52 protein-coding genes (1 of these 52 running past the window's edge) are annotated in these 57671 nt (G+C 37.0%); 4 read left to right on the top strand and 48 right to left on the bottom strand.

The window, feature by feature from the left end; genetic code table 11:
* Both PVA17_RS16945 and PVA17_RS16940 read right to left on the bottom strand, forming a co-directional pair.
* Positions 1-2971, bottom strand: the 5' portion of a protein-coding gene (locus PVA17_RS16945) for an S-layer homology domain-containing protein (RefSeq protein WP_274068358.1). Its footprint begins 1199 nt before the window's first position; only the first 2971 of its 4170 coding nucleotides appear in the window; the start codon lies at positions 2969-2971; its stop codon lies off the left edge, out of view.
* 763 nt (positions 2972-3734) lie between these two features.
* Positions 3735-4892: a response regulator gene (locus PVA17_RS16940; RefSeq protein ID WP_274068357.1), complete on the bottom strand. Its 1158-nt coding sequence runs from the start codon at positions 4890-4892 to the stop codon at positions 3735-3737.
* A 537-nt stretch (positions 4893-5429) separates the two neighbouring features.
* Between PVA17_RS16940 and PVA17_RS16935 the strand changes: the two genes are divergently transcribed.
* Complete coding sequence (locus PVA17_RS16935; protein WP_274068356.1) at positions 5430-8381, top strand: ATP-binding protein; 2952 nt, start codon at positions 5430-5432, stop codon at positions 8379-8381.
* Positions 8382-9024: 643 nt separating this feature from the next.
* Here the strand turns inward: PVA17_RS16935 and PVA17_RS16930 are convergent.
* The 5 genes from PVA17_RS16930 to PVA17_RS16910 form a co-directional block, all read right to left on the bottom strand.
* The gene (locus tag PVA17_RS16930; RefSeq protein ID WP_274068355.1) at positions 9025-9264 is read right to left on the bottom strand and encodes a hypothetical protein; all 240 of its coding nucleotides are present in this window, start codon (positions 9262-9264) and stop codon (positions 9025-9027) included.
* Positions 9265-10189: 925 nt separating this feature from the next.
* Positions 10190-10699, bottom strand: coding sequence for a DUF2247 family protein (locus PVA17_RS16925; RefSeq protein ID WP_274068354.1), 510 nt, complete (start codon positions 10697-10699; stop codon positions 10190-10192).
* A gap of 22 nt (positions 10700-10721) precedes the next feature.
* On the bottom strand, positions 10722-11588 hold the full coding sequence (locus PVA17_RS16920; RefSeq protein ID WP_274068353.1) for an RHS repeat domain-containing protein: 867 nt from the start codon (positions 11586-11588) through the stop codon (positions 10722-10724).
* A 343-nt stretch (positions 11589-11931) separates the two neighbouring features.
* Complete coding sequence (locus PVA17_RS16915) at positions 11932-12330, bottom strand: hypothetical protein (protein ID WP_274068352.1); 399 nt, start codon at positions 12328-12330, stop codon at positions 11932-11934.
* Between the two features lie 99 nt (positions 12331-12429).
* A complete protein-coding gene (locus PVA17_RS16910; RefSeq protein WP_274068351.1) occupies positions 12430-12879 on the bottom strand; it encodes an RHS repeat-associated core domain-containing protein in 450 nt (149 codons plus the stop codon).
* Positions 12880-12951: 72 nt separating this feature from the next.
* Here PVA17_RS16910 and PVA17_RS16905 point away from each other — a divergent pair, with 72 nt between their 5' ends.
* Entirely contained in the window at positions 12952-14013 is a 1062-nt protein-coding gene (locus PVA17_RS16905) for a hypothetical protein (RefSeq protein WP_132357320.1), read from the top strand.
* A gap of 229 nt (positions 14014-14242) precedes the next feature.
* On the opposite strand, the gene PVA17_RS16900 is transcribed toward PVA17_RS16905, so the two are convergent.
* From PVA17_RS16900 to PVA17_RS16755, 30 genes are all read right to left on the bottom strand, one after another.
* The gene (locus PVA17_RS16900) at positions 14243-14500 is read right to left on the bottom strand and encodes a hypothetical protein (RefSeq protein WP_132357321.1); all 258 of its coding nucleotides are present in this window, start codon (positions 14498-14500) and stop codon (positions 14243-14245) included.
* Positions 14501-14829: 329 nt separating this feature from the next.
* Positions 14830-15324 carry a DUF6584 family protein gene (locus PVA17_RS16895; RefSeq protein ID WP_132357864.1) on the bottom strand — a complete coding sequence of 165 codons (495 nt, stop codon included), beginning with the start codon at positions 15322-15324 and terminating at the stop codon, positions 14830-14832.
* Positions 15325-15635: 311 nt separating this feature from the next.
* Complete coding sequence (locus PVA17_RS16890; RefSeq protein WP_132357322.1) at positions 15636-15938, bottom strand: rhodanese-like domain-containing protein; 303 nt, start codon at positions 15936-15938, stop codon at positions 15636-15638.
* Positions 15939-16037: 99 nt separating this feature from the next.
* Positions 16038-16268, bottom strand: a complete 231-nt coding sequence (gene hfq, locus PVA17_RS16885; protein ID WP_132357323.1) for an RNA chaperone Hfq — start codon at positions 16266-16268, stop codon at positions 16038-16040.
* A 91-nt stretch (positions 16269-16359) separates the two neighbouring features.
* Positions 16360-17262 carry a tRNA (adenosine(37)-N6)-dimethylallyltransferase MiaA gene (gene miaA, locus PVA17_RS16880; RefSeq protein ID WP_132357324.1) on the bottom strand — a complete coding sequence of 301 codons (903 nt, stop codon included), beginning with the start codon at positions 17260-17262 and terminating at the stop codon, positions 16360-16362.
* Entirely contained in the window at positions 17249-18163 is a 915-nt protein-coding gene (locus PVA17_RS16875) for an alpha/beta hydrolase (protein WP_132357325.1), read from the bottom strand. The genes miaA and PVA17_RS16875 overlap by 14 nt, the downstream gene beginning before the upstream one ends.
* A 3-nt stretch (positions 18164-18166) precedes the next feature.
* Positions 18167-19813: a glycerol-3-phosphate dehydrogenase/oxidase gene (locus PVA17_RS16870; protein WP_132357326.1), complete on the bottom strand. Its 1647-nt coding sequence runs from the start codon at positions 19811-19813 to the stop codon at positions 18167-18169.
* Positions 19814-20112: 299 nt separating this feature from the next.
* Entirely contained in the window at positions 20113-21996 is a 1884-nt protein-coding gene (mutL, locus tag PVA17_RS16865) for a DNA mismatch repair endonuclease MutL (protein WP_132357327.1), read from the bottom strand.
* A gap of 14 nt (positions 21997-22010) precedes the next feature.
* The gene (mutS, locus tag PVA17_RS16860; protein WP_132357328.1) at positions 22011-24590 is read right to left on the bottom strand and encodes a DNA mismatch repair protein MutS; all 2580 of its coding nucleotides are present in this window, start codon (positions 24588-24590) and stop codon (positions 22011-22013) included.
* 119 nt (positions 24591-24709) lie between these two features.
* Positions 24710-25324 carry an outer spore coat protein CotE gene (gene cotE, locus PVA17_RS16855; protein ID WP_248718259.1) on the bottom strand — a complete coding sequence of 205 codons (615 nt, stop codon included), beginning with the start codon at positions 25322-25324 and terminating at the stop codon, positions 24710-24712.
* A 458-nt stretch (positions 25325-25782) separates the two neighbouring features.
* Complete coding sequence (locus PVA17_RS16850) at positions 25783-26220, bottom strand: YlbF/YmcA family competence regulator (protein ID WP_132357329.1); 438 nt, start codon at positions 26218-26220, stop codon at positions 25783-25785.
* A complete protein-coding gene (gene miaB, locus PVA17_RS16845; protein ID WP_132357330.1) occupies positions 26221-27765 on the bottom strand; it encodes a tRNA (N6-isopentenyl adenosine(37)-C2)-methylthiotransferase MiaB in 1545 nt (514 codons plus the stop codon).
* A 196-nt stretch (positions 27766-27961) separates the two neighbouring features.
* Positions 27962-28171: a hypothetical protein gene (locus tag PVA17_RS16840; protein ID WP_274068350.1), complete on the bottom strand. Its 210-nt coding sequence runs from the start codon at positions 28169-28171 to the stop codon at positions 27962-27964.
* Positions 28168-28362 (bottom strand): hypothetical protein, encoded by a 195-nt coding sequence (locus PVA17_RS16835; protein WP_274068349.1) that lies wholly within the window; start codon positions 28360-28362, stop codon positions 28168-28170. The genes PVA17_RS16840 and PVA17_RS16835 overlap by 4 nt, the downstream gene beginning before the upstream one ends.
* 91 nt (positions 28363-28453) lie before the next feature.
* Entirely contained in the window at positions 28454-29461 is a 1008-nt protein-coding gene (locus PVA17_RS16830) for a histidinol phosphate phosphatase domain-containing protein (protein WP_132357334.1), read from the bottom strand.
* Positions 29454-30242: a DeoR/GlpR family DNA-binding transcription regulator gene (locus tag PVA17_RS16825; RefSeq protein WP_132357335.1), complete on the bottom strand. Its 789-nt coding sequence runs from the start codon at positions 30240-30242 to the stop codon at positions 29454-29456. Before PVA17_RS16825 ends, PVA17_RS16830 begins: the two co-directional genes overlap by 8 nt.
* Positions 30239-31240: an ABC transporter ATP-binding protein gene (locus tag PVA17_RS16820; RefSeq protein WP_274068348.1), complete on the bottom strand. Its 1002-nt coding sequence runs from the start codon at positions 31238-31240 to the stop codon at positions 30239-30241. The genes PVA17_RS16825 and PVA17_RS16820 overlap by 4 nt, the downstream gene beginning before the upstream one ends.
* Positions 31237-32022, bottom strand: coding sequence for an ABC transporter permease (locus PVA17_RS16815; RefSeq protein ID WP_248718254.1), 786 nt, complete (start codon positions 32020-32022; stop codon positions 31237-31239). Before PVA17_RS16815 ends, PVA17_RS16820 begins: the two co-directional genes overlap by 4 nt.
* Complete coding sequence (locus PVA17_RS16810; RefSeq protein WP_274068347.1) at positions 32022-32864, bottom strand: ABC transporter permease; 843 nt, start codon at positions 32862-32864, stop codon at positions 32022-32024. The genes PVA17_RS16815 and PVA17_RS16810 overlap by 1 nt, the downstream gene beginning before the upstream one ends.
* Before the next feature lie 164 nt (positions 32865-33028).
* On the bottom strand, positions 33029-33865 hold the full coding sequence (locus PVA17_RS16805) for an alkaline phosphatase family protein (protein ID WP_274068346.1): 837 nt from the start codon (positions 33863-33865) through the stop codon (positions 33029-33031).
* On the bottom strand, positions 33855-34943 hold the full coding sequence (locus PVA17_RS16800; protein ID WP_274068345.1) for an ABC transporter substrate-binding protein: 1089 nt from the start codon (positions 34941-34943) through the stop codon (positions 33855-33857). The genes PVA17_RS16805 and PVA17_RS16800 overlap by 11 nt, the downstream gene beginning before the upstream one ends.
* 247 nt (positions 34944-35190) lie before the next feature.
* The gene (locus PVA17_RS16795) at positions 35191-35562 is read right to left on the bottom strand and encodes a 2-oxoglutarate ferredoxin oxidoreductase subunit beta (protein ID WP_274068344.1); all 372 of its coding nucleotides are present in this window, start codon (positions 35560-35562) and stop codon (positions 35191-35193) included.
* A gap of 352 nt (positions 35563-35914) precedes the next feature.
* Positions 35915-37300 (bottom strand): sensor histidine kinase, encoded by a 1386-nt coding sequence (locus PVA17_RS16790; RefSeq protein WP_274068343.1) that lies wholly within the window; start codon positions 37298-37300, stop codon positions 35915-35917.
* Positions 37288-37950, bottom strand: a complete 663-nt coding sequence (locus PVA17_RS16785; protein ID WP_274068342.1) for a response regulator transcription factor — start codon at positions 37948-37950, stop codon at positions 37288-37290. The genes PVA17_RS16790 and PVA17_RS16785 overlap by 13 nt, the downstream gene beginning before the upstream one ends.
* A gap of 28 nt (positions 37951-37978) precedes the next feature.
* Positions 37979-38734: a lantibiotic immunity ABC transporter MutG family permease subunit gene (locus tag PVA17_RS16780; RefSeq protein WP_274068341.1), complete on the bottom strand. Its 756-nt coding sequence runs from the start codon at positions 38732-38734 to the stop codon at positions 37979-37981.
* Between the two features lie 3 nt (positions 38735-38737).
* Positions 38738-39466 (bottom strand): lantibiotic immunity ABC transporter MutE/EpiE family permease subunit, encoded by a 729-nt coding sequence (locus PVA17_RS16775; RefSeq protein ID WP_274068340.1) that lies wholly within the window; start codon positions 39464-39466, stop codon positions 38738-38740.
* 1 nt (position 39467) lies between these two features.
* On the bottom strand, positions 39468-40175 hold the full coding sequence (locus PVA17_RS16770) for a lantibiotic protection ABC transporter ATP-binding protein (RefSeq protein WP_132357347.1): 708 nt from the start codon (positions 40173-40175) through the stop codon (positions 39468-39470).
* Positions 40176-40592: 417 nt separating this feature from the next.
* Positions 40593-41789: an MFS transporter gene (locus tag PVA17_RS16765; RefSeq protein ID WP_274068339.1), complete on the bottom strand. Its 1197-nt coding sequence runs from the start codon at positions 41787-41789 to the stop codon at positions 40593-40595.
* A complete protein-coding gene (locus PVA17_RS16760) occupies positions 41786-42163 on the bottom strand; it encodes an NAD(P)-binding domain-containing protein (protein WP_274068338.1) in 378 nt (125 codons plus the stop codon). Before PVA17_RS16760 ends, PVA17_RS16765 begins: the two co-directional genes overlap by 4 nt.
* Before the next feature lie 397 nt (positions 42164-42560).
* On the bottom strand, positions 42561-43466 hold the full coding sequence (locus tag PVA17_RS16755; RefSeq protein ID WP_274068337.1) for a DMT family transporter: 906 nt from the start codon (positions 43464-43466) through the stop codon (positions 42561-42563).
* A 148-nt stretch (positions 43467-43614) separates the two neighbouring features.
* On the opposite strand from PVA17_RS16755, the gene PVA17_RS16750 reads away from it, so the two are divergent.
* A complete protein-coding gene (locus PVA17_RS16750; protein ID WP_274068336.1) occupies positions 43615-44940 on the top strand; it encodes an aminotransferase-like domain-containing protein in 1326 nt (441 codons plus the stop codon).
* A 170-nt stretch (positions 44941-45110) separates the two neighbouring features.
* Here the strand turns inward: PVA17_RS16750 and PVA17_RS16745 are convergent, their stop codons facing one another.
* The 3 genes from PVA17_RS16745 to PVA17_RS16735 form a co-directional block, all read right to left on the bottom strand.
* Positions 45111-45977 carry a 2-oxoacid:ferredoxin oxidoreductase subunit beta gene (locus PVA17_RS16745; protein ID WP_132357351.1) on the bottom strand — a complete coding sequence of 289 codons (867 nt, stop codon included), beginning with the start codon at positions 45975-45977 and terminating at the stop codon, positions 45111-45113.
* Entirely contained in the window at positions 45977-47716 is a 1740-nt protein-coding gene (locus PVA17_RS16740; RefSeq protein WP_274068335.1) for a 2-oxoacid:acceptor oxidoreductase subunit alpha, read from the bottom strand. The genes PVA17_RS16745 and PVA17_RS16740 overlap by 1 nt, the downstream gene beginning before the upstream one ends.
* A gap of 312 nt (positions 47717-48028) precedes the next feature.
* Entirely contained in the window at positions 48029-48295 is a 267-nt protein-coding gene (locus PVA17_RS16735) for a stage V sporulation protein S (protein WP_004224903.1), read from the bottom strand.
* 627 nt (positions 48296-48922) lie between these two features.
* Here PVA17_RS16735 and PVA17_RS16730 point away from each other — a divergent pair.
* Positions 48923-49120 carry a hypothetical protein gene (locus PVA17_RS16730; protein ID WP_274068334.1) on the top strand — a complete coding sequence of 66 codons (198 nt, stop codon included), beginning with the start codon at positions 48923-48925 and terminating at the stop codon, positions 49118-49120.
* A 64-nt stretch (positions 49121-49184) separates the two neighbouring features.
* On the opposite strand, the gene PVA17_RS16725 is transcribed toward PVA17_RS16730, so the two are convergent.
* From PVA17_RS16725 to PVA17_RS16690, 8 genes are all read right to left on the bottom strand, one after another.
* Positions 49185-49982 (bottom strand): TIGR00282 family metallophosphoesterase, encoded by a 798-nt coding sequence (locus PVA17_RS16725; protein WP_132357353.1) that lies wholly within the window; start codon positions 49980-49982, stop codon positions 49185-49187.
* A 117-nt stretch (positions 49983-50099) separates the two neighbouring features.
* Positions 50100-50807 carry a CpsD/CapB family tyrosine-protein kinase gene (locus PVA17_RS16720; RefSeq protein ID WP_132357354.1) on the bottom strand — a complete coding sequence of 236 codons (708 nt, stop codon included), beginning with the start codon at positions 50805-50807 and terminating at the stop codon, positions 50100-50102.
* 2 nt (positions 50808-50809) lie between these two features.
* Positions 50810-51523, bottom strand: coding sequence for a YveK family protein (locus tag PVA17_RS16715; RefSeq protein ID WP_132357355.1), 714 nt, complete (start codon positions 51521-51523; stop codon positions 50810-50812).
* A 335-nt stretch (positions 51524-51858) separates the two neighbouring features.
* The gene (locus PVA17_RS16710) at positions 51859-53160 is read right to left on the bottom strand and encodes a glucose-6-phosphate isomerase (RefSeq protein WP_274068333.1); all 1302 of its coding nucleotides are present in this window, start codon (positions 53158-53160) and stop codon (positions 51859-51861) included.
* 32 nt (positions 53161-53192) lie between these two features.
* A complete protein-coding gene (galU, locus tag PVA17_RS16705) occupies positions 53193-54077 on the bottom strand; it encodes a UTP--glucose-1-phosphate uridylyltransferase GalU (RefSeq protein WP_132357356.1) in 885 nt (294 codons plus the stop codon).
* Between the two features lie 385 nt (positions 54078-54462).
* Positions 54463-55236, bottom strand: coding sequence for a glycosyltransferase family 2 protein (locus PVA17_RS16700; RefSeq protein ID WP_274068332.1), 774 nt, complete (start codon positions 55234-55236; stop codon positions 54463-54465).
* A gap of 9 nt (positions 55237-55245) precedes the next feature.
* Complete coding sequence (locus PVA17_RS16695) at positions 55246-56283, bottom strand: glycosyltransferase family 2 protein (protein WP_274068331.1); 1038 nt, start codon at positions 56281-56283, stop codon at positions 55246-55248.
* 33 nt (positions 56284-56316) lie between these two features.
* Positions 56317-57537, bottom strand: coding sequence for an O-antigen ligase family protein (locus PVA17_RS16690; RefSeq protein ID WP_274068330.1), 1221 nt, complete (start codon positions 57535-57537; stop codon positions 56317-56319).
* Positions 57538-57671 lie beyond the last annotated feature (134 nt).

Here is a 57671-nt window from a genome sequence, read left to right as displayed (position 1 = left end):
CTTGGGCATTCGCTTCTGTTAATGCCACGAAGTCTGTGATTTCACCGCTGGCATGTTTTGTACGTTCAATTTCCACCGTTGTTTTTTCCAGTGGGTTGTTGCCATCAATTTCTAATGCCACTTTTATTTTCGTTGTTGTCGTGCCCGGTTCAGTCGTTGTTGGTGGTGTTGGATTCGGCGTCCATGTACCACCTCCACCGCCACCGCCTGTGTATGCTTCACGATATACTTTAATTGTATAGTGTCTCACATCACCATTTGATTCTGTCACTGTGATGACAATTACATTTTCCCCTACTTGTAGAGGAATTTGTTCAAGAGTACCTGGCTGCCCATTAACAGTTGTCGTCACTGAAGCACCTGGGTTAATTGTTGTTGCTAAGAACGATAATTGTGATGTTGCATAATCAACGTTCATTGTATAATTTGTCACTTCTGATGAGAAGCTTGGACTTAATACACCTTGTGATGGTACTAATGAGCCTAGACCTGGTGTTGTTAAAGCAGGTCTTAAAGCATTTTTGGCTGCCGTTAAGTCAGCTAACGCTTGATCCACTTCTGCTTGTGTTGCATTGGCATTGTCTAATACTTTTTGGGCTGCTTTTAATTGATTTTGGTAGTTTGCCCATGTTTCTGGCGTGTACTTTGATGCGACTAAACCTTTTGCTTCATCTACTTTAGCTTGAAGTAACGCTTTATTAACAGCCGATACTTTTTGTAACTTGTCTTGCGCTGCTATTAATGCTTCACGTGCCGCATCCACTTCTGTTTGTGTTGCATCCTCATCGTCTAATACAGCTTGGGCTGCTTTTAATTGATTTTGGTAGTTTGCCCATGTTTCTGACATGTACTTTGATGCATCTAAACCTTTTGCTTCATCTACTTTAGCTTGAAGTAGCGCTTTATCAACAGCCGATACTTTTTGTAACTTGTCTTGAGCTGCTGTTAATGCTTCGCGTGCCGCTTCCACTTCTGTTTGTGTTGCATCCTCATCGTCTAATACAGCTTGGGCTGCTTTTAATTGATTTTGGTAGTTTGCCCATGTTTCTGGCGTGTACTTTGATGCGACTAAACCTTTTGCTTCATCTACTTTAGCTTGAAGTAGCGCTTTATTAACAGCCGATACTTTTTGTAACTTGTCTTGAGCTACTGTTAATGCTTCGCGTGCCGCATCCACTTCTGTTTGTGTTGCATCCACATCGTCTAATACGGCTTGCGCTGCTTTTAATTGATTTTGGTAGTTTGCCCATGTTTCTGGCGTGTACTTTGATGCGACTAAACCTTTTGCTTCATCTACTTTAGCTTGAAGTGGCGCTTTATCAACACCCGATACTTTTTGTAATGCCTGTTGGGCTGTTGTTAAATCAACTAACGCTTTATCCACCTCTGCTTGTGTTGCATTGGCATTGCCTAATACTGCTTGAGCTTTTGCTAATTCTTTTTCGTAAGCAGCCCATGTGTCTGTTGTATAGTCTGATTCATTTAAACCTGCTGCTACTTTTGCTTGAAGCGCTGTTTTATCAACAGCTGGTACTTCAGTAAACACCCATGTACCATCTTTTTCTTTTGTAGCTTGCATTTGTTTAGTACCATCTTTGAATGTGAATGAATCTAGATCTGTTGGTACAGTAAATTTACCTGTAGAGCTATCGTATGTCACGCTGTTTGGAAGAATCTCTGTAACTTCTGAAACTTCTACATAGTCTACATATTGTTTTGTATCTATTGTAATCTCTTTTGTTACCGGACCAAAATACGTTTCACCTTTTAATGCGGTTACCCCTACTTTATACACTCCATCTGGAATATTTGTGCTTGGTGTTACACTCCAGTTTCCATCTGCATCTGCTGTTGCTGTTAAGGTGATATCTCCTACTTTTACAGTAACTTCCGAGCCTGGTGCGGCTGTACCTGTAAATGTTGGTTTACCTGTTGTCACTGTGCCTGTTGGCGAGGTTAAAGCCAATGCCCCCCATATCAAACTATTCGCTCCATCATAGGCAGCAAAAAGATCTGGATTGTTATCGGCATATAGATTCCCAAGCCCTTTCAAACCGGCTTCTGTTGCTTGTCCAAACTGACTTCCCACAATCATACGATCTTGAGCGGTAATTCCAGCTTTTCCAGTAAAGTTACCGTCTAAAGTAAGAAGTGAAGGAGCTTTCAAATAAACATTTTGCTCAGCTTCCCCTTTTGTATTCCCCGTGATGACTGCATCGCCCGAAATAGAAATTTTACCAGCGTTCACATCAACTCCACCACCAATATTGCTAGTGATTTCGCCTCCAGTCATCTCGAATGTTGACGCAGCATTACTTAAAATGATTGCACCACTTTTATTTGTAGTACTACCATTTTCTTTAATCTCCCCACCAATCATTTTTATAGTTCCCGGAAACATATATATGACATTTCCAGTGATATTGTTACGTATAATCGTACCGTCATCAATAATCAATTTTGCCGTATTCCCCTGAACATTAATTAATCTTCCTTGACTTTTAGGAGGAGTGAGCTCTTTGGCACCACCGTCAAAAATAATATTTTTTAAAATAATTGTACCATTCGTAACAGATACGATTACATCATATGAGGCATTACTATGGTTACCAGTACGCTGAATTACAGCAGGAGTCGAGCTTTCTGAAGTTAGTGTAACTGTTTTATTTGCATTAAATGTAGTATATTTTATATTGTCATTACCTATCTCAATATCATCCTTGATATAGATAGTTCCCTCACCATTGATAGGAATAGCTGAATAAGCTTTGTTCAATGTCGCATACGGATTCGCTGAAGTCCCATCACCATTTGCATCATCACCATTATTAGCTACATAAACTTCCTTAGGAAGCTCCGCCGCCTGCACCTTTTCAGGAACTCCTATCATCGTAAAACTGCTGACGATTAGTACGAGCGAGAGCATCAATGCTAAAGAACGTTGCCACCATTTCTTCTGTTTCGTTTGCACCTTTAAACCTCCATCAAAAACTTCTAGTTGTTTTCAATTTATTTCTGCTTCTTGCACCGCTATCACTTTTGAACTTTTCTCAATATCTCTATAAGATACAAAATCAAAGTCCATCATTTATACCCAATGTGACCCTACTTAACTAACAGTAGGAGCTGCTTTTGCTTTTTGTGGAGTAACACAAGGAACGCTACTCGTGACTAATGCTGTGGCAAGAAATCTGTTAAGCAATCGTTTCTACCATATTCGTTGCTTTTTAGTTTGTAAGTTTGTTCCTCCAATCTTTGAAAAAGTATCATAGTTTTTTAGAATAAAACTTCTCAACCTCCTTGTATGAACTATATCTATCCAAGATATCTGGGTTTTTTCGACAGATTCCTTGACTTTTAACTATAAAATATCGACCTATACAAAACCTTTACAGTCACAATGTGCTCTTTAGACATTGGTTATACAAGCTTCTACAACAAAAAAGGCAATGTCGTTATTTCACATCGCCTTTTTTCTCATAAAATTTTTATTAACTTTACAAGTCTTCTTATATAGCACAACTGATTGGTTTTCTTTTTATGATTAAACAAGTAAATATTTACTAATACCAAATATCTTTTTATTATAAAAGGAAATTTCTTTTGAACAAAGTTGAACGGTTTTAAGGAGGGGTAAGTTATGAAGAGAAGGAAGCCTCACGCTAAAGAATGTGATCTTATGAACCATTTTTTAAGTTTTTGACCAGTTATGTCTAACCTTTTTCATACTCGTATCAACCTAAAACTTCTACCAGCGAAATCGCACTCATTTTTCTAAAGCCTCGATACCATCTTTCAACTTCCTCACTTGGCTCCATTGCTACATCCTTTAGCATGTTCTTTAATAGCCAATATTGCTCCTCAACAGCAGCTGCATTGTTCAGTAAATGATAGAGCCTCATCAACGTAAAATAGCTATCTTCCTCATCAGGGGAAAATAACTGCACTTTTTCTTGAACCTTCAAAGCAGCAAGGTAGTTCTCATTTTTAATATAATATTCACTTAATTGTTGCGCATGGGATACCCATAAACGTCTTAGTCGTTCTTTTTCGCTTTCCGACCATAAATAATCGCTATCCCCTAAATAATCCCCTGTATAACTTTGAAATACTTGCTCATGCTCCTTTGTTGTACCCTGTTCGAGTGGTGGTAAAGATTTTAATTGTGTTAGCCATTGCTCTACATCGATTACAACATTTTCTATCAATAATTTATAGCCTGAATTCAATAATGGACTGGCGATTTTCACTCCATCTAACCCATAATTCCCCAAAGTTTGACGGATGGTATAAATAACTGTATAAAGCTGTTTAATGGCCTTTTCCATATCAATTTCTGGCCAAAATAGCTCCAAAATAAGGTCTCGATGAATTATTTCATTACGATGGGTAAGCATATAAGCAAACAATTCTTTTGCTTTTGATGTACGCCACTTCATTACGTGTGCATCACCATTTGCCATTACTATCTTCAGCCCCCCCAATAGCTGAATCATTTTTTGCTCAGTTGTGTTTGGCTGATTCTTTTCGATAATCCGTTGAAGTCGTTCCAATGTTTTGTGTAAACGTATCTTTTGCACAGGCTTTAGTAGATAATCTATAGCATGCAAATTAAAAGCATCTATCGCATATTTATCAAAGCCTGTAGTAAAGACAATTTCCACGTTTGGTAACAGTTCTTGAATTTTTTCACTAAGTTCTAGTCCGTCCATATCAGGCATTACAATATCTAAAAATACAACATCAGGTTGAAGAGTTTGTATTTGAGCAATCGCTTCTAGAGAATTTGTATATTCTCCAACTATGTCGATTTCCGGGACATTACTTTTTTCAAGTAAGTTTTTTAGTCTTTTTAATGGTAGATGCTCATCATCTACTATCACAATCTTCATAACATATTCTCCTTTAATGCTAATCATCTTACTACGCTTCATCTGAAAAAGGTATATAACCTCGCTAAATTAATAACCTGTATTTCCTTTTTATGATCAAAGAAAAGCCAATAGAGCTTATTAACATACTGAAAGATTTACCACCTTTCTTAGCAGATACTACTCGGATTCAGATTATTAATTAATGGTGATCTTGAACTAGGCTTAAGTTTAGTTACATTGCAGATTTCATCTTTCTTAAGAGTCCACATTTAAGTTCTCATTACCAGATTCACAACATTCCTTAGATTATCAGATGGTTCTATACAATTTATCTGATCAAAAGGTTTAGTTCTATGAATGAAATAGCAAAAATCCAACCTTATCACAACATCTATTATTTTATTTTAAAAAAACCATTACTTTTGAAGGAAAAATAAACTTTTTTGTCGTAAACTATTATTTATGATGAAAAATAAAATATTTTCCAAAAGAAATACTATTTTTATAGTTTCTGGGTTATTCTTTTGTTTTCTAACTTTTTTACATTTTACTTGGATGAATTTCACTAACATTGCAACAGGAGTTGAAGCTATACAAGGAACGGTGGATTTAAGAAGTATTGATACAAGCCATAATTTCATAGTTAAGCTACAGAGGGAATGGGAATTCTATCCTAACGTCCTCCTCGCTTCAGAAAATGCCCAATCAGTTGATCAAAATAAGGTTTATACGAATCAACCAGAATCTTGGGATCAATATTTTAAAAATAATGAGAAAGTTCATTATGGTTCATATCGTTTAAAAATTTTAAAAGAACATTCTTCACCACAGATGTATGGCATTACGATCCCTGAAGGTTTAGCACCCTATGAGCTTTATATAAACGGTCAATTCATTGGAGGACTAGGAAATCTTACAACGAGTCATACTCAAACTGCCCCGATTGGCAGACCTATAACTTATTATTTTACGCTTAATACTATTGAAAGCGAAATTATTATACAAGGTGTTCAAACAAATCCTTATGTACAAGGTGGGTTTCAACGGGAAATTATTCTTGGCGATCTACACTCAATGGAACAATCGAAGTCTTTTTCCATTGAAACTCAAATGGCCGTTTGCCTAGTCTTTCTAATTTACGTACTATTTGCAATTTTACTTTGGGGTATGGGCATTCGAAATAAAACTTTATTTTATTTTGCCATGATTACTATTTCAGCTTGTTTAACGGTACTCACTTCAAGCAATAGAATATTATTTAATTATTTACCAATAAATTGGATTTGGGCAAACAAACTAACCTATTTCTCTTATATACATAATGCGTTATTTTTTGTTTTATTACTACGTGAATTGATGAAGGAATACTCTAAGCCTAAAATATTAACTATTGTCCCAACGGTATGTGCTTTCTATTTATTATTTATTGTAGTAGCTCCCATTGAATATATTTTTAAAACCAAAATGATATTTATAGTACTTTTTATCGTCTCTCCTATTATTATAACTATTTTCACATTGATTATAGCTTTAAAAGGTCAAAAAGGCGTCATATTTTTATTATTAACAGGAACAGCAATGGCAACCAATTCATTATTTTTACCTTTAAGACAGAATACAGCGTTCCCTTATAGTCATTATCCTTTTGATATATTAATTGGAATAACTGCATTATCTGGATTTTGGTTTACAAGTTATTTTCAAACAACCTTACAAACAGAAAAGCTTTCTGCGAAATTAAAAAAAGAAATAACTACAAAAGATTATTTTCTGGCAAATACCTCTCATGAACTGCGCAACCCTTTGCATGGCATGATGAGTATTGCCCAAACGATGTTAGCTAAGCAGGTAGATAAAGACGATCAAAATGATTTAAAACTAATGGTAAGAATCGGAAACCATATGACCCACTTGTTAGATGATTTATTGGATTTAGTAAAGTTAAAAGAAAAAACTCTTCAACTACAACTAAAACCTTTGAATGCTTATAAAATCGCAAGTGGGGTCAGCAATATGTTTCGTTTTATGCTGAAAGGAAAGCCAATTGAACTTATCGTACGTATACCCAGTAATTCGCCATTTGTTTTTGCCGACGAGACACGGCTAATTCAAATTTTTGCGAACTTAATTCATAATGCCATTAAATTCACTGAACAAGGTTCCATTACGATTGATGCCCAAGTAGTTGGGAAACAACTATACATCTCCGTTACAGATACGGGGATTGGTATTGATAAAAATATGCAAGAAAGCGTATTTGAGCCATATGAACAAGTGGATTCGACAATGACTTCCATTGGTGGCGGACTTGGATTAGGCTTAACCATTTGCCAAGAGCTTGTTTCCTTACATGGTGGAACAATGTCGGTATCGTCTACTGTTGGTAGGGGCTCAACCTTTACTTTCTCATTACCATTAGCGAAGTCGCAGAATGTGGAAGACAGTGAATTAAATGTTGAGAAGGATCCTGCATCCATCAAATATGATCTTTCGAGAGAATACAATATTGCTGCTACTCCAGAAACAAACTCTTTAGTAACTAGCCATGCAAGAATTCTCATTGTTGACGATGACGCTGTAAACTTACAAGTACTTGTCAATGCATTTTCAACGGATTCCTTTGAAATAGAAACGGCTTTAAGTGGGGCAGAGGCTCTCGATATGCTTCAAAACAATAACTATGATTTAGTTATTTCTGATATTATGATGCCGCATATGTCTGGCTATGACTTGGCCAAGCATATTCGTGAAAAATTCTCTATCTCAGAGCTACCTTTATTGTTCTTAACAGCTCGACAACAAAGTGAAGATATTCGACTAGCATTTTTAAGTGGTGCCAATGATTATGTAAAAAAACCAATGGAATATATGGAGCTTAAATCACGTGTTCAAGCGCTTATTCAAGTTAAGCAATCTAGTGAGGAACGTCTGCGCATTGAGGCTGCATGGCTTCAGGCACAAATTCAGCCACACTTTTTCTTCAATACGATTAACTCTATTATTTCTTTACATGGAATAGATGAAGAGAAAATGGAAGAATTACTACTTGCCTTTAGTGACTATCTACAAACAAGCTTCGATTTCCAAAATGTCGATTTAGTCGTGCCCATTGACTATGAATTAAAGCTTGTTCGTGCCTATCTTGCCATTGAACAAATACGCTTTGGTGACAGGGTACATGTAGTTTGGGATTTGCCAAATGAAATGGAGCTCTTTGTTCCTCCGCTTTCCATACAAACCCTTGTCGAAAATGCTATTCAGCATGGCATTTTACCGCTACGGGAGGGTGGTACTGTGACCATTTCTATTCAAGAAGTAAAAGACCATTTTACAATAGGCATTTCAGATAATGGTGTTGGATTTGAGCCAAAGACTTCTCACAAGAAAACGAGCGTAGGGCTCATAAATACGGAACAACGCCTGAAGCAATTATTTGGCGTGGAATTAGTTGTAGACAGTGTCATTGGTCAAGGCACAACCATCTCATTCTCCATTCCAAAAAAATAATGAGGTATATGTCGAACTTCCGTCAGTTCGAGGACTTTATCTGTCACTTTCGTAATCCTATCCGCTTTATTATCAAAAAAGACTAGGCTCACAAGGAAGCCTAGTCTTTCTTTGGTTGTTATGGTGTACATAAAAGAAGTTTTTTTAACCGAAAGAAAAATTGAACATAAAAGGGAGGCATGCCAAACGCCCCTGATAAAAGCGATTTTATAATCCGGGAATTTAAAATTTATAGCAAATTCTTTAAATAAACTTTCAACACTCGAACAATTTTCCCCATCTATCATTGGATAAAAAATATTTCTTGCATATCAGATGCATGATTGAGTAGTGCATATACTTTATTTAAATCATCTAAATCGCCAATCTGATGAATATATCCACTTTACACCCCCCAAAGAAGCCGTTTTAACTGGACCAATTTTGGTGCCTATTTCTACCTAAAGTGATTTATCCATTTCCATAAATATTCTAGTTTCTTCAATACCTTTATCAACGGTGATATCCTATTGTTCAACGTCACTACAAATAGTTTCTAAGGTTATTCCCCACTCTTCTGATCTCTACATGCGGTGTAATTACTATGTTTCCTAAAAATCAACCCACTTTATATCCACGGTCTCATCTGGAACTCAGAGATTCCCTATCCTAAAGTTATGTGTTTAACCCAGCCCTTTTTTATTATTTCTTTCCTTTCAGGCTTTATTACCTCCACCTCATCTTTTTTAAATTTACCACTAGATAATTCTTCCACACCATCCCATTGTGACTCACATTCAGAACATCGAAGTAATAGGTTTTGATTCTCTTTATCTTTTACTATTTCTACCCAACCTTGATCACAAACTCTACACCATTTTACTTTAAATTCATAATAGTTCATTTAATCTACTCCTTACGCTGTACAATAGTAATCGCCTTTATACTCGCTAAAAATGCGGACAATGTACAAATATATCCGAACATGTCCGCATTATTTTACACGAATTATGGACTTTAAAAGTGTCTATTTTAGTTTTACATTAAAACAATATTTATTTCTTATAGAAAGATGTAAGACTATATCTCCCCAATCTAACAGGATAATTCGATGTTATCTTAGTAAGATATTTAATAAAATTTCTCCATTTTCTTTAGCGTCCTCTAATCTTTTTTGAACTCATTATATTCTTCCTTAGCAAGATAGTTAAAATTATTATAAATCTACTTTTCACTAAACTGTACCTTAATACATCCTAGGGACTGCGGAGACAAATCCAAATCTTCAAATTTTCCATCACCAGTTTCTACATACGCCTGTTTAAATAATTTACTCCTTGTAGGAACTTTACTTGCATACCAATTATTGTTGATGGATTAAAATAAAGGAAACACCTATACAGGGTTTCCTTCATTTTAAATACTATTTATTTTCTATCCTTTGCATGGTAGTATGCCTCTTTTATCAACGGTAACACTGTTCTAAAATTAAAAATTAAGTCATCCATTGATTTTATTGGTTTAACAAAACTTACATTGTAAACTCCCCATCTATCTTTTTCTGGCTCAATACAAATAGATAAAGAGGGTTCCTTTTCTATCTCCCATATAGCTCCTGCTCTACTCCCGTCAGGTGCTTGAACAAACCCGTCCCCTGAAGTACAACTATCATCTTCCTCACACTCAAAATCAAAATGGTCGGTTATTGTGCCATAAATAAAACCATCGTCTTCCGTTTCGCTAACAAGTGGAAATCCTCCGTAAACAAGCGGTAAATATCACTCCTATTAATAAATTTAAGTTAAATATTATTGTTCTGCCTTGTTTTATTAACCGACTTTCAGCAAAATTTCTTTTTCCATTTCTAAAAACTCAGAAAATCTTACAAAAAGATTTTTATTTGAGTTCACTTTTTTATTCGATTTATTCTTTACACTTTTCTTTGGAGGCATATAATAAATTAGGTTTTCCATATCTTCAGGATAGTTAAACTCTGCATATAACTCAGCAATTTTCTCTAACAATTCCTCCCCTTTATACATTTCGTTTATTTTTATTAATTTACTAAATCGCCATTTTTTCATTTCTAAATTTTTATCGAACGAAATTTCTGTTCTTTTTTTTATTTCTTCGAGTAATATGATTATTTTATACTTTTCTAAATTCCCCCATGCTAATTCTATGATTTCATTAACTGGTGATTTTGGGTTTTCTTCTAGATATTTTGTTGCAATATTTTCTATATCTTGCTCAGATAAAATTCCTTGATTAAAGCCTATTATAATTGTTTCAATATTAATGTTAATTTTATGCTCTTTCAATATCGTTAAATATTCCATAAATAACCCTTTCTAACATTCACTATTTTACACGTTGATTAGGTTTCCCAGTTATTTTCCCCCCAGCAATAAATAATCTATGGGTCATCCCTTTTTTAGGATCAATAATCCATTCAAATATTCCCTTCTTGCCATTATAACTTCCCTTTACTTGATAAAGTGTTCTGTACCTTTTATCTCCTCCTCTAATCTTAAATTTCGTTCCATACCTAGCATAGTTGTCAACTATATTGCTAAAATTATGATATTTATCATTTTTTAATGCACTACCAACTTTTTTTGTAGTTGTTACTGGGTGATTTATATTTCGGATTATCTTTGTCGCACGATAAACACACTTTACATGTCCAATGCCAATAAAATTCGATGCCACTGCCCAGGCAATTTGTTTTTTGTTTTTCCCTGCTTTATACGCTTTATAACCATCGTAGATCGCAAAACCTGCGTTGATAACGAGCCATACCCATTTGCCATCTGGGTCTGTTTTCGTTATTGGATTATCATCTCCATATGTGTAACCGTTCATTGTAACAGGGTCATCTTCGTCTCCTGGATCGGGGTCACGAGAGATAAAACGTGCTGTTGCTGGATCGTAGTATCGAGCTTGTAAATAGTATAGCTTTGTTTCGGCATCGTAGACATAGCCTGCGTAGCGAATTGGTTGCCCTTTTATACGACTGTCAGTTGGTTCAGCTGATAGTAAGTTGCCCCATGGATCATAATCGTATGTTGCAACAGTTGTACCATTTTGGTCTAGAATGCGTACGACATCACCACGGTGGTTCGTTACGTATTCGAATGATTCCCCTGTTTCGTTTGTCAGACTTACTACTTTGCCGTTGTTCTTAAGTAATCGCCCAAATCGTTTTTTGGTTCGTATCTGTGACACGGACTAAATTAGAACCATCATAGTAATAATGATACGTTGTTGCACCGTCTGTTTTCGATTTTCGTAAGCCCTTAGGAATAAATTAATTAAATATATTTAATCCTAAATCTACTCCTGCCCTAGCTTCTCTGCAAGAGGATCTAATCAACGTTTCCAAAAGAAATTAAACAACCTGACCCCTATCAATATAGGACTCAGGCTGCTTAAATGTGCTTTTTTACTGTCTACTTGACAGGGTTCACTTCACCAAGAAGTAGTCTTTATGTGGCCATTATATAGGCAGTTGAAGAATATATAGTTACTTTTATAACTACCAAAACTAAAAAAACAGCCAGGTGGCTACTTAGTTATTTAAGGAGTTTTCCTTCAAGGTTAAATATACTTCTTTTTCTATTCCTGTTTTCTTAAAGTACTCATCATAGGCTTCATCGATTTTCTTACGACAAACATCTTCCCATATTTTTTTCAACTCAGAGATTTTACTTTCATCAGCATCAAATGGAGCCATCTCACCACCAAATCCAATCCACGCACCTAAATCGGGCACTTCTCCAAATTCTGCTGAATACGCTATTTCATGAGGTGCATATGTAAATCCAATATGCTTACAACCATTTTCAAAACAGTGATAGCCAGGCTCACCAAATCCATTTTTACAATATGAAGGTACTTCTTCAATCTCTTTATCAATTGCGGTACTTTTAGAGCAATATAATTCTAAAATTATATGCTTCATACTCATTTTTCATCGCCTCTTTTGGTAATTATGGTCATCTAGTACTTCAATTATATTAATTTTACCACCTTTTTTGGTATAAACTATTCTTCCTGCTCCTAAAATCTAGCATCTGTGTCGAGCTAGCACTTTGAAGGCGTACAAGCCGGCGTTAACAACAACCCACACCCATTTGCCGTCTGGGTCTGTTTTCGTTATAGGATTATCATCCCCATATGTGTAACCGTTCATTGTAACAGGGTCATCTTCGTCTCCCGGATCTGGGTCACGAGAGATGAAACGTGCTGTTGCTGGATCGTAGTAACGAGCTTGTAAATAGTAGAGCTTTGTTTCGATATCGTAGACATAGCCCGCGTAGCGAATAGGTTGTCCTTTTATACGACTGTCGGTTGGTTCAGCTGATAGTAGGTTACCCCATAGATCATAATCGTATGTCGCAGCGGTTACACCATTTTGAAGTAGCCTAATCGATTGCAAAAAAAATAAAATGAAGGTTGTTTTATTCCCCCTCTTAATCACTTTAATTATATGAGTGCGAGAAATCGTTGATAACAAGGTTCGTGGATAACCTTAATCAACGACATCCACTAGTCTCACATCTCAAATAACTTTTAGGAGGAAATAATAATGGCTTCATGTTCTCAATCTGATTTAACTGCTGTGACAATCCCAAATGTGGTACCATCTTTAAAATTGTACGGTAAAACAAGTAATAATCAACGTTTTTTCTTGTCTGATAATCCAGAAACTATTAGTAGCTCTGTTCCATTTACTAATGGTTTTGCAACGCTTTGGGCTGATACTGCATCTGGATTAAAGAGTGTAACTTATCGAATGTTTGTTTGGCATCTAAATAACACAGGTGCGACTATCAAGTTCGGTGTTACCATTGGTAATGGTTCAAGTGGCAGTACTTATCAAGTCTCTGGTGTTAAAGACTGTGTCGAGACTATTACCAACTTTGTAGCTCATGGGAAATGTGCCGCAAAAGCTTTACTCGGAAATACATTAACGCCTAGTTCTCCGGTTGATAGTTCCATTGCAGCGGGGAAAGTTGGATTAGTGAAAGAATGGAAAGTACCAAATGGTTATTTGGTGGGTGGAATTATTGAGTTTACGTTATCGTCTAGTTCTCCAATGTCTTATAAAGTCAGAACAGTAGCTGCTAAAAGTACTACTGCCGATCTTCGTAGTAATCAAAATGCAGTTGTGTCACCAGTTGGAACTCATCCGCGTGGTTCTTGGAACTTTTCCAATATCGACGGCTATGGTACTTCAGATGGCGCTGCTGCTCTATATACTGTCGGAGACGGCAATAAAAGTTTCTCCATAAATAATGGAGAAAATGATAACTTAATGACTAAAGACACTAGCTATATGCCTAGCGAAGCTGTAGCAACTAATAAGGGGCATTATGGTGTTATTTACAAGGCGAATATCACTTTCAAAAACCCAACTCAAGCCGATAAGGCATTAAAGGTCTATTTGACAGGTCGTGGAGGTTCATACGGCGGCGCTGTACGTTGGAACAATGGTCCAACTTACGGTGTTCCTACATTGGCTTCCAATACCCAAGGTGTTCGGATTGCTACATTTACTATACCTAAAGGAACTAGTGTTACACATTCAGTCTATACTTCTACAGCTGGCTCGCTTAACACCCCAGCGGCGATACTGATTACAGAGTAATTTAAAGAATTTCTCGTTAAATAAAGGAACCCTGTACTTATCGGAAATTCTCCGATGAGCTACAGGGTTCTCTATAAAATATTCATTTCTTGCAACGTAAAACTAGGGAAAACGGTAAAACTGCTATATTGGGTAGCACTAATTATTTGAGCTTTATCTATTCAAAAATAAAGCTACTGTATGTAACTCAATGATCTAAATCAAGTCTTAAAAGTGCTATTCAACAATTTTACTTTTTTATGGTTGCAACTAGGAAAAGGTCGGATAATCTGTTTACAACAGTTAGTTTATTGTCAATTATCATTTCAGTCTCTTCACCGTCTTCATGATCTAATAAATAGACAGGAGGATTATTTCCTTCATGTATATTTATTGCGTATGGATTTCCAATACCTATTTCTAAACCGATACAAATATAACCGTTTTTATGTACTGCGCATCCTGGAACATATAATAAACATTCTTTACTAATACTCTCTGGATTCAAGAATTCTATTGCAATTCAGCTTCTTCATCTAGAGGAACTACCAATTTACTATCACAAACTTCTACCGTAGTCATTAATTCTATCAACCATTTTGGAAGTTTAATATCTAGTTTTTCATTGAGGTTATCCTATAGGATGTCCCAGACCTTTGAATCATTTCTTTAGCACTTGTCATTACTTCATTCATCAACATGACTGCTCCATACAATTAGAAATATTTACTTCTTAAATTAACACTATTTCTATGTACCTTATACAATACAGCCCCACTTTTCAGCTATTGCATCTCGTTAGTAAAAAATCTCTTTCGATTATCCTCTATTGAAATTTTAAAATATCCATTTAAGAAATGTATAAATGCCAACCAATGCAAAAATAAATATTAAAATTATGATTGAAAGACAACCAAAAATAATCCAGTTATGTTCACCCTCTATTGAAGCATCTGGTTCTTCTACTAATTTTTCTTTTACTTTATTGATAGATAAAAGTGCTGGGTCTAAATCCAGTCCTTTTAAAAGTTCAATATCACCTTTATACTTTAAAGCTCTTGCTATATTATTAATGTCATTTCCCATAGAGCTTTCAAATTCAATACACGCATGTACCATTTCTGGCGTCTTATTCTTTTCTAAATACCAATATCGACCAGCCATTGCAGGATATTTTAACTCGAAATAAATGTCTCCCAACTTTTTACGGAGTTCTAATTCATTCGGAAAGGTTGCTATTAATCCGTGTAATCTATCCCTTGCTTTCCCTAAATCATCATTTTTAATATCCTCTTCTATTCGTTTTAAAGTCTTTGAAATTTTCTTTTCAATAAAAAACACCTTCTTATGTCCTAATTCTTTACTCTTATTATTTTTCAATAGTATTCTGCACGGTTAGTAAAAACGTTCCCACTCTAATTTTTTCCATAGAATACGTAGCCTATCAAATCTTAACAATGTATGGCCTTATTTTATATATGTAATTTTTTCCTTATTAACTGCCCTCGTTTAAGTCAGGTACGATTACTGAGCAAGAAGTAAAAGGGTGATACATATTATATATGACTAATATGTATCACCCTATATATTTTATGATTTTTACAATTTAGGTCTTGATAATGCGTTCGAGGTTTAATCGACCATTATTTAAATTCTAACTCTCCATCATAAGCAAGCATGCCGCCTTCAAGGTTTGTTACGTCAAAGCCTTGAGCTTCTAGGTATGCACATGCATTTGCTGAACGACCGCCTGCCTTGCAAACGATAATGTATGGCTTCGTAGCATCTAATTCACCTAAGCGCTCAGGGATTGTCCCAAGAGCAATGTGCTGCGCACCGGGAATCATGCCTTGTGCTACTTCATCATCTTCACGAACATCAATAATGTATAGATCTTCGTTCGCATCTAATAGTTCTAATATTTCTGTTGTATCCATAGTTTTCATCTGTGTAGTCCTCCAATATGTCGATTTCCTCTTACATTATAGCCTGTGGGCAAAAAAACAGCTAGTGTCATGAACACTAACTGTTTTACTCTCAAGTTTCTATTCTTCTGTTTCTAAAAAATCTATTTGCTTTGCTGGAACAAATGTAGAAATAGCGTGTTTGTAAATAAGATGTTGCTTGCTTTCAGCATCTAGTAATAAAACTGTAAAATTATCATAGGATTTCACAGTTCCTTTTAACTGAAATCCGTTTAACAAAAACACAGTTACAAAAACATTGTTTTTACGTAGATGGTTTAAGAATGTATCTTGCAAGTTAATTGATTTCATCAAATATGCCTCCCTATGCTCTCTTTCTACCTCTTCATTCCTATAGTAGCATGTTCTACCAATTTAGCAATTAGTAATTTTTAGAAATTAATTAAAGTTTTTCGCCATTATTAACAAAATATACATCCATTTTGTTGCGGAAGTATGTTAACTGTCTTTTCGCATAGCGGCGAGAATTTTGCTTCAAGCTGTCAATGGCTTCTTCTAAAGAACATCTTCCATCAAGGTAATCATATAATTCCTTGTAGCCGATTGCTTGGATTGACTGTACACCTCGTATATTTTGCTGCCATAGGCCTTTTACTTCTTCTAAAAGTCCTTTTTCCATCATTATATCAACACGGCGGTTAATACGATCATAAAGCACCTCACGTGACATATTTTGTCCAAGCCCTATGATTACATGATTGTAAAGTGGGACTTCTCCACGATTTTGTGCTTCGGATGCCTTTGAAACGCCACTAAGCTCAATCATCTCTAATGCACGTATAACACGGCGAGTATTATTTGGATGAATCGTCTCTGCTGTTTGTGGATCAAGTTTTTTAAGCTTAGCATGCATTGCCTCTGGACCTAATTTCTCCAGTTCTGCATAATAGGCTTTTCGTGCCACCTCATCTACCTGCTCCTCGGTAAATTGAAAATCATAGAGTACTGCCTGCACATATAAACCCGAGCCCCCTACAATAATCGGTAGCTTACCGCACGCTTGAATTTCTGCAATTTTAGCTCGCACTAATTTTTGATAGTCTGCTACTGAAAAAGACTCTGTTGGCTCTTTGAAGCTTAGTAAATGATGGGGTACACCCTCCATCTCTTCCTCCGTAATTTTCGCTGTTCCAATATCTAATCCTCGATAGACTTGCATGGAGTCACCGTTGATAATTTCGCCATTATATTTTTTTGCTAACTCAATGCTTAGTGCCGTTTTCCCAGAAGCAGTTGGCCCTACAATTGCTACGACCTCTGCCTGCTGTAGTTTATCTTGTATCATATTTTTCTAACCACCGTAATAAAACTTGATAGACTGCCTCTTGATTGTCCTCGTTTAGGATTTCATGGCGCTTATCCTCAAATAAGTAAACCGTGACATCCTGTATGCCCGCTTCTGCCAATTGTTGTGCGACAGCGTAAACACCTTGGCCTTGTTCTCCGACTGGATCCTTACTACCACTTATTAATAATATAGGTAAGTCTTTTTTTGTTTTTGCTATCTCTTTTTTACGGTTTAACGACATAAAACCTGTTGTTAAATCCACAAAAAATTGGTTTGTTGGAATAAAGCCGCAATACGGATCATCTATATATTTTTGTACCTCGTCTTCCGCTGAGCATAACCAGTCAAACGTAGTCTTCGAATTCGGGAACTGTTTATTAAAGCTACCAAAGCTCAGCTTATTTAATAACCTGCTCTCCGTATCTTTACCCAGTTGTTTAGCCAATACTTTTGCTACTAAATTTCCCATCGTATGCAATGTTGTAACGTTTCCTGTTCCACAAAGAATGACATTATCCACTTGATCGCTGTACAATTGAATATATCTTCTAGTAATGAACGATCCCATACTATGACCAAATAAAATCAATGGTACATCTGTAAATTGTTCATGTAATATTGTTACTACTTCATGTACATCCTCTACGACGCGATCGAACCCATTTTCTTCAGCAAAAAAACCTAGTGTGCCATTATAGGCTGCTGTTTCTCCATGCCCTCGATGATCATGCATTGTCACTGCATAACCAGCTTCGTTTAGGCTATTTGCAAATTTAACATATCGTCCACTATGCTCCGCCATACCATGTAAAATATGAATATGACCAATACATGGCTTCAATGGCTTTAATGTCCGAGTAAACAGAAAATGGCCATCTGACATTTCAATATAACGCATTGCCTACACTCCCTCCTCCGCAAAATTTGTTGCATCTACAATAGCTTGCTCTAGTTGTGCGACATAAGTATTTCTTTGTGACTCTGTATAGTTAAAATGTTGTTGCATAACTTGAATGACCTGCTGTTTATAACGTTTTACCGCATCAATATCGAAGTATAATAAGCCTGTTCGACGGATAAAGAAATCACTTGGTGTATACACCATTTCCGCTTCTATGCCATAAAGTAGCATGGCATGTAAGGCTAAGGGCATCGTACTTCCATGTTCATGCAAATATTTCACCTGGTTATACAATGCATCAACATTCGTGCCATATTTTTGTACAAGCTGTTTTGCTTCATCATAATTTAGACCGTACTGAACGCCCTCTTTCGCTTTATAAGTACAATAATCAGTGAAATTAATGGCATTAATGCCTTTTGCACCAGAAAGTGATAACTCACGTGTTACACATGAACTTGCATGCTTATATTTATGTGTTTTCACAATTTTATCAACGATTGTCTCTGCCATTTGACGGTAGCCTGTTAGTTTGCCACCCGCAATCGTCATTAGTCCACTCGGAGCCGTCCATATCTCATCTTTGCGTGAAATTTCCGATGGATCCTTGCCTTTTTCAAAAATAAGTGGACGCACACCTGCCCATGACGATTCAATCGTATCTCTTGAAATATTTGCCGTTGGAAAGACGGTTTTTGCAGCAGCAATTAAATAATCAACATCCTCTTGGGTAGCGACGGGATGTACAGGGTCTCCTTCGTAAACTGTATCTGTTGTCCCTACATAGGCTTTACCATCACGTGGAATAGCGAAGGCCATACGCCCATCCACTATATCAAAGTAGACTGCTTGTCGTAATGGAAAATCCTTTTGATCAAGGACAATATGGACTCCTTTTGTGAGACGTAATTGCTTTTTGTCTGCTACTTTATCCTTGTGGCGAACCTCGTCCACCCAAGGCCCAGTTGCATTGACAATTTGCGCAGCATGTACTTCAATCGTTTTCCCTGTAATATGATCCTTCACTTGTGCCCCAACAAGCTTTTTCTTCTCATATAAAAATTCGGTCATCTCCGCATAATTTAGACAAAGCGCCCCATATTCAACAGCTTTTTTCAGCACTTCAATTGTCAGACGGGCATCATCTGTCCGATATTCTACGTAGTAGCCACCACCAATAAGCTCATCTCGATTGAGTAATGGCTCTAGCGCTGCCGTTTCCTGAGAGTTTAACATTGTTCGACGTTCGTGCTTTTTCACACCTGCTAATCGATCATATACCTTCAGTGCCATTGATGTTGTAAAAGGTCCAAGTGAGCCCTTCTTATATAATGGTAGTAGCATCTTTTCAGGAGTTGTCACGTGAACAGCATTGTCATATACAATTTCACGCTCACGCCCAACCTCAGCTACTACACCTACTTCAAGTTGCTTTAAATAACGAAGTCCACCATGAATAAGCTTTGTTGAGCGGCTTGATGTGCCAGCAGAAAAATCCTGCTTCTCAATCAAAGCGACTGATAGCCCTCTAGATGCTGCATCAAGTGCAATGCCAGCACCTGTGATGCCGCCACCAATGACTAAAACGTCAAAGCTATAGTGCTCTAATAACTGCATAATTTTAGGACGATGTTCGAATGAAAACATAACTTTTTCCCCCATTAGCTATAATTTAAAAATACGTGTAACCTCTATTGCGTATGCTAGCCTGTATAACTAGCAATAACTTTAAACATAGAAATTCTAATATCATTCGCGAAAGCGTGAGTGCAACGTAGCGACAGCAGCACGATGTTGGTCACGAAGGCGTTATCACAGGATGTGATGCTTTTAGCCTTCGTTCCTCTATTGTTAATCCCCAAGGAGTCGCCCAGTCTCCACTCCAATCAACTTATATAAATGGCATACGTTTTAACAAATGTGAACTGTTGTTCTAGGCGTTACAACTACATTACCCGTTTAAACATTTTTTCCACTTCATACGTTGTAAAATGTATCAACACTGGACGTCCATGTGGACAAGTAAATGGATTGTCGGCATTGCGTAAATCTAGCAGTAACGTATCCATTTGCTCTTTCGTTAAATAATGATTGGCCTTTATCGACTTTTTACAGCTCATCATAATCGCTGCCGCCTCACGTAATTTTTTGACGTCCGCCTTTTTAGTTGTTAGTACCTGTTCAATTAAGTCCTCAATAATTTCTTGTTCTTCTCCCTTAGGGAACCAACTAGGATGCTCCCTCACTACAAATGAAGCCTGTCCAAATTCCTCTAAAAATACGCCAACAGCTTCTAACTCCTGACTATTTTCTCTTAGTATAAGAGCTTCGTCAGCAGCATAATGAAAGGTCAACGGAAGCAATAAAGCCTGACGCTCATTTGGGTTCACCTGACCAACCTTTTCACGGAAAAATTCATATTTAATACGCTCCTGAGCAGCATGCTGATCAATTAAATAAAAGCCATCCTCCATTTGTGCAACAATATACGTGCCGTGAATTTGCCCTACCACCTCAAGCGCAGGGAATGGTTCTTTAGTAGGCTCATCCTCTAGTATTTCCACTGGCTCCTCTAACTTCACTTCTTCGGGAGGATTCATTTCTTCAGGAGGATTCTCCATCACTGCTGTCGGTTGCCAGCTATCTTCAATGGCAGTAGGAACGGATTTAGGTTGTGGCACTATAGGATCTATGGTGTTCGATTCCTGCACTGTTTGCACATCATACAATTTTTCTACAATAGCATTCATTTTCTCCACATTAAGCTTTGGTGCAGGTTTCCAAATATTTAACTGCTCCGTCGCAGGCTTTACCACTTTCTCCTTCTTTTCCATTAGCGGTACCCGAATAACATTGCGGATTTTCTCTCGTATTGTTTCTTCAATTAGCTTAAGAAGCTCAGGCTCCTTACTTAAACGTATTTGGTGTTTGGCAGGATGAACATTGACATCCGTTAAATAAGGATCACCCTCTATGTAGAGCGCAACAATCGGAAAACGTTCAATTGGCAAATACGTATGATAGGCGTCGACAATCGCTTTTTGTACCAAATAATGCTTGACCCAGCGACCATTTACAAACAATGACATATAGTTTTTCGAAGCTCGAGTGACCTCAGGTAGTGATACGAAGCCAGAAATTTTATAATCATGTGATTCACCATTGAATGACACCATTTTTTTCGCATTATGCACACCATAAATGGCTGCTAATACTTGTTGTACGTCACCTCGTCCATTCGTTTGTAACAACTGCTGACCGTTATGCAATAATCTAAACGCAATTTGTGGATTTCCGAGTGCAAGACGGTTCATCAGATCAATTGTATGCCCAAGTTCGGTCTGTAGTGTTTTCATATATTTTAATCGAGCAGGTGTATTGAAAAATAGCTGTGCCACTGTAATATCTGTTCCCTTGCGCAAAGGGCCAGGTTTATGTGTAGCAATATGCCCACCCTCAAGCTCTAAATACGTTCCTGATTCACCATTAGATGTAATAAGCGTCATTTTTGACACCGATGCAATGGAAGCTAAGGCCTCACCACGGAACCCGAGAGTACGAATACGAAATAAATCGTGTTCTTGATGAATTTTACTTGTCGCATGGCGAGAGAATGATATTAACGCATCCTCTTCATCCATACCACTACCATTATCAATTATTTGAATTGAAGTGAGGCCCGCTTCTAGTAAAAAAACATCAATGGACGTACTTCCTGCATCAATGGCATTTTCAACAAGCTCTTTCACTACAGAGGCTGGTCTCTCAACTACTTCCCCTGCCGCGATTTTATTGGACAGCCACTCGTCCATAATTTGTATTTTTCCCATAGCGTATCACTCCTTTACTTTTTTGTGTTTACTAGTTGCTGCTGTAATTCGTATAAAATATTCATCGCTTGCATTGGTGAAGTGCCAAGAATATTTACTTTTTCTAGGTTTTTCAGCACTTCTAACTCTGCTGGAGAGATTGGTTCTCCCTCCGAAAATAGTGACATTTGCACTGGCTTTTCAACAACTTCCTGTACCACGGCCACTTTGTTTTCAGCTTCGTTTCCTGCCTCGAAGTTTTCAAGCAATACTTGTGCTCTTGTTAAAATTTCCTCTGGCAATTGCGCAAGCTGTGCTACATGAATTCCGTAAGATTTATCGGCAGCACCCTTTTTCACCTTATGCAAAAAGACTACCGTGCCATTTTTTTCAGTAGCAGATACGTGTACATTTTGCAGTCGAGGAAGCTCCTTTTCGAGTGCCGTTAATTCATGATAGTGAGTTGAAAACAGTGTGTTTGCCCCAATTTTGTCATGGATGTATTCCATCATAGATTGAGCAAGACTCATACCATCATAAGTAGATGTCCCACGACCAATTTCATCAAACAGCATTAAACTATTTTTTGTAGCATGCGTAATGGCATGCTGAGATTCTAACATTTCCACCATAAATGTAGATTGTCCCGCAGCTAAATCATCCGCTGCACCGATGCGTGTAAAGATCTGATCTGTAATTGGTAATCTAGCTTTTTCAGCAGGTACATAACAGCCCATTTGCGCCATGACAACAATAAGTGCAACTTGACGCATATACGTACTTTTACCGGACATATTCGGACCTGTAATAAGCATCATATTGTTATTTTCCTCAAGTACACAATCGTTTGGTACATACATTTGCTTATTAAGCATCTTTTCAACAACCGGATGGCGCCCTTCAATAATTTCTAGCGAACGTCCGCCATGAAACTCCGGCTTCGTAAAACGATATTTCTCTGAAACACTTGCAAAGCTTAATAGTACATCTAGCTCACTAATGCTCGCTGCTAACGCTTGGACACGTGGAATAAACGTCTTTAATTCATCACGTATTTTCACAAATAAATTATACTCTAACGTTAAACTCTCTTCCTCGGCATTTAAAATTAATGCTTCTTTTTCTTTAAGCTCTTGTGTAATATAACGCTCAGCATTGGCCAAAGTTTGCTTACGTTCATAACGTGTTAAATCTGCTAAATGGATATTAGACTTCGTAATTTCAATATAGTAGCCGAAAATTCGATTGTAGCCGATTTTTAAGTTTTTAATGCCCGTTTTCGTCCGTTCCTCTTGCTCTAGCTGTGCAATCCAATCCTTCCCATTACGAGAAGCATAGCGTAGTTCATCTAAGCGTGCATCATAGCCATCGCGAATGACGTCACCCTCTTTAATTGTAATTGGTGGATTGTCTGTAATAGCACGTGCTAATAGTGCCTCTACATCTGCACAAGTATCAAGCGCCGCGCCTAGCTTTTGCAATGTTTCTTTATCGGTACCAAGTAGTTGCTGCTGTATGGTAGGTACTTGACGCAATGAATCACGTAGCTGCGCTAAATCTCGTCCACCAACATTACCAAAAGCTACACGTCCCGCTAAACGCTCTAAATCATATACTTGTTTTAAAGAGGCTTGTAGCTCTGTTCTTACAAAGTATTCCTCTAATAAATCAGTGACGTATGCTAATCTTTCGTCAATGGCAGCACGTGAAGCAAGAGGTTGGTGTAACCATTGCTTTAATTTGCGCCCTCCCATTGCTGTCACTGTATCATCTAACAACCATAAAAGCGTGCCTTTTTGATCGCCACCGCGAATAGATTGAATAAGCTCTAAATTACGCTTAGAGCTAGAGTCAATACGTAAATAATTTTTCATTTCATTGTAAGTAAATGCTTGAATATGTGATAATGAACGCATTTGTGTTTTATCAATATAAGCGAGCAAACGAAGGCAAGCAATTTGTAAATCATTTGGCACCGCATCTAAATAATGTGCAGCTTTAGCCATTGTCATTTCATCTGTTTCAATAGAAAGGACGATACCCGCGTTTACTGCATGCTCTGCTAATAGAAGCTGCAAACTTTCCGTTACAATTAATTCACGAATACCGTATGCCTGCATTTGCAATAACAGTGCCTTACCGTCACCCTCAATCGAGGAGGCTACCGCTTCACCTGTAGATAAGTCTAAATAAGCGTAGCCAAATGTCATATCGTCAAGTTGTTCCGCAGCACCAATAAAATGATTGGTTTTACCATCAAGCGACTTACCTTCCATGATCGTTCCTGGTGTAATAAGCTGAACAACTTCACGTTTTACTACACCCTTTGCTTGCTTCGGATCTTCTGTTTGCTCACAAACAGCAACCTTATAGCCCTTTTGCACAAGAGTTTCAATATAATTTTTTGCCGAATGATGTGGAACACCACACATTGGAATACGCTCTTTTGCACCTGCATCTCGGCTCGTTAATGTAATTTCTAAAAGTTGAGAGGCATTAATAGCGTCCTCAAAAAACATCTCGTAAAAGTCACCTAATCTAAAAAATAAAAAGGCATCCTTGTAATCTTCCTTTACCTGCAAATACTGTTGCATCATTGGTGTATAAGTTGTCATTTTAAAAATTCCCTCGCTCTTACCATATAGATATTTTTATTATAACAAAAGATACATGCGAAACGCTTAATTCACCTTTTTTAAGATGCTAGCGCTTCGCATGTATAGAATGTTTAGTATTATCTTTGTCTCTCATCAGGAAACGATGAGGACTCTAAAACATACCTGCCTTCTTCACTGGAGCTAGATGATGAGCTGGAACTGGAGCTAGATGAAGACGAGGAAGAGCTCTCATCAAAATTCCATTCCTCTTCGAAATCTAGTGGATGTACACTAATGCAAATAGTCGTTTCTCCCATTACCTCTACAACTACTTCACGTTCTACTACGATTTCAAACTTCGTACCACATGGGGAGATAATTGCCTCTATACAGTTTGGCTCTTGAATAACACGTACACGAACATCATCACCAGCACTCACTTCACCGTCTCTAAAAGAAAGCTTCACTTTGTCTTTATAGTGGACCGTTTCAGAAAATACTGCTGTTTTCGAATGACTACTATAGGCATACCATACATTAACATCAAATTTTCCCGATACTTCTACAAATTTACCGACTTTTTTCGCGGAGCAAGTATGATTGATAACCCAGCAACCGAGAATACTCGTCGGTTTATTCGATGGACTTAATGTTACACGTTCTTCCGTTCTCTTCTTCCCTTTGGCAACTACTGCTCTCGTCACGATTTGTCGTAAACGTTTCAGCGCAATTCCTCCTTTGACTCTTTTCACTCCATCATATGCAGGTAGCGCCTATTGGGTGAACATATATTTTTAAGAATCAAATTACTGACTTTTTCATACTATGTTGTCTGAATTGCGCTAATTTCCAAGAGCATTATTCAATTATGCCGAGGCCTAATTGCCGCTGTCGCGCAGAATACATTTGAAGTTGTGGGCTTTGCTTTCGCTACAGAGAACATTGGCCGCTGTCGCTTTGCTTTCGCGCAGTATACATTTTGCAACGCGTACGGAATCGGCTTTGTACTTAGTCCTGCATGAGGATCGACACGATGCCGGTCATTTCGGTAATACTAAAGAACATGGCGTTCTTAAACTAAGTTTCTCTATTCAGAGGATGTCTTTTGTCCCGAAAAATAGCAACAGGTACGGATATTTGGACACCCACTGAAAGAAGTTAAACACATAAAAATAGCCCGAATGCTAGCATTCGAGCTATTTTTATTTTTTTATGAGCAGCTGCCTGGTGTTGTATTGGCAACGTATGAGCCAGTTTCTCCACGAAGTAAATCTCCACCAGTTGAGCGAACAATCTCATTTGTAACATTGTTAGCAATTGTGTTCGAAACTAATTGCAATAAATCATTTACATCCACTTGAGATTCTTTAAATTGTTGAACCACTGGGATTGCATTGATTTCTTCTTCAATTTTTTCGATTTTATCTTCAATTAATTTCAGCGCTTTTTCTTTTCCTAAGTGTTGGAAGTTAACAGCTTGCTTCTGTAGGCTTTTTAAGCTTGCAATACGCTCACGTACAAATTGGTTTTCATTAATTTGTGCTTCGGCTTTTTTGAAAAATTCAACTTCTTGCGTATTGGCAATCATATGCGCAATTTCGTGTGACTTCTTGATTAAATCATCTTTTGTATACAATACTTGTGACATTTACGCTTCCACCTTTTCATTTTTTACTACTTCTACAAATTCACCACTTAGTGAATAAGAAGTAGCCTCAACTATTTTTACTTTCACTAATTGACCTATTAAATGTGCTGGCGCTTTAAAGTTTACAAGACGATTTTTACGCGTATAGCCAGCTAATACATCTTCGCGTTTTTTACTTGTACCTTCGACTAAAACTTCTACTATTTCACCCTTCAAGCCCTCTAATGCTTTTCGAGAGTACTCCCCTACAACTTCATTTAATCGTAGAAGACGTTCTTTTTTCACTTCTTCAGGTACATTATCCACCATTTTTGCAGCAGGTGTACCCTCGCGAGGAGAATAAATATACGTAAAGGCCATTTCAAAGCCTACTTCACGGTACAAGGATAATGTCTCCTCAAATTGCTCCTCTGTTTCATTAGGATAGCCTACGATAATATCAGTCGTTAGTGTTACTTCCGGAATAGCCGCTTTAATTTTCGCTACTAATCCAAGGAAATGCTCACGTGTATACTTACGAGCCATAATTTTTAGCACATCATTTGAACCAGATTGTACTGGTAAATGAATATGCTCAACTAAGTTACCACGTTTTGCAAGAACTTCAATTAAATGATCATCGAAATCACGTGGATGACTCGTTGTAAAACGAATGCGTGGAATATCGATTTTTCGTAATTCATCCATTAAATCACCAAGTCGATATTCAATATCCTCAAAATCCTTGCCGTAAGCGTTGACATTTTGCCCTAGTAGCATAATTTCTTTATAGCCAGCAGCCGCTAATTCACGAACTTCTGCAATGATTTCTTCCGGACGACGACTACGCTCCTTACCACGTGTATAAGGTACAATACAATACGTACAGAATTTATCACAGCCGTACATAATATTTACCCAAGCTTTAATGGATCCAAGACGTTTTTTCGGCAGATTCTCAATAACATCGCCTTCTTTGGACCAAACCTCAATGACCATTTCCTTAGACATATATGCTTCTTTTAAAATGTTCGGTAAACGATGAATATTATGTGTACCAAACACCATATCGACATGTGGATAACTTCTTAAAATTTTATTTACAACAGATTCTTCCTGTGACATACAGCCACAAACCCCAATAAGCATCTCTGGATTTTTACGTTTATATTTTAGTAGAAAGCCCAGTTCTCCAAATACTTTGTTTTCTGCATTTTCACGAATAGCACACGTATTCAGTAACACGACATCAGCTTCATCAATCACATCTGTAGGCGTATAACCTAGCTGCATAAAAATCCCAGCCATCACTTCCGTATCATGCTCGTTCATTTGGCAGCCATACGTACGAATATAAAAAGTACGCCCCGTACCCATACCTGCAAACTCTTCTGCAATGTTAAAGTCCTTATGGTACTTAACTTCTTCTTTCCCACGTTTTTTAGCATCTTTTAATGAAGGTGCCGTAAAGACCGTTTCAAAATATTTACTATAATCCTTTTCAGGCTTGTCTTCTTTTTTTGGTTGATTGACTTGTTGATTTGCTAAGCGTTGTTCTTCATTCATTGCAATCAGGTAACTCCTTTCAAACGAATTCCATACATTTGAATTCCCATTTTACTATTATACTGAATAATTGCTACATCCTACAAGGTTTGCGTACTAAATGTCGCGGTTTAGACTTAATTGCACGGTGGCTAGATGTATATTCTCATTAGGATGCAGGAGGGAAATCGTCAGTTTGCAGGGGGAGGGGTATCCGTCACTTCGTCTGTTCCTTCCGTCGCTTGGACCATTCCTTCCGTCGCCTGGGCGATTCTTTCCGTCGCTTTGATCTCTTTCCGTCACTTCGTCTATTCCTTCCGTCGCTTGGACGAATCTTTCCGTCGCTTCGTCTGTTCTTTCCGTCGCCTGGACGGTTCCTTCCGTCGCTTCGCCAGTTCTTTCCGTCGCTTTGATCTCTTTCCGTCACTTTGTCTGTTCCTTCCGTCGCCTGGGCGATTCTTTCCGTCGCTTGGACGGTTCTTTCCGTCGCTTGGACAAATCCTTCCGTCGCTTCGATCTCTTTCCGTCTTGGACGAATCTTTCCATCACCTCGCCGATTCCTTCCATTGCTTCGCTTGCCCCATCCTTCACGTTAATTCCATCGCTTTGCTTAACCAACCTATCACCTCACCGAAGCCCCTCCACCGCCCATCCACACTCTCCCTAAAAATAAAAAATCACCGAAGATATCCATCAACGGCGACGTTTATTATAGTTCTATAGATTGTTTTTGGCGTTGGTCAAATCCAATAATTGTTTGAACGCCATAGCTTTTTAGTAAAGCTGTATTCGCAAATGTGTATTTGCCTAAATCGTCTGGGAAATGCGCATCTGAAGAAACTGTAAAAGCTACACCATGCTCCATTAAAATTTGCAAGAAACGCGGTCCTGGGCACATTTCCTTTACTGGATAGCGATAATATAAACCGGCATTTATTTCAGTGGCAGTTTGTGTGGTTACAAGTGCCTTTGCAATTTTTTCATACCAAGAGTCAAGAAAAGCCGTGTCCTTCACTTGATAATCGAACACTTTAAAATTGTCTAAATGCGCCACAAAGTCAAACATATTCGAGAAGATCATTTTTTCTACTGTAGCAAAAAAACGTGCAAAGTTTTCCTGTAAGGCTACTGCGTCCATGTCCTCAAATATGTATTGGGTTTGAGGATTATCAAAGCCCCAGCCATCCATAAAATGGACAGATCCGATGACATAATCCCACGGATAACCTTCTAATAATGATGCTAATTCTTTTTCACCGCCGACAAAATAATCTGCCTCAATACCAAGCTTTAAGGAAATACCTTGACGTCTCCATTTTTCCTTTGCTCGATTAATAGTTGACACAAAATCATCCATGCTTTCAGTCATGACACAATCAAGCCAGTAACGCTGAGCTCTACCAACTTCATTGTCATCTAATTGCATATAACGTTCAAAGTATGCTCGCGTCTCCTTGAAACGATAGAGATGGTCGACAATCCCAACCTCGCGCAAACCAAGCTGCTTTGCTTGTTGTAAATATAAATCTAACCATTCCTCACTATAGCAACCATTCTGTAAACGCTTTGATAACTGCTGCATTTGTAGCTCTATAAATGCTTTAGAGCCTTTTGTTGCTCCTTCATCTTCATTAAAAAATTTAATTGCCTGAGAAGTACGCTCTAGCCAACGAAATGAATAGGGCCCCTCCTCTAAATGTACATGATAATCAACCATCCGATTTCCCTCCATTGCAAACCGTCCACTTTTCCTCATACGCATGCCACTCTAATGGGCAAGCTATATCACAAAAAATTTCTGAGCATTGCTCTATGTGACAAATTTGATAAAAGGACTTGCCATTTATTTTAGATGCATCCGTTAATAAAAAGTTCATCTTGCTACGATCAAGCATTTTTTTAGAAATTAATGATTCATCCAAATCATAATCGTACACGATACCATCACTTATTCCACCACACGAAATAAATGCCTTATCAAAATTCATATTTCCTAACAATTCCAATGTCATAGCTCCTGTTACTGAGGATTGCCTTGGATTGGTCGTTCCACCAAGTAATATGACCTTTCCAGTCATTCGTCGCTCTTCTATCGCTAAATTAAACTGTACAGCTGCAGCGATAGAGTTGGTTACGACAGTTATATCGTCGACTGCCAATAAAAAATCTGCAATATGCACTGTCGTTGTACCTGTATCAACCGCAATTGTATCTCCGCCACCTATACGACTAGCTGCTAAACGAGCTATATTACGCTTTGCCTCTTTTTGCATTTGAAGCTTACGTAAAAATGCTGGTTCATTTCTAACGTTCGTATACTTTACAGCTCCTCCGTGTACTCTCGTTAATAAATGCTGTTGCTCCAGCTCATCAAAATCTCTACGAATCGTTTCTGGTGCTACTTGTAATTCATCTGCAATATTGGCAACGACAATTTTTCCATCAGCCTCTAATTGTTTTAAAATAAATTCAAAACGTTCAATTTTTGCATATGTCATGATAATGCAATCACATCTTCCTTCGCTATATAGCACTCATATTGCTTACCAAGCTCAAACGAATGCCCTCGTTGGTGTAGCTGTTCCATCGTAAAGAGACATTCACCCTCAAACGTTGTCCGAATAACATTGCCACTCATTAATGACTGCTTCGCCTCTCCAGTCATACAAACATCCCCCTGTCTCTGATCGAGATGTATGGCTTCTGGTCGAATCGCAAATTTTGAGTATTCTTTTGGCAATGCCTCGCCAATCATTTTCTCAAGGGCTTGACGCGTAAAAACATTGTAATGCCCGATAAAATTCGCGATAAATTCACTTTCAGGGCTTGTATAAATCGCAGTAGGTGTTCCACTTTGTGCAATCATCCCATTATTCATCACAAATATTCTGTCAGAAACAGCCATTGCTTCTTCTTGGTCATGCGTAACTAAAATCATCGTTATACCTAGCTTTTGTTGAATAGCTCGTAAGTCTGCTTGAAGTTTCTTACGAATTTGGGCATCTAAAGCACTGAGCGGTTCATCTAATAGCAATACTTTTGGACGTACAATTAATGCTCGAGCAAGGGCAACACGCTGCTGCTGACCCCCAGATAATTCTTTCGGATATGCATGCGCTTTTTCACTTAAATGCACGATTTCAAGTATTTCTTGAACACGTTGATCCACTTCAACAGTATTGACTTTTTGCATTCGTAAACCGAAGGCTACATTTTCTTTCACCGTCATATTTGGAAATAGTGCATAAGATTGAAACACCATACCAACTTGGCGATCCTTTGGTTGAACACGATTCATATCCTTGCCTTCTATGTTAATTTTTCCTACAGATGCATCTGTTAAGCCTGCCAAAATACGCAGGATTGTACTCTTACCACAGCCACTCGGACCTAAAAGAGTTATAAATTCACCCTTTTCAATCTTCATATTTATATTTGATAAAACCGTCGTTGATCCATATTTTTTATGAAGTCCTTCAATTACAATATAACTCATAGATTTGTAGCACCTTTCGATCGTTTCGTTAATGTTGCAATAGCGTACGTTAATAAGCCCATAAGAACGATATAAATAAAGACAACTGCACTAGCAATATGTCCACTTGTACTAAGCTTCTTCATTAAATAAATTTGCACCGTCTCAAAGCGAGAACCAACCACTAGATTAATCAGTACAAATTCTCCAAAAAGTACGGAAAACGATAATAATGCCCCAGCAAATAAGCCTGGGTAAACGGTAGGTAATAATATTTTCGTAAATGCCTGCAATTTAGATGCTCCCAGTAATTGCGCTGCGTCTATAAGCTGTCGTGCATCAACATTCTGCAAACTATTGCGTGTCCCCTGATAAATGTATGGGAGGATACCGATGACATATGCCCCTAAAACTACTAAAATCATCGGCACACCAAATTTGCTATAAACACGAATGAGCCCGACTGCTAAAATAATTCCGGGGAATGAATACACCATTACAACAGCCATCTGTATCCATTTTTCGTATTTTGGGAAATACAACACGATTACAAAAATAGCTGGTACGATAACGAGCAATGCAATCATGACAGCCCCACTAGACAATAAAACAGAACGTCCAAACGCCTGTATAAATTCTGCATCCTGAAATAATGCCGCAAGCCATGTCAATGTTAATCCTTCTGGCAAAATGGTCTTATTCCAATTCGTCGCAAAGGCATAAAGCATTGTTGCAACAACTGGCAACACTAAATACACCACTAACAGGAGGAAAAATAAATCAGCAAAGCCTCTTTTTTTCATTATAACTTCCTCCTTGTTTTTGAAATGCTCCACTCACTCAATAGCATTGCCGTCACCATCGTTACTGCTAGTATTACTGCAATAGCACTTGCCAGCTCTGGTTGTGCAAAAATATCTCCCTTAATAAGAGAACCAATACGAATGGCTACTAAATTGTAATTACTGCTAGTTAGTGCATAGGCAGAGGCATATGCTCCCATTGCATTGGCAAACAATACGCTAAATGTTCCAACAATCCCAGGAAGCATAACAGGGATCCCAATCTTCATCCAAAACTGCCATGTAGAAGCTCCAAGTAATGCTGCTGCGTCCTTCCATTGTTGCTGAATCCCATCATAAATTGGGTATAAAAGCATTAAGGCTAATGGTAGCTGAAAATAAATATAAATCAGTAACAAGCCACCCCAGCTATAAAGAGAAAATGATGAAAATGTGTCAATACCCCATTTATCGAATAGCAATGTAAAGAGCCCGCTATTGCCCAGTAATACAATAAAGGCAAAAGCTAATGGAATACCTGAAAAATTTGATGTTAAATTTGTTAGTATTAAAATTTTCTCACGCACTGGCTCAGAAAATCTCATAATCGCATAAACAGCAAATAGGGTAACCATTAAGGCAATGACTGCCGAAATAACAGACAGTGTAATACTATTTGTAAAGCCTTGTAAAATGTAATCGTTCGTTAGTACAGTTTGATATTGTGCGAGTGTAAAACCATCACTATTTTGAAAGCTTGTGATGAGCATATACAGTAACGGTACTAAGAAAAATAACAAGACAAGTACTAGAAAAGGAGAAAGCCAGGCAACTGTTTGCCGCTTCGAAATCACAACAATCACTTCTTTCTATAGTTAATAGCGGCCATTTATCGTAAAACTGAAATTGTTCCGATAAAATTAGATTTTATTCCGATAAAAGCTAAAATTGTTCCGGTAAATCTTCAAAGTAACTATTTAAACGGCCGAGCGCTTTCCTGTGCGCGCCCAGCCTTCACTCCACTCAGTTAAGCCTTTTTTAAAGAAAGCATCCCTTCTAATAACAAAGGAACCATTTCATCAGAAGGTTCGATATTCAATAAATGACAGCAAAGCGGAGCTATTTGTAACTGTGATACAATCTCATCGTTAATGCCTGCTTTAACGTGATCCGAAATAACAAACATTGGTACATGACGATCCTCAGCTGTTGTGCCTCCATGATTACCATCACTCGTCATCCCGTGATCTGCTGTCACGATCACTTCATAGCCCTGCGCAAGACATTTTGGGATAAATAAAGATAATAATGCATCAACTGCTAAAACACGATTTCGATATTGTGCCGAGTCAGCCGTAAATTTATGACCGTCATCATCTACATTCATCGGATGAATATATAAGAAATCTGGTTGCTTTCGATCCATTAGCCAAACAGCTTCAGCAAATAAATGACTGTCTGGATAGTGATCCTCAAAGTAGAACAGTCCATTCTCAATCGGCAATTGAGTATTTAATTGTAGCCTGTCCTCCATATGCACAAATGGTGCACGATTATATAGCTCACTGACCCAATAATAGGCAGCTGCTGCTGTTGAAAGACCGTTTTCTTTCGCTAAATGAAATAAACTATGTTGCGTCGATAAACGCACTGTCATATTGCTCGTTACTCCATGTACAATGGGTGGTGTCCCCGTTAAAATCGTTTCATATAAAGGCCTTGATAGTGAGGGGACCTCTGAGCAAACCTTGTAGCGTGCTGCTATTTTTCGTTCAACTAAATGGTGCATAAATCCCATATGGGTACAAGCTGTATCAAAGCGAAGTGCATCTACGACAATTAAGACAACTTTATTATTTTCCATGAATTAATACCTGCTCCTGATATTGTTGTGGAATTTGCTTTGTTGTTTCTTCCCATTTCTTTTGGTCTTTTACTGGCTGTGCATTTTTGTACATTTCCGCAGGTAATAATAGCTTCTGAACCTCTTGAGGTAATTGAACCTTGTCACGAATTGGACGAGCATAACCCTTCGCTAAATTTTCTTGTCCTGCATCCGATAAAATGTATTCACGAGCAAGCATTGCTGCATGAGGATTTTTAGCATATTTATTAATGATTGTTGCATAGCCTGATGTTACAGAGCCTTCTGATGGAATGACGACATCGAAACGTTTCTCATCAATTTGGTGTCGATAGCCAAGTGCATTAAAATCCCATAAGATGGCTACATCAATCTCGCCTTTTTCTAAATTCGCAACAGTTGGATCTCCTTTTAAACGCCCTTGTTTTGCTAAGTCTGCAAAAAAGTCTATTCCTGGTTGAATATTCGATTCATCACCACCAAATGCCATTGCAGCTGCTAAAATTGCAAACTGGGCTTGATTCGCTGTTAAAGCATCACCAATGCTGACAGTGTAATTTCCGTTTTTAATATCCTCCCATGATTTCGGGGCATTTTTGACGTTGTTTTTATCAGTTAAAAATGAAATAGTTCCAGTGTAACCCACGATCCAATGGCCTTCATTATCCTTTGCCCAGCCTGGTATTTCATCCCAATAAGATGTTTTATACGGTAATGTTAAACCCTTGTCCTTGGCAATCGGTCCAAAAGCAATTCCGACGTCACCAATATCCGCAGTGGCATCATCCTTTTCCGCCTCAAACTTCGCTAGCTCCTCGGCACTCGACATGTCTGTATCCTTATGCTTAAGGCTATATTCAGTACCAAGATCACCCCAAGTCTCTACCCAGTTAGCCCATGTATCTGGCATTCCGACAGAATTTACAATGCCTTCTTCTTTTGCTTTTTTTGTAATCTCTTCAAGTGTCAAATCACTTTTCACTTCATTTGAACTTGATGAACCGTCAGAACAAGCTGCCAACATTGAAATTGCTAATGCTCCAATTAGACCTTTCTTCCACAACTTTTGAATTGCCATGAGTTGGAACCTCCATTTGTTTATGTTTGTTTTCATTTGCCTTACAACATTTATGTTAGGAAACAAACATTAAGCAAGTATGGAGGACATTAAAATATTCAGTAAAAATTATGAAGGAATTATGAAAATCTATAAATGATTATTAATTAGAGGAGGATTGTAAAAGTTTTAGAGGAGTAAGTAGGAATCTAGCCTGTATGCGCACGTTATGTAGCTTTCTAAGACGTGCACACACTCTAGATTCATTTTATAAACCAAGAAAATCTGCATATGTATGCGGCTCGTTTTCTTTTAAAATTGTTAAAAATGTAAAGGCAAGCTGTACAACTGACCACCATTTCATATTGTAGGACATCTCAAAGTGGGCAGGTGCTAATGTAAAAACATCTTGAAAAATATCAAGTGGATCAATATTTTGATCATTTAATATCGAGAGAAAACCTAAAAACAACGTATGGTCCTTGACCTCAATTATTTTTCTATCAACAAGTGCATCAATATTTTCGGGTTGCTGAAAATTACATTGTGTCGCAACATACCTTTCCAAATCCTGTGTGCGCTGTCTTTCTTCACGTTCTTTTTTCTTTGCAATAAAATCAATGACGTTATCCACGTGCATCGCCTCTTCTTTTTTTCTTTTATTGTAGCATTTTTTACAATACTATTGCCCGAACACGCTCCCCATTTTTTCCCTTTTATCAAAAACAAAAAGAATGTTTTGACAAATTCGTCAAAATCATTCTTTCCTCATGATTTCTTCTAATAAATTTCATTAATATGCTATTGATAAAACGTTTACCATCTATATAAGTTGATTTGGATCAGATTTCAGCGTCAAAGATGACTTTCGTGACCAACATTGTTTTCTGTGCGAAAGCGCAGCGAACGAAGCGTCAGCACAAAGCGCTCAGCCGGAACGGAAATCAATCCCACGTTATGATTATGACCTTATTTTCTTCATTAACATAACTCTAATGTGAATCATTATTGATTGGGATTGTTATGGTCACTTTTCCTCCACCGGCTAATAAATCATTATCAATTAGCAGTGTTCCAGCGTGACGCTGAACAATAGATTGGGCAATATAAAGTCCCATTCCATGATGATTTCCTGCATTTCTGCTTGGATCTCCACGATAAAACTGTTTGGTAGCCTCATTTAAATCTCTCGGAGAAAATCCACACCCGTTATCGGTAACGGTAAATTGAATAAAATCAGCAGCACTTTGAACAGTTAATACCACCTTTCCATTTTCAGGTGTGTGCTCTACAGCATTGGATACGACATTTAAAATTGCTCGATAGAACTGCTCTTCATCGATTACTATAATTGCGGGAAGCATTTCCTTTTGGACATTTACTTGAAGCTTTTTTTCCAACGAAAGAGCTCTCATTTGATGTTCTATTTCTGTTATCAATGCATCCGTTTTAACATTCTTTTTTTCACGAACGATATTTTTCTCCATTTTTGATAAATCAATTAGCTCTTTTGTGAATTTTTCTAATGCCATTGTATTTTTCAAAATATAATTATTATATTCTTTTTGACTATCATCTTGATCAGTATCCTGTAAAAGCTCTGCATTCCCTCGAATAATTGTAAGTGGTGTTTTCAGATCGTGAGCAAGAGCAGAAATTTGTTCTCTACGTGCTTGTTCTGATTCCCATTGTTGTTTTAAGGAGCTGTTTAAAGCCTCTCTCATTTGCTCAAGAGAAATGGATATTTCATCTATTTCACGTATACCTGACGGGCTTATCGTAAAATCCAAATTTTGATTTTGTATTTTTTCAATCGCTTCCTGCAAGCCAAACATTTTTTTCTTAAGCTTTCTTCCAAAATGGATCGCAAGGACAGTTGCTATAGTTATAATTCCTATAATAAATAATAAAATATCTAATAGTTGTGGATTAGGTAAATACTTCCTCATAATAGCCGAACGGTACTGTGGCACTAAATCATACCGTAATATACAAATCTCATTTTCTCGCTCTATTAACGAGTAAAATTGGGTGATACCTTGAGATTGTTCTTTTTTCATTGCATTCCAAGCTTTAAAAGCTTCCTTCTTTGAAAGATTTCCTGCAAGAAGTTTACCTTCTTTAGAGAAGACTGCGTAATCAACAAGGTCTGGGATAATATCAGCCGTAACTGAACTACTAGACGCAATACGATCCCTTGATAATGAAATTTGAGTTTCTGCATAATTTGCTGGTAATACGATGTTGGTAGAAAGGGCAAACAACGTTAAACAGATCAGTACTACTACTAACAAAATGGTGCCTAAACTTAAAAAAAGGAGGTATCGAAGAAAAAAAGTATGTAGCCGTGTTCCTTTAGTAGGCTTTATTGTCTCCATTTATATCCGATCCCCCAAACAGTGTCAATGGCGTCAACATGAAAGGCATGTAGCTTTGAACGAATATTTTTTATATGCTCAGTAATAGCAGTACTGTCACTCTTCCCATCAAAGCCAAAAATAGTTTCATAAATCTTTTCTTTAGAAAACACCTGTCCTCGATTTCGAGCTAGATACTCGCATATTTCGTATTCGCTTTTTGTCAGCATTACCTTCTCTTCATTTACAAACAGCTCTTTACCTGAAAGATTGAAGTGAACATTATCTACAAAAAGAATACTACGTCGTTCTCTTTTTTCGCGTCTCAAATGCGCATTCACTCTTGCACGTAGCTCTCCAATGCCAAACGGCTTAATAATATAATCATCTGCGCCAAGACCTAGACCATACATTAGATCCTCCTCCAACGATTTAGCCGTTAAAAAAAGGATAGGACAATCTACCGCATGACGTATTTGACCACATAAAGTAAATCCATCAATTTCGGGCATCATCACATCCAGTAAAATTAAATCGAAGGCACCAAGATTCATTTTACTTACTTCTGTTGCATCAGTGACCACCGTTACTAAATGTTCATCTTTTAGTAATGCATTTTTTATCAATACTAAAATACCTTTTTCATCATCTACCGCTAATATTTTCGCCATATTTCTACCCTCATCATTTCTTCATACCCTAACTTTCTGATTTTCTTCCTTCCCATCTCCAGAACCATAAGCAAGAAAGGACTAATGCGAACAATGTTCCGCATACGGAAGCAATAATACCTTCCTGTAACCCTATTTCCACTGTCGATAAGTCAACTCCTGACGCTTTTATTGTCCATAATGAAACAAAGTGACCACCCCAACCATACGGTATAAATGACCAAACGCCATCACCTAATCCAGTTAGTAATAAGGCTACTAGTAGTGATCCCACAATCCCTAATCCGATTGAAGCACCTTTACCAAAATAAAGACTAACAAAAAAATGCAAAATATATAAAAATGCAAAGCTTACAAATAGAATACATCCAGCTATAAAATAAAATCGATAACCAAAAGTATCTTCATGCAAAAGCTCAATAAAACCAACACTAAAAATACCGAAAGACAGTAATATGGCTCCAAAACTAAATAATAATAACAGTAGCAACTTGCTTAAATAGGCTACTATTTTTGTTTTAGTAGTTGTTAGCATCCCCTGAAAATGTCCTGCAGTTGCTTCTTGCTCCGCTGCCATCGCACAAACTAACCCAATAATAATTGGAAACCCGCATGCTACTCCTTGGAGATAAGCCGTTACCCTATCATTGAAACCCCATGGTGAATAAGTATAGTATGCTAAAAATATCCCTGAAATAATGATAGGTACAATTAAATGTGTGAGTAAAAAAGGCGTTCTTTTTGTTTTAAGAAACTCTGCTCTAAGTAATCTTAACATTCCCATACGCTATTTCGCCTCCCTTTTTTGGAACCATCTTGCAGTAAGGAAGCTTATTAAAGCAAACCACACTAAGGCAATTAATATACCTGGAGCTATAACCCACGTGTTTAACAATGGACTTCCCTCAGGCACTGGCAGACCATTTGGTAAAATCTCTAGTGTTGGACAAATTAATCTTGCTGTAATGGCGTAAGGAACACTATACCAAAAATCCCCATTCGCAAATGCAATCATACCAGCAAAATTACCAACTATATTTATTAAAATAGCAATATAAGTTCCTAATTTTGCCGCAAGGAATAAACAAAGTGGAATTTGCCATAAAAACGTTACGAAAATTAATAAACTACCTGTAAGACTATTAATGAAAGAATAACTATTACCAAATAATATTCCACCAGCAGTAATACCAACAAAGAAAATAAGTGTAGTTAATAACAACCATCCACTACATGCAAGTATTTTACCAAACCAAATCTTCTTTAAGTCAATCGGCATTGCGAGAATACAATGGTATTTCAATTTGGCATCTTTTTCCACCACTAATGCACAACATACCGTCAGTGCTCCTGGTAAGAGCATTGTATACCACCAATTATAAGCACCCTTTTGAAAAAATGCCCCTCCCATTAATAATGCAGTTAGTAATAACGCCACAATGGGTGCCAGCCACACTAATTTAGGGATATAAGTCTTTTTCCATTTTAATCTTTCAGCCTTCATAATTGAAATCATGTTACATGCCTACCTTTCCATTAGCAGACACTACTTGCATAAATAATGATTCTAATTCCTGACCTTGTGGAGCAACTCCCTGATAGCCTAATTTCCCTCCTGCAATGATACCAATTTCATCAACAACCTGCTCTACCTCTGACAGGATGTGGCTAGATAAAATGACTGTAATCCCTTGCTCTGGAAAAGATCGGATTAGCTTTCGAAGCTCTTGAATACCGATTGGATCGAGACCATTTGTCGGCTCATCCAGAATTAAAAGCTTTGGATAGTTTAATAGCGCAATAGCTATTCCAAGACGCTGTTTCATCCCTAACGAAAACTGTCCTGCACGTTTTTTTCCTGTGTTAGTCAAGTCTACGATTCTTAATACTTCGTCAATACGTGACTGGGGCAACCCGAGAGCAATCGTTCGAACCTTTAGATTTTCTCTTGCCGTTAAATTTCCATAAAGTGATGGTGTTTCAATTAATACACCAATGTCTTTTAAATCATTGCGATTCCATTCACGTCCATTAAAAAGTATCTTTCCAGCATTCGGACGCAGCATACCCGTAATCATTTTTAACGTTGTCGATTTCCCTGCACCATTAGGACCGAGTAAACCGTAAACAGTATTGCGAGGTATCGTTAACGACAAGTCCTCCACAATTTTTTGTCCCTTAAAGCTTTTACTAAGATTTTCTGTTTGTAAAATAATATCTTCCATCTGATAATCATCTTCCTTTCGATGATTATAGTGTAGAAAATGATTATAAGGAATTTATAAGGATAGCGAAAATTTTTGTAGAACATCAATGATAGAGCCTCGGCAAAGCGAGGGGGGATTTCCATACGAAAACTTAGGATGAACAAAAAAATTCCTTATTGAGGCATGGATGAAGATATGCATGATTGTTTACTAATGCAGTCTATTTTAATTTTTAAATTTTAGTGAAGTACGATTAGCATTTATCAATATGAAGCTGAATGATATTTGGATTATGTGAGATTTCACAAAAAAAAACATTCCTGCTTGTTTTAGCATTGGACAAGCGGGAATGTTAATGGTGTTTCTTTTAACAAAGTTTCGACAAATTCACTGAGATAAACATTTAATGATAAAATTTCAATATACCACTATTTACTATCGATGAGGTTTAAATGCTTGTTCTTTTTTTCTGTATACTATCAATAAACCAATTAAACTTAATAATAAAAGTATCCAAGGAAAAGAACCTGCTCCCATTTGATTTAACATTAATCCACCTACAAATCCACCACCAGCTACGGAAAGGTTGAAAATCGTTACAAAAATAGATTGTGCAACATCTGCACCTTCTCCGGTAGCATCTGCCATGGCTGTTTGCAATAACGTTGGTGCTCCGCCAAAAGTTAGTCCCCAAGCAGCTATGGAAAGAAAAATGAACAGTGTCGTCCCATTTGCGATTCCTAACACCAAAGAACTAATTGCAAAAGCTCCCAGACTACTTATTGTCATCAAGCGTAAATGATGGTCAATATATATACCAATGATCCAAATGCCTACTATCGACGTAATACCAAAAGTAAATAAAGCAAAACCTACATGATTGGCAAGTCCGACATGAGTCATGTATGGAGCAATATAGGTGTAGAGAATATTATGACCCAAGATCCATACCAATAAAACACACAGTATTGGACGTACACCAGGCAATCTGAGAATCTCATAAATAGATTGACGCTGTCCGGTAGTTTGTCCAGGATAATCTGGTACTTTCGTATATATCCATATCATTAACAAAAGTGTCCCCCCGCTGATAATTAAAAAGATGGCTTGCCATTCCAGATAAATCCCTAACCAAGTTCCAGTTGGTACACCCAGTGACAATGCAAGCGGCTGCCCTGTTCCTGCGATGGCTAATGCACGACCTTGTAAAGGCGGTGCTACCATACGACGAGCATATCCTGCTACCAGTCCCCAGAGCAGTCCAGTAGCCATTCCTGCAATAAAACGTAATACCAAGGTAAGCACATAATACGGTGAAAGTGCTGTTAATGTATTCGCAAAAAACAAAATACATAGTGCCATTAACAACACCTTTTTCCGGTACCATCTTTGTGTTAATGCAACAAGAGGAATAGCTGCTACAACCGATCCAATTGCAAAAAGTGTGATAAACTGACCTGCCAATGCCTCTGAAATATCAAGGCCTTGACTGATTTGCGGAAGTAAGCCAGCAGGTATCGTTTCTGTCATAATAGCAAGAAAACTGGCAACTGATAGTGCAATGAGATTCCATATTGGGAGTTTTTCGGTGTGTAATGCTTCTTGATTGTCTAGTCTAATCGATTTATTCATCTTTTTTTCCCTGCTAACGTTGGCAAGTTGGAAAAGGACGCTAATTCATCAATGTTCTTTCCAACCGTACTCATCTGAATCCAGACTGTCCCTTTTGATAAACTTTCCTTTACAGATTGCATTACTTCTAATACCAAGGGACCATCTTTCAAAAGACTTATAATGATGTTTGTGCCCTGTACTTCTTCTAGTGGTGTATCAAATACAGTAACTCCAACAGATTGAAGCTTTTCTTCTTTCGAACTTGCCCGATTCCAACCACGCACTTTAAACTTTTGTTTTTGTAAATTTGCAGCCACAGGAGCACCTATAATTCCTGTACCAAGTACAGTAATTGTTTTTTCTTCTGATTTTATACCATTAATATGAGCCATTTATATACCTCCCGTAAATAAACTATTAACAAAACACAATCCTCGGTACTGCTTCAGCCCTTTTCATAGAAGTTTTGACTTTGTGTTCTAAAAATTAATGCATTTGTATCGATACGAATGTATCAGACTGTAGATAAACTCGAGAAAATTTGAAAGTTTGCCTATAGTCTTTGTATGAAGTAAAGCTGTTAATTTCCACTATGGACAAATGCTTTCCGTAGGCGGGATTGAGCTACTTCCCTCCACTTTTTTGCATAACAGTTACCGTGATTCTCGTAGTCGCATAATAGATTTTGCAAAACCATACGATGGTACACCGCGCTAAATATCCTCTTAAATACTTCTTTCCAAAACATTGAGTTTTTTCTTATTTTCATCAAATTCTTGAATGGCATTTTTATGTTGCATTAGAGCAGTCCGGTTTCTTCTTAGCGTTCACCAAAATAACTCCTAAAATAATTACCACCGCACCGATAATATGGTAATAATGGAACGACTCTCTTAAAAACAATACGCCAGAAAGAATTGTAATCAAAGTAGTAACATTGTTAAACACGCTCACTTGAATAACCGGTAATTTGGATACGGCGTAAATAGACAATAATGACGTACCAAGTGTAGATAGAACTCCTAAAAATAAAATCGATAATAAATAAGGCATCTCTTTTATGGAATCCACATATTCATTAACAGATCCACCGTTTATAAAGTACATAGCATTAAAGAATAAAAAGCCACTGAACATGATATATATCGTAATTTGGATTGGAGCCACTGTTTTTGTTGCGCTTCTAGACATCACTTGCCAAATGGCCATTGCCAAAATAGATAATATAATCAACAGGTTACCGATTAGATGAAATTCATATCCTCCCGAGTTATTCATCAGCTGTAAAAAAACGACTCCTGCAATGCTCAAAGATATTCCTATTCCTTGTATTCTTTGAATCTGTTCTTTCAAAAATAATCGTGCCAATAGAACCGTTATGGCAGGAGCAATAGCTTGGATGATCCCTGCTTCTGTTACAGTTGTCTGATCAAGTCCAAGTATCTGGCTGCTAAAAAACAGAATCGGATAAATCAGCGAAATAACCAACACCAACATAACTTCCTTCCGATTTAACCTTAAGTTAATCGGTCTTATGGCTAGTAATAGAAGCAATCCTAAAAAGGCAAATGTAAATCGTTGGGCTAATATTAGTAATTGTCCTTCATACGTTAAGGCAATTTTGATAAACATAAAGGAAAATCCAATAATAATGGAAAAAACAACGGCTGCCACTAATGCACTATTTTTTCTCACGATGATTTCCTCCCTCCTTCTTTTTTAGAATAAAGGAAGAATGTTGTATACATTGAATTTCTTTTTATCTCTGTATCGATACAGACAAGGCATAATGAAGCATAGCTAGAATAAATTCATGGTAATCTATTGTTATGGGAGGGATAGCATGCGGAAACATCAACTGATTGCAAATAGCATACTGCAAGATATTGAGCAGGGAAAATATAATGAGCGTCTCCCATCTGTAAGGAAAATGATGGATACTTTTGGAGTGAGTCAAGCCACGATAACACAGGCACTGCAACATTTGGTTGGAATGAATAGAATATACGCTAAGCCAAATGTAGGCTATTTTATTATTTCAAAAAAAGGAAAAGCTGCTTCTTTTAATGGAATATACGACTTTTCCACTGCCTCTACTTCCTGGACGGACTTTCCATTGGACAGTTATTCGCAATGTTTGGAAACAGCTATTCAAAATGGAAAATCAGAATTATTCACCTATGGAGCAACAACCGGTAATAAGGAACTGAAAAGCTTATTTCAAAAATTATTAGCAGAAGATCAGATTTTCTCTAAAAAAGAACAAATTATTATAACAAGCGGTATACAGCAAGCTTTGCATATTCTGGCTTTAATGATGATGACTAAGAAAGAATCCATTCTGATAGAGCAGCCAACCTATCATCAGATCATAAATCTGATTGAACGTCTTCATTTGGATTATATTACCTGCTACCGAGGTTTTGACAAGATAGATTTAAAAGAATTAGAAAAAATGATTAAAATCAAGCGTCCCAACTATGTCTATTTAATGCCACGACTTCATAATCCACTTGGTACAACCATGGATGAACAGGAAAAATGTATGCTTTTAGATTATGCGAAAAAGTACCATTTTTATATAATAGAAGATGATTATTTGGGTGATTTTGAGGGAAGCAATAGCTACAAAACACTTTATGAAATGGATACGAATCAGTGCGTAATTTATTTAAAGAGCTTTTCTAAAATAATGTTTCCTGGTCAGAGGTTAGGTATCACTGTTCTGCCCGAGGACATGATCGAGACCTTTCGAAGCTTTAAAGAGGTTATTGATATCCATACGAATTCATTAAGTCAAGTTATTATGCAGACGTTTATGGAAAGTGGATTATATGCACATCATAAGGATAAAATCGTGTTCAGACATCAACAGAAAGCAAACACTCTGCGTGAGGTACTAAGAACTTACTTTTCTGATTATCAATTTAATGATAATCATCAAATGCATACGGTAATCAAGCTACCGAAACAAATAAATATGAATAAACTTCACGAAGAATTAACCAAACGACAAGTTTTAGTAGATGATTACAAAAAAAATTATATAGCCGGATATAAACATAACCATAAATTTCTTAAGCTAAACACAACTAGTATCCCAGAAAATAAAATTGGCGAAGGGATTCATTTAATTCAGGAAGCTATAGAAATAAGTAAATTACTTTGATATTCCATGACTTTGTATCGTTACAAAGTCATTTTCATGATCACTATCAGCCTTACTTGCTATGCCATGCTCATGGTTCAACAGCGAATACCTGCTACATCGTTCCCTACGAATTACACAAAAAAAGCATTTGGAATGTCATCATTCCAAATGCTTTGATTTTATTATTTTTACATAAATTCTTTCACTAATTCATTAAAATCATTTTCGCTCATTTTAATATCAATATCCGTTAATGGTAGTTCTGAATAGCCAGGTACTTTTTCTTGATAGGAAGCTGTTTCAGTATCTTGATAAATAATACCTGTAACTAAACCTTCATGCTCCATTACTGTACGCATTGCCATACCACGGTCAGAATTGTCATAGCCTTCAATATCAGCAAGCTTCGTTAAGTTTTCTTTAAACCAATCGTACGTATTCACTTTGTTATACGTAACACAAGGTGAGAAGACGTTGATGAATGAGAAGCCTTTATGATTAATGCCCGCTTCAATTAAAGCTGTTAACTCTTTAATATCCGTTGAAAACCCTTGTGCGACAAAAGTAGCTCCGCTTGTTAAAGCTACTTCTAACGGTTTTAATGACGGCTCAATCGCACCACCTGGCGTAGATTTTGTAATAAATCCTGCAGCGGAACGTGGTGATGTTTGCCCCTTTGTTAAACCATAAATTTGGTTATCCATCACAACGTATGTGATGTCAATATTACGACGGATAGCATGAATGGTATGACCCATCCCAATCGCAAATCCATCTCCGTCACCACCAGAAGCAATAACGTTTAAATCACGGTTGGCCATTTTTAAGCCTTGTGCAATTGGTAATGCACGACCATGAATACCGTGGAAGCCATATGAATTAATGTAGCCTGAAATACGACCAGAACAGCCAATCCCAGAGATAACAGCTAATTCATTTGGTTCAATACCGACGTTTGCCGCGGCACGTTGAATCGCTGCCTGAACAGAGAAGTCGCCACAGCCTGGGCACCAGTTTGGTTTCACTGTATTACGAAAATCCTTAAATGTTGCCATTAGCGAGTCAACTCCTTCACACGATTTTCTAATTCACCTGGCAAGAATGGTGTACCATCATATTTTGTAATAGTCTCGATTTTATCGTGACCACCAACATTCATCTTCATAATATTTGCTAATTGACCTGTGTAGTTATTTTCTACAACAATTACTTTTTTCGCTTTTGCTACAAGTGGTGCCACCTCAGCAGATGGGAATGGGTGAATTAAACGAATATGTGCATGGTTCACCTTCATACCTTGAGCATTTAAGCGTTCTTGTACTTCTTCAATAGCTCCACGTGTTGAGTTAAAGCCTACTAATAAAATATCAGCTTCTTCGTGTGGCGCATTTGAATGTACTGGACGATCAAATTTCAATGCTGCTAGCTTTCGGAAACGTTTATCCATTTGTACTTGACGGTTACCAGATGCTTCAGACGGTTTACCTGTTTCATCGTGTTCAACCCCTGTTACATGGTGAATACCATTCATCGTACCAGGTAGCACACGCGGTGAAATACCATCTTCTGTATCTTCATAACGTTTGAAGTATGCTTTATCGGCTGCTTCTTCAATGTCGCCTGTAACAATTTTCCCGCGACGAATTTCAATTTTATTGTAATCGAATGGCTCTACAGATTGTTTACCTAGAGATAATTGCAAGTCTGTCATTAAAATAACTGGTAATTGTAATTCCTCTGCAATGTTAAATGCTTGGATTGTGTCAAAGAATGCTTCTTCCATTGTAGATGGTGCAATTACTACTTTTGGAATTTCACCATGCGTACCATATAACATCGCCATTAAATCTGATTGCTCTTGTTTTGTTGGTAATCCTGTTGATGGACCACCACGTTGTGTATCAACAACAACTAGTGGCTGCTCTGTCATACCTGAAAGACCAAGTGCTTCCATCATTAATGAAAGACCAGGGCCGGCAGAAGCTGTAAAAGCACGAACACCACCAAAGTTTGCACCAATTGCCATTGTCGCTGCAGCAATTTCGTCTTCTGTTTGAATAACCGCACCACCGAATTTCGGTAATTTTTTAATAAGATATTCCATAATCTCAGAAGCTGGTGTAATTGGGTAGGCTGCCATAAAGCGTGTCCCAGCTGCAAGTGCACCAAGTGCAACTGCATCGTTTCCAATCATGAACATACGGCGTTTACCATCTGCTGGTGCTAAAGCCCAGTCACCTACACGTTCTCCTAACAGCTCATTCATTAATTCATGACCACGTGCAATGGCCTCCATGTTTTTCTGAACAACTTCTTCACCTTTTTTACCAAAAATATCATCTACAACATTTTGGAACACTTCGTCCTCAAGGTTTAGCAATGAAGCTGTTGCCCCGATCGCCACCATATTTTTCATCAACGAAGTACCAAGCTCTGCCGCTACCTCTGTAAAAGGTACTACAAATAATGGTGCTTTTGAATCTTCTGGCTTCACTGGAGTAAATTTTGAATCCGCCAAAATAACGCCTGTTTCTGTTAATTCTTTATAATTGACGTCGATTGTTTCTTGGTCGAACGCTACTAAAATATCTAAATCATCCGCAATTGAACGTACTTCTGTTGGACGAACTGTAATTTTATTATTCGTATGGCCACCTTTAATTCGAGAAGAGAAATGACGATAACCGTATAGGAAGTAGCCTAAACGATTCATTGCCGTTGAAAAAATTTCGCCTGTACTTTCAATCCCTTCACCCTGTTGCCCACCGACTTTCCATGAAAGCTGATGTAACATGTCAACAACTCCTTAGATCCATTGTATATACTATTATTTTTCCTTCATAAGTTTAACACGAAGAAACGGTCTACACTATTGTTATTCCTCGATTTAAACGAAAATCAGACCTTTGACTGAAAATGGTGTTCATAAAGTTGTAATTTTCAAATCAACTAAGTTTAAAAAATGTATTTGCCGATTTCAAGTGACATTTAACATATTTATATGTAGAGCATGTAGGATTCGCTTCCTCAAATTCCGATTGTCAATATAAACGAAAAAAATGCCTTGCAGCTTATTATGTGCAAGACATTTTACTTCATTACTTTTTTATCGAATACGTTTTTCCACAAGAAGCTTTAAAGCTGTACGTTCCTCACCAGCAATTAAAATATCGGCAAACGCCGGTGCGCAAATTAAATCTGTGCCACTTGGCGCTACAAATCCGCGTGCAATGGCCACTGCTTTCACGGCTTGGTTAAGTGCACCTGCCCCAACTGCCTGCATTTCTGCTTGCCCTTTTTCTCTGATTACCGCGACTAATGCACCTGCAACTGAATTTGGATTAGAGCGTGATGATACTTTTAATGAATCCACAATTATTCCTCCCCGTTTCGCGAATAGTGTTTACGCTCAACAACTCATGTCCCCCTTTTTTTTGGACCTTAAGTTATTGTCGATAGGTCATTTTATGCTCGGTAAGAAGAAAATAGACTATTTTCATTCCTTATATATCAAAACAATCTAAAAAGACTGATATTTAAAGTTAGAAGATTACTTTGTCATTGAAATAAATACGCCATTATAAATAACTTAGGGCTCCTTTGCAAAACGTGGGATGATTTCCGTTCCAGGCTACTCGCTTTCCTGTGGGCGAGCGCCGAGTCGCTTCCTTCGCTAAAGGAACGAAGGCTAAGTGCGTCACATCCTGTGACAATGCCTTCGTGACCAACATCGTGTTGGCCTCAGGGTCTCGCCTGTCTCGCTTTCCCACGGGAGTCGAGTAGCCTTCCACTCCAATCAGCGATAGTGTAGAGCTTTTATAAGTTTTCATCATTTCAAAAGTGAACACTATTGCTACTTATTATAATCGAAAAGAAAAGACTTATAATAGTGACACAATTGTACACCTGTTATTTCTGAACTTTTGCACAGACAAACCCCTTTGTTGAAGTTTCGTTTTATCACTATAAATTTTGAGTGACATGCCAGAGGTACAAACTTGTGAAATGGTTGATTGGAGAGGAGGCTGGGCGACTCCTTGGGGATAGCGATAGAGGAACGCTAGTGAAGCGGCTCATCGGACGCCCCAAGGAAGCTTTGCTCTGTGCGAAAGCGAAGCGTCAGCAACAAAGCGCCCAGTCGGAGTGGAAATCAAACCCTCGTTTTGCTGAAGTGTCATTTTTTATTATGACACTTTAATTGAATAACAAATTTTCAAAACAAAAAACTATTGTGCATTTTTAATACACAATAGTTTCTATTCTTATGCTTGAAACGGATAATCTTCGTTTATATAAATTCGCTCACAATGTAGAGCTTTTCCTGTCTTGTCATCAATTTCAACAAAGAAACCACTTAACACATCGCGTCCTTTTTTAGGCACTTCGAAACGAGATGGCATATTTGTTTGGAATCTATAAATGACACTTTCCTTCGTCATCCCTAAAATTTCATCGTATGGACCTGTCATACCAACGTCCGTAATATAGGCTGTCCCATTTGGATAAATACGTGCATCCGCTGTTTGCACATGTGTATGTGTACCAACGACTGCTGATGCCTTCCCATCTAAATGCCAGCCAAGTGCAATTTTCTCGCTTGTTGCTTCCGCGTGGAAATCAACGAACACAAGCGGTGACGTTTTACGAGCTTCTTCGACTAATTCATCTGCCATCGCAAAAGGATCCTCATGGGGAGGTAAAAAGACACGACCATGTAAATTAATGACCGATAATGTGACACCATTTTTCGAAATTTGCACCATTCCCTTACCTGGCGCCTCACTCGAAAAGTTCGCTGGACGGATTAAATAATCCGCATCGTCAATAAAATCAAAAATATCTTTATTATCCCAAGTGTGATTACCCATCGTAATAACATCCACACCCATTTGTAGTAAATCATTATAAATATTTCGTGTTATACCACGTCCTGCTGCTGCATTTTCACCATTGGCAATAACAACGTCTGTGTTATATTTTCTCTTTAAGCGTGGTAAATATTTTTCCACTGCATCGCGGCCAATCGAACCGACGATATCTCCAATAAATAGTACTTTCATTTGACAAGACCACTCTTTCTTTAATTAGCACCTTTTAGTTTACCATCTACTCCTAGTAAATCGCAAAATAAAACGCAAACCCATCCTAGATTTGCGACTAAGAAAGTTTATTTAATTTCAATTATCTGTATATTGATAATAATATTGGCTTTTCGGCATGCTATATTTATTTAATACAACACCAATAATGTTGGCTTTCGAAGCAGCTAAGAGTGTTTTCGCTTTTCTTACATCCTCTTTTTCTACATTACCCGCACCGACAATTAACATCGAACCATCACATTTATTCGATACAATTTGAGCATCAGCTACAGGTAATAGCGGGGGGGTATCGAAAATGATAAGATCAAATTTATGACTTACCTCTTCTAAAAATCTATCCATAGTAGGGGATAACAGTAATTCCGCTGGATTCGTTGGAATTGGTCCACTTGTAATAATAAACAACCCTTCCACAGATGTGTCCTGTAATACTTCATCATACTGACATTTTCTTTCTAATATTGATGATAACCCAAATAAATTGATAATATTAAATATATTATGCAACGTTGGTTTACGCATATCAGCATCTACGAGCAATACCCGTTTTCCTTCTTGTGCAAAAACAACACCAAGATTGGCAGCATTTGTTGATTTTCCTTCACCTGGTATAGTAGACGTAACTAATATTGTTTTAAGACCTTGCGTTGGCATAGCAAACTTAATATTCGTACGAATTGTCTTAAATTGCTCAGAAATCATTGATTTTGCATCCAAAGCTGTAAGAAGTTGTCGTGGTTTTGTTAACAGCTTCTGGTTCTTTTTCTTTTTAGAATGAAACATTTCTATGCCCTCCTAGCTTTACGGGATTTATAATTTTTTTCGGTAGGAAAAACACCAACCAACCCGATAACAGGCAATGCTAATTCTTCAATATCCGACTCCGTCTTTATTGTTGTATCTAAAAACTCCAACAATAGAGCGAACCCTACACTAATTACAAATCCAATGACGGCGCCCATAACAATATTAAGTAATTTATTTGGTTTCACAGGACTTGAATCTTTACTTATTTTTGCCTCTGATAAAATATTTATATTATCAACACTCATTAGTTTCGGTATTTCTTCTTTAAATACTGTCGCAACTGTATTTGAGATGGTAACTGCTTTTTCTGAATCTGTATCTAAAACTTTAATAGTAACCACTTTGGAGTTACTTTCACTAGAAACGATTATTTGCTCTGCCAACTTTTCCGTTGTAATGTTTAGATCAAGCTTATCAATAACTTTGTTTAAAATAGCCGGACTCTTAATGATGACATTATACGTATTGATTAATTGTAAATCCGTTTCTAGCTGTTGTGCCCTTGCATACGCTTCTTGATCATTTACTTTTTGATTCACTAAAAATTGCGTTTGTGCTTGATAGATAGGCGTAATTACAAAGTAACTTAGAGCCGCCGTAATGCCAATCGCAACAATAGTAAGACTTAGAATAAGGTATATACGTTTACGCAGTATTTTAAATATTTTTTTTAAGTCCATTACTTCTTCCACCTAATTTCCCTCCCTCGTCAAACCATTGTCGATCAATCAACTAAACGATTATGTTTAACTTTCTTATTGTTCGGCACTTTAATAGTTGGATTTCCTTCGATTCTTCACCAAACATCTATTGGATCGTTTATCCAGAAGCTTCTCTTCAGGGCTTTCAGCTTGTATGACTGACGTTACACATAGTCATAGAAAAACATGACTACTTTCCCGCTGGAAGTTTTGCTCTGTACAAAAGAAGTAGCTACACTCGCGATTCTTCGCTCCAAGTGTACTGTTTCTATGTTATTAATTTCAAAAATTCCCATTAAAGCATATTCAATTATAATTTCAATAGCTTATTCATTGTTGATGGAACTATTAAACGTTTGTAATAGTTCTAACGTCTTTTGTTTATACGTTTCTACACCTGGCTGATCAAACGGATTTACTCCTAGTAAACTTGCACTCATTGCACATGCCTTCATAAAGAAATAGATTAAATAACCTATGTGATAGGCATCCAGTTTTGGGAGCATCAATTGAATGACAGGTACACCACCCTCTGCATGAGCAAGTGCTGTTCCATTCATGGAATGCCCATTAATTTCATTGAATGTTCGTTTCGATAAATAATTCAAACCATCCTCATCGCGCACATCATATGGCACTTTAAAATCATTATCTATTTCCTTAAAATGCAGTAATGTTTCAAATAAAATCGGACTTCCTTCTTGAATAAACTGACCTATAGCATGTAAATCAGTCGAATAATTAACTGTCGCAGGAAATAGACCTTTTCGCTGTTTCCCTTCACTTTCACCAAACAACTGCATCCACCATTCATGGAACTTACATAATGCAGGTTCAAATGAAGCGAGCAACTCCACTTTATACCCTCGTTCAAACATCAAATGCCGCAACACCGCATATTGATAGGCTTCATTACGCTCTAGTGCTGTATCTTGCAATGTTAACGCAGCATCCCTAGCACCTGCCATAAGCATCCGAATATCAACACCTGCAACCGCTGCTGGTAACAGCCCTACAGAAGTTAACACCGAATAGCGACCACCAATATCGGATGGAATGGTAAATTGTCTATAACCAGCACGATCTGCTATCTGCTTCAAACGGCCGTTTTCCGCATCTGTCGTCACAATAATTCTGTCAACAGCCTCTTCCCCGTAACGTTTTTCCATAAACTGTCGCAACACACGAAAGGCGAGTGCTGGTTCCATCGTTTCCCCAGACTTCGAAATGACGTTCACATACACACTTTTATTCGCTAAAAATTGAAGCAAACTATTAATATAGGAACCACTCATATTTTGTCCAACATACAACACTTCAATCCCTTCAGTAGAACGAGTAAAATAAGGTGACAACGCATCTTGGATGGCACGTGCCCCTAAAAATGATCCCCCCACACCAATAACAACAAGTACATCTGCATACGCATGAATTTCTCGCTTAGTATCTTCAATACGCCGCAATAAAGCGCGCTGATTTTCAAGAGGCACTTGTAACCAACCCGTTAACAGCTCGCTACTCTCTGCTAAATGACGGTGAATCCACTCTACCTCCGCCTCATATATTGACCAATCTTGCTTAGTGATTTCAAAATTGAAAATGCTCATTTGAATAGTACGAATCGTCAAATCATCTCTTCCAATCCTATAATTTGGAATTCCTACTGGTGACACTCCCTAAGTTGCTTTACTTTATTTAACAGTAAATTAGTAACCGCTTCATGTAACTCATCACGATCCAACGCAAAATCAATAATGGTATTAATAAAGCCAATATGCTCTCCAACATCATAGCGGTTTCCTTCTATTTCAAATGCAAATACTCGCTGACAACAATTTAACGCTTCAATCGCATCTGTTAATTGAATTTCACCGCCCTTACCTTTTTTTTGTTCATCTAAAAAGGTGAAAATTTCAGGAGTTAAAATATACCTTCCTATGATTGCAAAATTTGAGGGGGCATCTCTAAAAGCAGGCTTCTCGATAAATTCCCTTACTTCCATTAAACGGTTTTCCATTGAAATCGGGTCAATGATTCCATAACGATGAACATCAACATCTGGAACCTTTTGCACTCCTATAACACTCGAATACGTTTGATCATATTGCTCGATTAATTGTTTCAGACATGGAATGTCATTTTTCACAATATCATCACCTAAAAGGACCGCAAAAGGCTCATTCCCAATAAACTTACGTGCACACCATATCGCATGACCAAGGCCAAGAGGTTCCTTCTGACGAATATAGTGTATATCTACTTTAGAAGGGGCCTTTACTTTCTCAAGCATATCGAACTTCTCTTTTTCTAGTAAATTTGCCTCGAGCTCAAACGCATTATCAAAATGATCCTCAATTGCTCTTTTATTTTTACCTGTAACAATAATGATATCCTCAATACCTGAAGCAACTGCCTCTTCAACGATATATTGAATAGTCGGTTTATCGACAATCGGTAACATTTCCTTCGGCATTGCCTTAGTAGCTGGCAAAAAACGCGTGCCCAATCCTGCAGCAGGTATAATAGCTTTACGTATTTGTTTCATGCAATCTCCCCTCATGTAAGGCTGTCCTCTTCTACGGCATGTGTGTTTATTTATTAATTAGCGGGTTTATTTTACTTTTCAATATATTAATAACGATTGCTTTTTATTCAAAATTGTCATTTTTTCCAATAGGATAGTTAGTAATTATAAGAATGCTACCTTTTGCAGTAGATATTATAGAAGATTTTTTCGTTCTCATTCCTACAGGCCGTTCAAGACGTTGCCATTCGCCATTTCATCTATATTTTTATTTGAGAATCTTTAACTCCATCTATTTCAATTGCTTTCATTCTACTGGATAATTGTCCCCATAGAAAAAACGCCTCCACGTTGATTTGATAAAGTACACTACAACGAAAGGTGTTTTTCTATGTCTTCACTATGCTTAACCTGTCAATCTAGTTGAAACGTATTTTATCGAAATATTAAGCAAGAAAATACACATCCGGTAGACAGATTGAACCGTTGTCATACCAAGGTGATTTTTATAAATTTTCCAGTTCCACGTTAAACCTTTGACTTTATTTCTACTTAAGGAACCTGGTGTAATTCGATAATAGGCTAGTACTTCATTCATTCCGTAAGCCTTGATCTCATTATTTTTTAATATATCTAGCCAAAGGGCATAATCTTCATGCTTAGTCTTCTTAAAGAGTGGTTTAGCAATTTTACGTGTATCTAATACAACTGTTAAACATCCAATGTAATTAGCACGCAATAATTTTTTATAATCCACTGGTTCTTTGCATATCTTAACGATTTTCCGTGTTCTTTTATTACTTTCTGTTATTTCTTGATATTGTGTATAGGAAAATGCGACATCATGTTCTAGCATGAAGTCGAGTTGTTTGGTTAATTTTTCAGGATGCCACAAATCATCACTATCAAGAAAAGCTAAAAATTGTCCTTTTGCTTTTTCAATTCCAGCATTTCTAGCATTCGCAACACCACCGTTTTGTGTCAAATTAATAATCTTTATTCGACTATCCTTATATCCTAGTAGTATTTGATGACTATTATCTGTAGACCTGTCATTTATAATTATCAATTCCCAATTTTTGTACGTTTGATTTAGAACAGATTCAATAGATTGGCCAACATACTTTTCCGCATTGTAAACAGGCATAATAATTGATACTAGAAAGTTATTTTTATGCAATACACCATCCTATTTCATCATATTTTTAAAGGTATAGGCGAGTATCAAATTAAATTTTAATGTATAACAAACTGCATATATTTTGACAAATAAAGGTGTTAATAATTTTGTTCGATTACTCTGACAGTATGCTATTACTTCTTTATCGGTCTTCAAATTAGTCATGATTTGCATGATATCCCTATTCTGCGTTTTATCAATAGCCGCTGTTATTTGCGAAATGCTTGCACCCGATTTGACGTAGTTTTTTAGTGAACTATTAAACAAATGAAATACTAAAATAGAATATATACTTGTCATATTCGAATTATTCCTTTTCAAATAATCAATGTACTTTTCTGCCAAATTTAGGTACTGCTCGATAATTTCAGGTTTAGGTTGCCGCATGAGCGATCCATTTCGTTGTAAATAATAATAAAAAGATGAATTGGTACTTATTATTGTCTTTATATGCACTAAGTAATATAGATTAAATAGCTTATCTTCTGAGAATACTTCACTATTAGGCTCAAATCGTATATGATATTTTTTAATAATCACATTTTTATACAATTTATTACAAACTTCATCCCCATGTTTGTAGTTAAAAAAATATTCATATAAGTATCCTTTTAATCCTAATTTCCCAATATCGATCTGCTCTTGCTTCATTTTTAAAAAATTCTTCTCTATTTTATCTTCGTACACTTTCGTATAATCACATACTACTAATTCCGCTTCGTGCTGTTCCATTTCATGTACCATAGATTTAATCATATCCAACTCTATCCAATCATCGGCATCCACGAATAGTATGTATGCTCCACTGGCCTTATCTAATGCAGCATTTCTAGCAGAAGACAACCCCCTGTTCGGCTTATGAATTACTTTAATCCGTGAATCTTGGACAGCTAATTCATCCACCATCTTTCCACACTTATCTGTAGAACCATCATTGACTAAAAATATTTCTAGATTTGTATACGTTTGATTTTGAACTGATTGTACACATTTTTGTAAGTATTGTTCTACATTAAAAATTGGAATAATGACACTAACTAACTTCATAGTTTCCCCCAATTTTCATTTATTATGTTATTTTCATTCTAACCTCATCCGTTCACGGTACAGATATTCTTTTTCTGTCATACTGTATCGCCAAATAAGTGCTAGAAATAAAAATAAATATTCACTCGCAATTAGTGAAAGGAACATTAAAGAAATTGATATTGAAACATAAGTCCCCAGGAGAAAAGCCTTTGATTTATCCTTCGATACAATTGACATTATTTTTAAAAATAACAATGCCCAAAATATAAAGAATAATACCGATCCAATTACACCCGACTCGACTAATATTTCTAAAAAAGTATTGTGCATATAAATTCCCTCACCAAAAAAATCTGCACTATAATCCCTAAAATTATATAAACCTATTCCTTGTATAGGATTGTTTAAAAAGAGCGACAGACCATTATTCCATATTTCAATTCTGCCACTACCACCATCCTTACCAACAGATTCCATTCTTTTTATGAAAATCTGATAAATATCGATTTGCATAACTTTTAATACGGTAAAGTAACTTATCCATGTAATTATAGGTACGGCAAAAAAAATTTTTACTGTTGTTTTTACACTAAAAAAAGCAATAGTTATAACAATCCCTACTAAAGTTGCTAATAGGCCCCCCCTTGAAAAAGTTAGTATCGTTGTTATTAAAGCTAAAACAAATCCAATCTTGCCTTTTTTGTCTTTCATATTTGCTAGGAAAAAGAACAAGAAGATCGTGTTGGAAACGACAAATATATTAGGGTCTGATAATATTCCGATTAACCGAGGCATATTTCTATCTAGCATTAAGCCATAAAATCTAATGCCGTTCCCATAAAAATTAAATTGATTAGAAATTAAACCAAATAGATAAAACAATAATGAAATTCCGTTATATAATATCCCTACTGTCCCAATTATTCGCTCAAATTCTTTTAATGTAATATTAGAAAATAGAAATTTATATATAAAGTAAGAAAAAAGGCCGATTAAAATAGCAATAGTCAAACGAATGCTTGCCATCGGATATGTAGAAAAGACACCAGTAAGGCAGTAGAAAACATAGAAGAAAATCATAAAAGTTTCATGACTTTGAGGCTTATGAAAAACAAATTTACTAAGGGTAAGCATAAAAATTACTACCATTAACACCATATGTGGTTTTAACGCAAAACCAAAGTTTACATTCAGGTTACCTAAAAAAACACTGAATACTAAAATAAATATTAGAAAATAATTATTTGAAAGTCTTTTTTTTTCGTAAATCATTTTTCTCGCCCCTTACTACCCCTCTTTAAGACAAACTAGGTCAAGAATCTGCCACCATTTCTTTATAGAAAATACAAAAGAAATGACTGTATTTTTTTACTATCACCTTTTAAGCAGTATAATAGTTCTAATAG

The sequence above is a fragment of the Lysinibacillus sp. CNPSo 3705 genome (genome assembly GCF_028674935.1).
Taxonomy (GTDB): Bacteria; Bacillota; Bacilli; order Bacillales_A; family Planococcaceae; genus Lysinibacillus.
The sequence above is the reverse complement of the archived record's forward strand: the minus strand, read 5'-3'. Positions and strand labels throughout refer to the sequence as shown.

What these genes read in the sequence shown, in the direction of transcription:
- PVA17_RS16830 (WP_132357334.1), bottom strand. Translation starts at nt 29,461, where the DNA reads ATGGTTGATTATCATGTACATTTAGAGGAGGGGCCCTATTCATTTCGT.
- PVA17_RS16745 (WP_132357351.1), bottom strand. Translation starts at nt 45,977, where the DNA reads ATGGCAACATTTAAGGATTTTCGTAATACAGTGAAACCAAACTGGTGC.
- PVA17_RS16775 (WP_274068340.1), bottom strand. Translation starts at nt 39,466, where the DNA reads ATGATTTCAATTATGAAGGCTGAAAGATTAAAATGGAAAAAGACTTAT.
- PVA17_RS16940 (WP_274068357.1), bottom strand. Translation starts at nt 4,892, where the DNA reads ATGAAGATTGTGATAGTAGATGATGAGCATCTACCATTAAAAAGACTA.
- mutL (WP_132357327.1), bottom strand. Translation starts at nt 21,996, where the DNA reads ATGGGAAAAATACAAATTATGGACGAGTGGCTGTCCAATAAAATCGCG.
- miaA (WP_132357324.1), bottom strand. Translation starts at nt 17,262, where the DNA reads ATGATACAAGATAAACTACAGCAGGCAGAGGTCGTAGCAATTGTAGGG.
- hfq (WP_132357323.1), bottom strand. Translation starts at nt 16,268, where the DNA reads ATGAAATCAATTAACTTGCAAGATACATTCTTAAACCATCTACGTAAA.
- PVA17_RS16790 (WP_274068343.1), bottom strand. Translation starts at nt 37,300, where the DNA reads ATGGAGACAATAAAGCCTACTAAAGGAACACGGCTACATACTTTTTTT.
- miaB (WP_132357330.1), bottom strand. Translation starts at nt 27,765, where the DNA reads ATGAATGAAGAACAACGCTTAGCAAATCAACAAGTCAATCAACCAAAA.
- PVA17_RS16765 (WP_274068339.1), bottom strand. Translation starts at nt 41,789, where the DNA reads ATGAATAAATCGATTAGACTAGACAATCAAGAAGCATTACACACCGAA.
- PVA17_RS16820 (WP_274068348.1), bottom strand. Translation starts at nt 31,240, where the DNA reads ATGAGTTATATTGTAATTGAAGGACTTCATAAAAAATATGGATCAACG.
- PVA17_RS16770 (WP_132357347.1), bottom strand. Translation starts at nt 40,175, where the DNA reads ATGGAAGATATTATTTTACAAACAGAAAATCTTAGTAAAAGCTTTAAG.
- galU (WP_132357356.1), bottom strand. Translation starts at nt 54,077, where the DNA reads ATGAAACAAATACGTAAAGCTATTATACCTGCTGCAGGATTGGGCACG.
- PVA17_RS16815 (WP_248718254.1), bottom strand. Translation starts at nt 32,022, where the DNA reads ATGAAAAAAAGAGGCTTTGCTGATTTATTTTTCCTCCTGTTAGTGGTG.
- PVA17_RS16890 (WP_132357322.1), bottom strand. Translation starts at nt 15,938, where the DNA reads ATGAAAACTATGGATACAACAGAAATATTAGAACTATTAGATGCGAAC.
- PVA17_RS16850 (WP_132357329.1), bottom strand. Translation starts at nt 26,220, where the DNA reads ATGTCACAAGTATTGTATACAAAAGATGATTTAATCAAGAAGTCACAC.
- PVA17_RS16825 (WP_132357335.1), bottom strand. Translation starts at nt 30,242, where the DNA reads ATGACATATGCAAAAATTGAACGTTTTGAATTTATTTTAAAACAATTA.
- PVA17_RS16740 (WP_274068335.1), bottom strand. Translation starts at nt 47,716, where the DNA reads ATGTTACATCAGCTTTCATGGAAAGTCGGTGGGCAACAGGGTGAAGGG.
- PVA17_RS16785 (WP_274068342.1), bottom strand. Translation starts at nt 37,950, where the DNA reads ATGGCGAAAATATTAGCGGTAGATGATGAAAAAGGTATTTTAGTATTG.
- PVA17_RS16690 (WP_274068330.1), bottom strand. Translation starts at nt 57,537, where the DNA reads ATGATTTACGAAAAAAAAAGACTTTCAAATAATTATTTTCTAATATTT.
- PVA17_RS16935 (WP_274068356.1), top strand. Translation starts at nt 5,430, where the DNA reads ATGAATTTCACTAACATTGCAACAGGAGTTGAAGCTATACAAGGAACG.
- PVA17_RS16805 (WP_274068346.1), bottom strand. Translation starts at nt 33,865, where the DNA reads ATGGAAAATAATAAAGTTGTCTTAATTGTCGTAGATGCACTTCGCTTT.
- PVA17_RS16800 (WP_274068345.1), bottom strand. Translation starts at nt 34,943, where the DNA reads ATGGCAATTCAAAAGTTGTGGAAGAAAGGTCTAATTGGAGCATTAGCA.
- PVA17_RS16905 (WP_132357320.1), top strand. Translation starts at nt 12,952, where the DNA reads ATGGCTTCATGTTCTCAATCTGATTTAACTGCTGTGACAATCCCAAAT.
- PVA17_RS16750 (WP_274068336.1), top strand. Translation starts at nt 43,615, where the DNA reads ATGCGGAAACATCAACTGATTGCAAATAGCATACTGCAAGATATTGAG.
- PVA17_RS16795 (WP_274068344.1), bottom strand. Translation starts at nt 35,562, where the DNA reads ATGCACGTGGATAACGTCATTGATTTTATTGCAAAGAAAAAAGAACGT.
- PVA17_RS16925 (WP_274068354.1), bottom strand. Translation starts at nt 10,699, where the DNA reads ATGGAATATTTAACGATATTGAAAGAGCATAAAATTAACATTAATATT.
- PVA17_RS16875 (WP_132357325.1), bottom strand. Translation starts at nt 18,163, where the DNA reads ATGCGTTATATTGAAATGTCAGATGGCCATTTTCTGTTTACTCGGACA.
- PVA17_RS16930 (WP_274068355.1), bottom strand. Translation starts at nt 9,264, where the DNA reads ATGAACTATTATGAATTTAAAGTAAAATGGTGTAGAGTTTGTGATCAA.
- PVA17_RS16720 (WP_132357354.1), bottom strand. Translation starts at nt 50,807, where the DNA reads ATGTTTCATTCTAAAAAGAAAAAGAACCAGAAGCTGTTAACAAAACCA.
- PVA17_RS16760 (WP_274068338.1), bottom strand. Translation starts at nt 42,163, where the DNA reads ATGGCTCATATTAATGGTATAAAATCAGAAGAAAAAACAATTACTGTA.
- PVA17_RS16695 (WP_274068331.1), bottom strand. Translation starts at nt 56,283, where the DNA reads ATGAAGTTAGTTAGTGTCATTATTCCAATTTTTAATGTAGAACAATAC.
- PVA17_RS16780 (WP_274068341.1), bottom strand. Translation starts at nt 38,734, where the DNA reads ATGGGAATGTTAAGATTACTTAGAGCAGAGTTTCTTAAAACAAAAAGA.
- PVA17_RS16725 (WP_132357353.1), bottom strand. Translation starts at nt 49,982, where the DNA reads ATGAAAGTACTATTTATTGGAGATATCGTCGGTTCGATTGGCCGCGAT.
- mutS (WP_132357328.1), bottom strand. Translation starts at nt 24,590, where the DNA reads ATGACAACTTATACACCAATGATGCAACAGTATTTGCAGGTAAAGGAA.
- PVA17_RS16915 (WP_274068352.1), bottom strand. Translation starts at nt 12,330, where the DNA reads ATGAGTATGAAGCATATAATTTTAGAATTATATTGCTCTAAAAGTACC.
- PVA17_RS16870 (WP_132357326.1), bottom strand. Translation starts at nt 19,813, where the DNA reads ATGTTTTCATTCGAACATCGTCCTAAAATTATGCAGTTATTAGAGCAC.